This window comes from Chromobacterium haemolyticum DSM 19808 (assembly GCF_000711885.1).
Lineage (GTDB): Bacteria > Pseudomonadota > Gammaproteobacteria > Burkholderiales > Chromobacteriaceae > Chromobacterium > Chromobacterium haemolyticum.
On the sequence record NZ_JONK01000029.1, the window covers coordinates 1 to 56,125 of the forward strand.

A 56,125-nucleotide genomic window follows, 5' to 3' on the forward strand; every position below is an offset into this window, starting at 1 on the left:
TTGGTGGGCGTTGACGGAGTCGAACCGCCGACATTCTGCTTGTAAGGCAGACGCTCTACCAACTGAGCTAAACGCCCTGAATCTTTTTCGCTGCTGCGTTTGCGTTTCAGCGAGGAGGCGAATTAAAACACAGGGTTTAAGCTTGCGCAAGTGGTCTGTCAGCAAATTTTTGCAAGTCACGGCAATTTCGAATAAAAGCTCCAAAATTTAATGTTTTTGTCAGACAGAAAGGTGACGCCGACTTTGCCGCTAAGGTATCATGCCGCCATTAGCTATTTATCGGATGATGTTAAGAATGAAGCCGACCTTTCTCGATTTTGAGCAGCCTATTGCCGAGCTCGAGAACAAAATAGAAGAACTTCGCTATGTCCAGGACGATTCGGTGCTGGATATCTCCGAGGAGATCGCGCGCTTGCAGAAGAAGAGCCAGGACTTGACCAAGACGCTCTACGCCAAGCTGACGCCGTCTCAAATCGCCATGGTGGCGCGCCATCCGCAGCGCCCTTACGCGCTCGACTATATAGAGAGTATTTTCACCGACTTCGAAGAGCTGCACGGCGACCGCGCGTTTGCCGACGATGCCGCCATCGTGGGCGGTCTGGCGCGTTTCAACGGCCAGTCGGTGATGGTGATCGGCCAGCAGAAGGGCCGGGACACCAAGGAAAAGATCCGCCGCAATTTCGGCATGCCTCACCCGGAGGGCTATCGAAAGGCCCTGCGTCTGATGAAGCTGGCCGAGAAGTTCGGCATCCCGGTAATCACCTTGGTGGACACTACCGGCGCGTGGCCCGGCATTGGCGCGGAAGAGCGCGGCCAATCCGAAGCCATTGGCCGCAACCTCTATGAAATGACCCGCTTGCGCGTGCCCGTCATCGTCACGGTGATAGGCGAGGGCGGTTCGGGCGGCGCTTTGGCCATCGCGGTGGGCGATTGCGTCAATATGCTGCAATACGCTACTTATTCGGTGATTTCGCCTGAAGGCTGCGCTTCCATCTTGTGGAAGACCGCCGAACGCGCGTCCGACGCCGCGGAGGCTCTGGGCATTACCGCGCCGCGCTTGAAGACCTTGGGTCTGATCGACCGCGTGGTCAACGAGCCCGTGGGCGGCGCGCATCGCGATCACGCTCAAATGATGGCGACGCTGAAGCGAGTGCTGCAGGAAGAGTTGAAAGACTTGACCAGCAAGCCGATCGACGAGTTGCTGAAAACCCGTTTCGACAGATTGATGAGTTATGGCCGCTTCAAGGAAGCCGCAGCCTGACCCGCTCGAATCACTGTTAAGCCATTGGCCGGACGAATTGTCCGGCCAATGTGCTTTTGAGGTGGGCTTGAGCGGAGGCCTGGATTCGGTGGCGCTGCTGGCCTTGCTCTGCCGCGCGCGCGCGCGCCGTCCCGAGTTGGAGATCCGCGCGGTGCACGTGCACCATGGTTTGAGTCCAAACGCCGACGCCTGGGCCGAACATTGCCGCGTCTTGTGCGCGACATTGGACGCGCCTTTGCGGGTGGAGCGGGTGAGCGTGGTCTTGAGCGGCGGCGATAGCCTGGAGGCGGTGGCCCGCGAAGCGCGCTATCAAGCGTACCGGCGCTCCGCCGCCAGCGTGGTGGTCTTGGCGCATCATCTGGACGACCAGACGGAAACCGTGCTGCTGCAATTGCTGCGCGGCGGCGGCGCGCGCGCCTTGGCGGCGATGCCGGCCTTGCGCAAGCTGGAAGCGGAGGGCCCCTGGTTGTGGCGGCCCTTGCTGGGCTTGCGCAGGCGGCAGCTGGAGGACTTTGTCCGGGCTCAGGGCTTGAGCTGGGTTGAGGACGAAAGCAATCTGGACGAGCGCTGGCGGCGTAATTTTCTACGCCAGCGTTTGCTGCCGCAACTGGAGGCGGCGGTTCCGGATTATCGTCGTCATCTGACGCGCTCGGCCGGCTTGCTGTCGGACGCCGCCGCTGTGTTGGACGAGGTGGCGGCGCAGGATCTGGCCGTTTGTCGCAATGACGGTGGTCTGGATTTGATCCGCTGGCGCGCTTTGTCCGCGGCCAGGCAGCGCCAGACGCTGCTGGCCTGGTTGCGCGGTTTGGGTTGGCCGGCCCCGGAGCCGGATGCGCTGGCGGAGTTTCAGCGTCAGGCGCTGGAGGCCGGCGCCGGCAGTTGTCCGCGGCTGAGTCTGGCGCGGGGCTTGCTGTACCGTTACCGCGATGGACTGTTCGCCTTGTCGGCGCTGCCGGCTCCGGGAGCCGTGGCGCTTGGACCGGTGGACCCGACGACGGAGCGCGTGTCGGCGGAGTGGGGCGGGGCGCTGAGTTGGGATTGGCGGTCGCGCGGCCTGTCGGCGGACACATTGGCGCGAGGCTTGATTCTGCGGCCGCGCGAGGGCGGAGAGCGCTTGATGTCGGGGGTTGGGCGCAAGCCTGTGAAGAGCTTTCTGCAGGAGGCCGGCATTGCGCCGCCCTTGCGCGAGCGCTGGCCGCTGCTGTGCGACGCCGCCGGGCATCTGCTGGCGCTGCCCGGCGTGGCGGTGGATTCTGACTTGGCCACCGAGCCGGGCTGGTGGCCGCAGTGGCGGCCGCTGCCCACGGCGCCGCGCTGATGCGAAAAACGCCCGTCGATTCGGCGGGCGTTTTTCATTTGCAATGTCTTGTCCCGCGACGCGGGCCAGACTTTGAACAGGCTTTTAGGCGGCGCTCAGCGGCAGGCTGACGATGCCCTCATCGTCCAGCCGCAGATAGCCGCCCTGACCGCCATGCCAATCCTGGATCACCCAGCGCTCGGACTCTCCATGCCGGTGGATTGCAGGGCGGTGGGTGTGGCCGTGGATCAGCGTTGGCCAGTCGTGCTCGGCCAGCAGCGCTTCGACGGCGTCGGCGGCGACGTCCGAAATCTCTGTCAGCCCGTTTTGCCGTTTGGCCATTTCGCTTTGCTGGCGCGCTTGGCGTGCGATCGCGTGGCGCTCGGCCAGCGGCCGAGCCAGCATCGCCTGCTGCCACTGAGGGTTGCGGCTGACGGCCCGAAATTGCTGGTAGGCAGTGTCGCCGGTGCACAGCGCGTCGCCGTGGCTGAGCAGGCAGCGACGGCCATGGGCTTCAATCAAGGTGGGGTCGTTCAGCAGCCGCGCGCCGCTGCGTTGACAGAAGCCCTCGCCCAGCAGGAAGTCGCGGTTGCCATGCATCACATACAGCGGCGTGATGGCGGCGAAGGCGCGCATCGCGGCCAGCGGCGTTTCCAGAAACGGCGAATCGTCGTCGTCGCCCACCCAGTATTCGAACAGATCGCCCAGGATGTAGAGCGCGTCGATCCGGCCTTGCCAGGCTTGCAGCGTGTCCAAAAACAAGCGGTTCAGCGCCGGTGTGTCGTCCGCCAGGTGCAGGTCGGAAATGAAGTGAATGGCCATGTCGCGTGCGGATGAGTTGAAGCCCGGCCGGGCGGCCGGGCTGGGAGCGCCGCGCGTTGCGCGGCGTCTGCGAATCAAATGATTTCGGCTTTCTCGATCACCACGGCTTCGGCCGGCACGTCCTGATGCGGGCCGCTGCGACCGGTGCGCACAGCCTTGATGCTGTCCACCACGTCCTGGCCTTCCACAACCTGGCCAAACACGGCGTAGCCCCAGCCTTGGGCGCTTTCCGATTTGAAATCCAGGAAGTCGTTGTCGGACACGTTAATGAAGAACTGGGCGGATGCCGAGTGCGGGTCCATGGTGCGGGCCATGGCCACGGTGTAGGTCTTGTTGGACAGGCCGTTGTTGGCCTCGTTCTCGATCGGCGCGTTGGTCGGCTTTTGCGACATGTCGGCGGTGAAGCCGCCGCCCTGGATCATGAAGCCGTTGATCACGCGGTGGAAGATGGTGCCGTCGTAATGGCCGCTCTTTACGTACTCTTCAAAGTTGGCGGCGGTTTTCGGGGCTTTGTCGGCGAACAGTTCCAGTACGATGGCGCCGAAGTTGGTGGTCAGTTTGATCATGGTGTTTCCTTGATGACGGGCAGGCCGGTTAGCGGCCTGCCGGTATGAAAGAGGTTGCGGAAAAGCTTAAGGCTTGATGGTGACTTTCTGAATCACAATAGGCTCGAACGGCACGTCGCTCATGCCGTTCATGCTGCCGGTGCGGGTCTTGGCGATGCGGTTGACCACGTCCATGCCGCGGGTCACCTTGCCGAACACGGCATAGCCGGCGCCTTGGGGCGTCGGGGATTTGTAGTCGAGAAAGTCGTTGTTGGCCACGTTGATGAAGAACTGGGCGGTGGCGGAATTCGGGTCCGCGGTGCGGGCCATGGCGATGGTGCCAATGCCGTTCTTCAGGCCGTTGTTGGCCTCGTTGGCGATGGCGGCGCGGGTGGGTTTTTGATTCAGCTTAGTGTCGAAGCCGCCGCCCTGGATCATGAAGCCGTCAATCACGCGGTGGAACACGGTGCCGTTGTAGTGGCCGGCCTTGGCGTAGGCGACGAAGTTTTCCACGGTCTTGGGCGCTTTGGCCGAGTCCAGCGCAATCTCGATATTGCCCTTGTTCGTGATCATTTCCACTGTCGGCGAGGCCAGGGCCACGGCGGGCAGCGCGCTCAACGCCAGCATGCTCAGCATTCGTTTCATGGTTGCTTTATTCAACAGGGTTATGAGGAGCCGCCAATATTAGCACAGCCTTTTGATTCAGCGCATGGCGCGGTCTGCTTATGCTTTTTGCGTGTTGTGGTCTTCTTGTTTTTTTAAAAAATAGTATTTAGACTCCACTCCCTAAAAATTGTGTGATCGCTATCTATTTAAATAGCATAACTTCCGCGCGCAAGCGCGGTTTCCATAACAAAGGCGGCAGCCGCCGCCGGGGTAGATATAAAAAAATGAAAGCATTCGCACCTTCCTCCGTTCGCATTATTCCCGCGCTGGTGGCCGGCCTTCTGGCGGCCGCGCCGCTGGCTCACGCAGCCGGCTTCCAATTGTCCGAGCAGAGCGTGACAGGCTTGGGCCGCGCCCACGCCGGCGCCGGCATGGTGGGCGACGACTTGTCCGCCGTATTCTACAACCCGGCCGGCATGACCCTGCTTGAAGGCACACAGGTGCAAGGCGGTTTCACTTACGCTGAAATCGACGCGCCGTTTGAAGGCAAGGGCGGCTTCCCGGCCGCGCGCCAAGGCAGCGACAACGGCCGCGCCAAGGCCGAGGTGATCCCCAACGCTTATCTGGTGCATCAGTTGAACGACCGCGTCCGCCTGGGCCTGGGCATCACCGTGCCCTTCGGTCTTGGCGCCAGCTATGGCGATAACTGGGTGGGCCGCAACCACGGCATTTCCAGTTCCATCATGACCGTGGACTTCAACCCGTCCTTTGCTTACAAACTGGACGACAAGTGGAGCTTCGGCGCCGGCGTGTCGGCTCAATACGCCAAGGCCGATCTGAAGCAGGGCGCGTTTTTCCAGGGCGCCACCGGCGAGATCGACGCCGACAGCTGGGCCTACGGTTACAACCTCGGCTTGATGTACGCGTTCAATCAGGACAACCGCGTTGGTCTGTCCTATCGCTCCAAGCTGAACCACAAGGCGCGCGGCGATTACAAAGCCAGTGGCTTCAACCAAGCCTCGCTGCCGGGTACTTCGATCCCGTTGCCGCAAAAGTTCCACATTGACGGCACCTACGCAGGCGGCGCCGACGTCACCACGCCGGAATCGCTGCTGCTGTCCGGCTTTAGCCGTCTGAACAGCAAATGGGCCTTGAGCGCCACCGCGCGCTGGACCAACTGGAGCCGCTTCGACCAACTGGTTATCAAGGGCAACCCGATAGCTGAGACCGTTATCGACAACCACTGGAAAGCCAGCTGGCTGTTCTCGGTGGGCGCCGACTACACCTTCAACGAGCAACTGACGCTGCGCAGCGGCGTGGGTTATGAAACCAGCCCGGTGCGCGACGCCAGCTATCGCAACCCGCTGATTCCGGACACCGACCGCGTCTGGCTGAGCCTGGGCGCCAGCTATAAGGCCAGCAAGCAGCTGACCGTAGACGCCGGCTACACCTATCTGATGGGCGTGGGCGACCGCGACATCAACCATACCGCCGCGAGCCCGTTGGGCAACGGCGACACGCTGCAAGGCTCTTACAGCTCCATCCGCGGCCACCTGCTGGGCGTGCAGATGCAGTACAAGTTCTAATCCAAGAAAGCATGACTTTCCCGCCGCCGCCGGCTTCGCCCGCGGCGGTTTTTTCATGCACGGGGGTGCGGTTTGCCCAACGGCAGGCTAGAGTAGGGCGCTGTGCTTCATGGAGCGTCTCTCCTCATGTCCGTTGCATCTTCCCCATGGCTGCGGCTGAGCCCGCTGGCCGGCTTGCTGCCCTATCTGCGTCCGTACCGGCTGCGCGCCTGGTTGGCCCTGCTGGCCCTGATCGTGGCCGCCGCCGCCACCTTGCTGCTGCCGGTGGCTTTTCGCTTCCTGATCGACCACGGCTTCAGCCAGCGCGCGGCGGCGGATATCAACCGCTATTTCCTCGGCCTGTTTGGCGTGGCGACGGTGTTGGCGCTGGCCACCGCGCTGCGCTTTTATTGCGTGTCCTGGCTGGGCGAGCGCGTCACCGCCGACATCCGTCGAGCGGTGTACCAACATGTGATCCGGGTTAGCCCGGAATACTTTGAAGTCACCCAGACAGGCGAAGTGCTGTCCCGGCTGACCACCGACACCACTCTGGTGCAGACGGTGATCGGCACCAGCCTGTCCATGGGCCTGCGCAACGCCTTGCTGATGTTGGGCGGCCTGGCCATGTTGATGGCCACCAGCCCCAGCCTGACCGCTTACATCCTGGTGACGCTCTTGCTGGTGGTCTTGCCCATCGTGGTCTTCGGGCGCAGGGTGCGGACCTTGTCCCGCTCCAGTCAGGACCGCATCGCGGATTCCAGCGCCATCGCCGGCGAAACCCTGAATGCGATTCCGACGGTGCAGGCTTTCAATCAGCAGGCGCGGGAAAGCCGCCGCTTCGGGGAATCGGTGGAAACCAGTTTCGACGCCGCGCTGGCGCGGATCCGCGCCCGCTCCTGGCTGACCGTGGCGGTGATTCTCCTGATCTTCGGCGCCATTGTTTTCGTTCTATGGCTGGGCGCGCACGCGGTGCTGGAGGGCACGATGAGCGCCGGCCAGCTGGGGCAATTCATCTTGTACGCGGTGGTCACCGCCGGCGCCATCGGCGCGCTGGCGGAAGTGTGGGGGGATGTGCAGCGGGCGGCTGGCGCCACCGAGCGGCTGATGGAATTGTTGTCCCTGCGTTCGCCGGTGACGGAGCCGGCCGCGCCGCGGGCTCTGCCGCCCGGGCCCGCCGGCCTGGAGCTGCGCGATGTCGATTTCGCCTACCCGTCCCGCCCTGGTCAGCCTTCGCTCAGCGGCGTCCGGCTTAGCGTGCGCCCCGGCGAGCATGTGGCGCTGGTGGGCCCGTCCGGCGCGGGCAAGTCCACCTTGTTTCAGCTCTTGCTGCGGTTTTACGATCCTCAGCAGGGACAGGTATTGCTGGGTGGCGTGGATGTGCGCGAACTGTCGTTTGCCGATTTGCGCGGTCATGTGGGCGTGGTGTTGCAGGATTCGGTGATTTTCGGCGCCAGCGCCTTGGAGAACATCCGCTACGGCAAACCGGAGGCCAGCGATGAGGAAGTGCGGGCCGCGGCCCGCGCCGCCGCCGCGGACGGCTTCATCGAAAAGCTGCCGCAGGGCTACGACACCTATCTGGGCGAACGCGGCGTGCGTTTGTCCGGCGGCCAGCGCCAGCGCATCGCCATCGCCCGCGCCATTCTGAAGAATCCGCCTTTGTTGCTGCTGGACGAAGCCACCAGCGCCTTGGACGCTGAATCGGAACAATTGGTGCAACAGGCGCTGGAACGGGCCGCGCAAAATCGCACCACCCTGGTGATCGCTCACCGGCTGGCTACGGTCAAGCAGGCGGACCGCATCGTGGTGCTGGACCAGGGCCGCATCGTGGCGGAGGGCAACCATCAGAGCCTGTTGGCCGGCTCGCCCTTGTACGCGCGGCTGGCGGCTTTGCAGTTCGCCGACGGCTGCGACGCTTGAGAATCTGTTTGATGCCTGCCGCGCTTGATGGAAGGCCGCACGGCGAGTACGGAGAACCTATTCAAAGCCTGCTGCGCTTCGTGGAGCGTTGCACGGTGAGTACAAGCTCACAATGCTCATTCACCCCTCGACCATTCCGCTTTCTCAACGGTTTTCGCCTTGTCTCGCTCTTGCTCTCTGGAGCGTAAACACGTTCTAAAACCGCTGATGCGCCCAGATGGCGGAACGTGGCCGAGTTTGCGCTAGCGGGCATCGAGGCGGGCGGTGGTACACTGCCGGCCTCGCAACTGAATCAAAAGGATGGCTATTGTGTCTGCCCACACTCCGGAAGCCCAAACCGCCCTGAACCCTACGCCGCTGCTGGCGCAAATATTGGCTGCTCACGGCTTGCCTTGTCAGGAAGCTAAGGGCTGGTTGTTGCCGCACGGCCAGTTGCCGGCTATCGGCGCTCATTGGACGCCGGGGGAGAACAATGGCCGGTTGGATGTCCACGTGCTGTTGGACAACGATATCCGCATGATGGAAAGCTTCGCGGGTCTGGGCGCTGGACAGGAAGGGCTGAACGACGCCCTGGAAAACTTCAGCGCCAACGTGCTGCATGTGCTGTTGGCCGGCCTATGGGGCATCGCCGACGAGGCCCAGGTCACTGAACGACGCTGGGAAATCGCCGGCCGAGAATATATGGCCTACATTGGCAACTTCGGTTTGCGCGGCGCCGCCGAGCGGCTGGAGCAGTCTTTGTTCGAGGCGCTGTTCCGCCAGGCAGCCACCGCGCTGCGAGCGGAAACGCTGGGGGGCGACGCGCATTGGTCCCGGCTGTTCTTCTGCAATCTGAACGGCGAGTTCGTCTCCGAGGCGCTGTTGGACAATCAGCGCTGGGAAGCGGGCCTGAGTCTACTGGACGCGCTGCCGTGGCCGACGGCCCAGGGCTATTACAGTTTGCGCCACTTTATGCTGCTGCGCGCGGTGTGAGGCGGTTGTGGAGTGCAGATCGTGAACACGTTCTCAGGCGCGGTAGCCATCCGGGTCTATGCCGTGCTTGGCGAACTTGTTGTACAGCGTCTTGCGCGGAATGCCCAGCAGTTCGGCCGCCTGCATCACTTGGCCCTGGGTGCGCAGCAGCGCCTGTTCGATCAATTGTTTCTCGTAGGCGTCCACCCTCGCGTCCAGCGCGCTGGGCGCGTAGGCCGCCGGTTCGCCGCCGTCCGGCGCCACGCCCAGCACATAGCGTTCCGCCGCGTTGCGCAGCTCGCGCACATTGCCCGGCCACGTCTGCGCCTGCAGGCGTCCCAATAAGGCTGGCGGCGTGTCCGGCGCCGGCCGGTTGAAGCGCGCCGCCGCTTGTTCCACAAACCACTGGAACAGGTCCGGAATGTCCTCGCGCCGCTCACGCAGCGGCGGCAGCCGCAGCGACACCACGTTGAGCCGGTAGTAAAGGTCTTCGCGGAAGCGCCGTTCCCGGCTGGCCAGGGCCAGATCGTCCTTGGTGGCGGCCACCACCCGGCAGTCCACCGGGATCAGGCTGTTGGAGCCCAGCCTTTCCACCACACGCTGTTGCAGCACCCGCAAGAGTTTCGCTTGCAGGGCCAGCGGCATGCCTTCGATTTCGTCGAGGAAGAGGGTGCCGCCGCTGGCGTACTCTATCTTGCCGATGCGGCGCTTGAGCGCGCCGGTGAAGGCCCCGGCCTCGTGGCCGAAAATCTCGCTCTCGAAAATGGATTCCGGCAGGCCGGCGCAGTTCAGCGGCACGAAATGACGCTCGCGGCGACGGCTCCAGGCGTGCAGCGCCTGCGCCACCATTTCTTTGCCGGTGCCGGTTTCGCCGTGAATCAGCACATCGGCGTCGGTGTCGGCGATATTGGCCAGCGTTTCGCGCAGCGCCTGCATTGCCGGGCTGCGGCCTATCAACACCGGGCCGTTGCTGCGCGCCAGGCTGGCGCGCAGTTCTCGGTTTTCCAGCGTTAGCCGGCGTTTGTCCAGCGCGCGCTGCACTGTCTCGGTCAAGCGGCCCGGCGCATAGGGCTTCTCGATGAAGTCGTAGGCGCCGGCGCGGGTGGCCGACACCGCCATTGCGATGTCGCCGTGGCCGGTGACCAGGATGACCGGCAGTTCCCGGTCCAGGCTCAGCGCCTGCTCCATCAGTTCCAGGCCGCTGAGTCCCGGCAGGCGGACATCGCTGAGCAGCACCGCGCGCTCGTCCCGCCTTAGCGCGGCCAGCGCGCTTTCGGCATCGGTGAAGGATTGCACCGGCAGGCCGGCCAGCTCCAGCGATTGCAGCGTGGCCATGCGCACGGCCGGGTCGTCTTCAACATAAATTACGCCCACGGGGGCGCTGAGGGTGGGCGTCATGGCGTGGACTCGCAAGGCCAGTTGATGATGAAGCAGGCGCCGCCTTCCGGATGGTTGCCGGCTTCGATGCGTCCGCCGGACTGCTCGACGATCTCCTGCACGATGGCCAGCCCCAGTCCCAGGCCCTGGCCGCGCGGCTTGGTGCTGTAGAAAGGCTCGAACAGGTGAGGCAAATCGGCGTCGGCGATGCCGGGGCCGTGGTCGCGCAGACGGAATTCCAGCATGCCCGCTTTATGCAGCAGGCTGATCTCCAGCCGGCCTTGCGGTTGCGGCCGCATCGCGTCTATGGCGTTGCCCAGCAGATTGGTGAACACCTGTTCCAGGCCGATGGCGTCGCAGGCGATGTCCGGGCAGCGTGGAGGCAGGTCCAGCTCCAGCGCGACCCGGGCTTCGCGCAGCGCCGGCTGCAGCAGCGTCAGCGTGTCTTGCAGCGCGGAGAGCGGATTGGTCTGGCCCAGCGGGCCGCGGTGGCGGCGGGCAAAGGTTTTCAGATCCCGGGTGATGTGGGCGATGCGCTCCACGAGTTGGGAAATCTGACCCAGATTGTCGCTGGCGGCGTCAGGGCGGCCGCGTTGCAGCAGGGTCACCGCGTTGTCGGCGAAGGCGCGCAGCGCCGCCAGAGGCTGGTTGATCTCATGCGCCACCCCTGCCGCCATCTGGCCCAGCGCGGCCAGCTTGCTGGCTTCGGCCAGCTGGCCGCGGGTAATGCGCAGGCTGTTTTCGGTCTGGATGCGCTCGCGGATCTCCGCCGACAACTGAGTGTTGCTCAGCGCCAGGTCGCGGGTTCGCTCCGCCACCTTGCGCTCCAACTGGTCGTGCGCTTGTTGCAGGGCCTGTTGCGCCGCCAGTTGCTCGCGCAGCCGGCGCAGCCTCAGCCGCCAGTAGTGCCACAGCGTCAGCAGGCCCAGTCCGCTGGCCAGCAGCGTGCTCATGATGGCCAGCAGGGTGAGGTTGCGGCCGTGCATGTCCACCAGCAGGGTCAGTGTCCAGCCGGTTTGCGGCAAGGTCTGGCGGATTTGAAGGTAGCGGCCCGCCAGCAGTTTGCGTTCGCTGTCCGGCGCCAGCCAGGCCTGCTGACGCCAGCCTGTGTGGGGCTGCAGCAGCGCGAAGGGGTGCAGTTTGGCGCCCAGGTATTGGCGGGTGGCGTCAATCTGGCGACGGACTGTCGGCGGCAGCGGTTGCAAGGTGGCGAATTTCCAGTCCGGATTGGCGCTGAGAAAGGCCACGCCGTGCCGGTCGCTGACCAGCACCGGCTCGGCGCCCTTGCGCCAGGCTTCTTCCAGCGGCGCCAAGCTGACTTTGACCACCGCCACGCCCACGACGCGGCGGCCGGACAACACCGGCCAGGACAGGAAATAACCTGGCTCGCGGCTGGTGCTGCCTATGCCGTAAAAGCTGCCGGACTGGCCGGCCAGCGCTTGTTGGAAATAGGGGCGGAAGGCGTAGCTGTTGCCGACGAAGCTGTACGGCGACATCCAGTTGCTGGACGCCAGCGCGATGCCGTCCACGTTGACGATGAACAGCGCCGAGGTGCGCGACTGCCGGTTCACTTGCTCCAGATAGCGGTTCAGCGCCTCCACCCGCCGCGGGTTGCGCGGGTCCGCCAGCAGGTTGAGGATGTCCTGGTTCAGCGCCAGCACATAGGGCAGGTAGCGGTACTGCTCCAGCGTGGCGCCTAGATTGGCTGCGTGCATCTCCGCCCGATGCCGGCCCTCGCGCTCCGCTTCGGTCAACAGCATGCGGCTGGCCAAGACCCAACCGCCGCCCAGCGCCAAGGCCAGCAAGACGAGGGAAGGCAGGCTTTTCAGCAGGAAACGCAACGCGCGTGCGAGCATGGCGGCGGATCGGGAATCGGCGATGCCTCAGTCTACCGCAGCTTGCAGTTCCGCGGCTTCATGGCGTGAATGTTCCTCCATCACCAGCCGGGTCAGCTCCCGCTTCAGGTCGTTGAAACCCGGCGCGCTGGGGTCGCGCGGGCGCGGCAGCTCCACCCGCACGTCGCGCTTGATGGTGCCGGGGCGGTAGGTCATCACCACCACCCGGTCCGCCAGATAGATGGATTCCTCGATGCTGTGGGTGACGAAGATGATGGTCTTGCCGCTCTCCTGCCAGATGCGCAGCAACTCGTCCTGCAAGGAGCGCCGTGTCAGCGCGTCCAGCGCGCCGAAGGGTTCGTCCATCAGCATCACCGGCGAATCCAGCGCCAACACCCGCGCGATGGCCACCCGCTGGCGCATGCCGCCGGACAGGTCCTTGGGGAAACGGTGACGGAAATCGCGCAGGTGCAGCTTGTCCAGCAGCGGCTCCACGGCGGCGCGAATCTCGGCCGGACCGCGCTTCTGGATTTCCAGGCCAAAGCCGATGTTCTGTTCCACCGTCATCCACGGGAACAGCGCGTATTCCTGGAATACCATGCCGCGGTCCGGTCCCGGCGCGGCGACGCGTTGGCCGGCCACCAGGATCTCGCCGCCGCTGGGCGGCGCGAAGCCGGCGATGGCATTGAGCAAGGTGGATTTGCCGCAGCCGGAGGGGCCCAGCAGGCAGACGAACTCGCCGGGCTGGATGTCCAGCTGGATGTCCCGCAGGGCGATCACGTCGCCGCCCGGCGTCTTGAATACTTTTTGCACCTGTTGCACTTCGATCTGGGCGCTCATGCCTTCATCCTTCCATGCCGCGCAGCGCGGCGGTGTGTTTAGCGCCGCTAACAAAACCGAGCAGCGTACCTGGGCCAAGGCGCGCCGACGCAGGTCGTACCAGTGGTACGACAAGGAGGCGCAACGCAGGGTCAGGGGTGTTGTTAGCGGTTCTTATTGGTCTATGCCGCGATGCCACTTGAGCAAGCGGTTGTTCAAGCCCTGCATCAGCATGTCGATCAACAGCCCGAGAATGCCAATCGTGACCATGCCGGCGATGACCTTGTCGGTCCAGAAATACTCGCGCGCTTCCATGATGCGGTAGCCGACGCCGCTGTTCACGGCGATCATCTCCGCCACGATCACCACGATGAAGGCGGTGCCCATGCCCACGCGCGCGCCGGTGAAGATGAAGGGCGTGGCCGCAGGCAGGATCACCCGGCGGAACAGGGTTGCGCGGCTGGCGCCCAGGTTGCGCGCGGCGCGGATATAGATGCCGTCCACATTGCGCACGCCGGAGATGGTGTTCATCAGGATGGGGAAGAAAGCCCCGATAGTGATGAGGAACACCGCCGGCGGGTTGCCCAGGCCAAACCACAGGATGGAGAGCGGGGTCCAGGCGATGGGCGGAATCGGCCGCAGGAACTGGATCAAGGGATTGAACGCCCGGTACACCGGGTCGCTGACGCCCATGAACAGCCCCAGCAGCAAGCCCAGGCCGCCACCCAGCGCGAAACCGAGCACCACACGCCACAGGCTGGCCGCCACGTCGTGGATCAGTTCGCCGGACAGCAGCCAGGACAAGTAGGCGCCGGACGAGGGGTCGTAGGCTTCCAGCGGCTGCCAGTAAGCCAGCCACTTCTGCAACACCGCCAGCGGCGAAGGCAGGATTTGCGGGTTGATCCAACCCAGGCTGGAACTGGCCTGCCAGATCAATACGATGGCGATGGGCACCGCCAGGCTGGACCAGGCTTGGCCCAGCCGGGAAAACACAGTCTGCTGCATGATTGCTCCCGCCGCCGTCAATTAACCTTGAGATCCTGCTTGGCCTTGCTCAGCAAGTCCAGCTTCACCCAGTCCGCCGCTTTGGGCGGCTTGGACATCTTGCCGATGCCGTACTGCTGCATCATGTCGGTGGTGGTCTGGATGTGGGCCACGCTCAGATCGTAGCTGTACGGGGAGTTGGAAATGGCGTCCTGGAAGTCGTCGGCGCTGATCTGGTTCTTGAACATGTTCTCACGCACGTATTTTTCCGCCAGCTTGGGATTTTTGATGAAGGTGTTGGTGGCCTCCACGAAACATTTGATCAGGCGCTCCGCCACGCCGCGGCGTTCCTTGTACATCTTCTCCGTCATCACCAGGGTGCGAATGGGTTCGCCCAGCGGGGTGTCATAGGGCTTCAGCACTTCCACGCCGAAGCCCTTGTTGATGGCTTGGGACGATTGCGGTTCGGATTGGCTCATCGCGTCGATCTGCTTGCCCATCAAAGCCTGGTTCAGGTCGGCGAAAGGCATGTAAATCACCTGCACATCCTTGCCCGGCTTGTCGGACCAGCTGAGCTTGTACTTGGCCAGCTCCGCCGCCAGCAGCAACTCCTGCGCGCCGCCGCGCGCCACGCCCACCTTCTTGCCCTTCAGGTCCTTGACGCTCTTGATGCCGCTGTCTTTGGCCGCCACGATGCGCGCGCCGCCCTTGGCGAAGCCGGCCACCGCGAAGATAGGCGCGCCGCCGGCGCGGCCGGCCACCGCCGCGTCCGCCGCGCTGGCGGCGACGTCCACCTCGCCGGCCACGATGGCGGGCATGATGTCGATGCCTTTGGCGAACATGCGTTCTTCAATCTTCAGGTCGTATTTGGGCGCGATTTCCTTCATGTAGCTGATGGCGCCGTAATGGGCGAACTTGAGGTTGCCCAATCTCACCACGTCGGCGGCGAGGGCGGGCAGCGAGAGGCCGCCGCCCAGAGCGGCGAGACAGAGCCAGGTTCGGATGCGTTGCATGGTGTTTCTCCTTTGTGGATAGGGGCCGGGCGGAGCGCGGCGACCTTTTATTTATACGACGTTTGCATTTTTTGGCGCGGCGATGCGGTTCGCTGCTTTGTAGTGGTTCTTATTAGGCAAAGCGCGTGCCAGGATGTTTTTTGCTCAAGTTGTTGATTTTTATGGAGTGGGTTGGCGGGGCGTGGCCGGATTCGGCCTGTGCCGGCCTTGCTTGTGCCAAAACCGGCTCAGGGCTTGCCGGAGAAAACAATGCAGTTATTCAATATCTGTCGGCTGTTTTCTCATCGGCCGGCGCAATGTTTCCTCCCTAAGCTGGATGCGGTCGATGTAGCCGAAGATATCGATAGGGAAGATCAGCACCTGTTCGATCAGGGCGAAGAAACCGGCCCAGTAGCCCTGCTCAGGGCCTTCCGCGGAGAAGTCGACATCGCCGGCGATGCGCGCCAGCAGCGTGTGTTTCGGGACATCGGGATTGTCCTGCACGTATTGGATGAAGTGGCCGGCGTATTCGCGCCCCAGCAGATAGGCCTGGCGATAGTCGTCGGCTGGCGGCACTTGCCAGCAGTGCACGCGCGGACTGCCTGGCATGCGCGCGGCGAACGGCAGCTCCTGATAGGGAACCGGCTGGAGGTTGGGACGGTAATGGCGACGGCTTGGGTATTTGACGGACATGCGTGCGCTCCTGTTGATTCAAGGCTGCCGGCGAGGCGGCAGGCTTATGGCAGGCGCATGGCAGGATTGGAGTTCCGGCGCCACGGACCGGCGGGTGCGAACACCCTCCCACCATGGCCTGCCCGTAGTTGGCATGACGGATGGTGCAAGGGCACGGACCGGGCGTTTGCGGCGCGGGGTCCGAGGCGGCGGGGCCAGACTCCAATCTGGGCGCAGCCGGTTGGGGCTGCGCGTTTGCGATTGTGCCTAGCGGGGATGAGGGGGTCAAGGCGACATCGGCCGCCAACGGCGCAAGGTCGCATCCCCCGGTCAGGTCCGGGCGGTGATCCGGCGCTCTAGGCGTAAAACCTCGATTGTCCTTGCCAGGCGCTGGCGACGAAGTCTTGCACATGGTCCAGGAACTTGTCGTGGCGGCCCAGGCGGCTGTCGTCGGCCTGGCGGTTTGCCGGCAGCAGGTAAAGCTGGCCGACGTGACGCACGGGCAGCAGGCCGTCCAACGCCGGCACTGGATCGCCCTGAACGCAGTAATGACGGATATGGGCAGAGGCCGCGCGCGCTTGCTCCAGATCGTTGCCGTGGCGCGTCAGCAGTTCGTTTTGCAGGCCGCGGCCGAACTGGGCGCTGCTGAAGCATTCCGCGTGGACCGGGCGCTGCGGAGTGGACAATTTCATCGCCGCATAGGCGGCCATGCCGCCGCCCAGCGAATGACCGCCGGTGCTGACGATATAGCCGGGTTCGCCGCTGCGCATCAGCGGCAGCCCGGCGGCCAGCGTTTGCAACTTGGCGGTGAGTTGGGCGGCTTGGGCGTAGCAAGCGGGGCGGCCGCCGAAAGCGGCGTTGTCGATATTGGCGCGCCATTGCCGCGCTACGCTGGCCAGGTTTTTCAGGTTGCGTTGAGCCAAGCCGCCCACATCGCGGCCGCTGGTGGTGCCGCCGAACACCAGGCGGATTTCCCCCGCCGCCTTGTTGCGGAACACATAGGCCACCAAGCCGCTTTCCGGGTCCATCAAGCGCGCCTGCTGCGGTTGAAACTCCAGCTTGCCGCCCTTGGCCAGCAGGCGCGCCAGTTCTGCGTCCGGGCTCCACTGGGTGGCGCGCAGGCTGTCCAGGTCCCGGCTGTAGGGGAAGTTGGCGAGCAGCGCGCTGTCCTTGAGCCTTTGACGGGCCGCTTCGGGGTTGAGGTTTTCCAGCGGCTGCTGCACGCAGAGGCCGTCCAGAGGATTGGCGCGCGGCGCGGCGCGCGAGGAGGCCGGGGCGTCCGCGCGGTTTTCTGTTTGTTTGAGCCGTGTCGACATCGCGTTTGGCGCGACACTGGAGCGGACGGGCTCGTCTATCGCGATCGCTTGAGGCGCGGCGGCGCGGGAAGCTTGAATGAGCATGGTGGGCGGACGCGGGTGAAGGTTGATCGCCGGATGCTAATGGGAGGCGGACGGCTTGCCTTGCAGATTTTACTCAGCCGGCGGTTACGATTCCGTGATAATGGCGGGTTCGGGACGAGTCCGCGGTGAGTGGGAAGGGGAAACGATGGATATGGAGACGGAGCGTTTATTGCTGCGCCAATGGAGGGACGAGGATCTGGCGCCCTTCGCCGCCATGGGGAGGGATCCGGAAGTGATGCGTTATTTCCCGGCGTTGTTGAGCGAGGAAGAGAGCGCGGACAGCATGGAGCGCCAACGCGGGTTGATAGCGGAGCGGGGCTGGGGGCTATGGGCGCTGGAGGAGAAAGCGTCCGGCGACTTCGTCGGTTTCGTAGGGTTGGCGGTGCCGCGAGCGGAGTTGCCGTGCATGCCCTGCGTGGAGACGGGCTGGCGCCTGCGGCGAGCATCCTGGGGCCGGGGCTACGCCACCGAGGCTGCGCGCCGGGCGCTGGCTTTTGGTTTCGAGATCTTGGGGCTGGACGAAATCGTGTCCTTCACCGCCTTGCCCAATCTGCCGTCGCAAGGCGTGATGCGGAGGCTGGGCATGCGCGATAGCGGCCGGGACTTCGATCATCCCGCCTTGGAGGCCGGGCATCCGCTGCGGCGACACTGTCTGTATCTGTTGTCGGAAGCGGAGTGGCGCGCCGCGGCGACCGAGGTTTGAGGTTGAGGGAGAAGCGATAGCCGCCGCGAGGCGGCTTTTTTATTGCCTTCGGCATGAGGTGAGGGCTGGCTTTATGCTTAATGAGCGATTTTTGCAATTCAATGGGGAACCTTGAGCTTAGGCTCTAATCTATTAGAATTTCATTGTTCTCTTATTTTTTGCGGACGGGTGGCAGCCCGGCCCGCGCCTGATGTTTCCGCCCCTGCAACAGCGTGGCTCGGATACGCGACACGCGTATTTTCGATGCGGTTTTCACGGCCGTATCGCCGAGGCGCGGCAGCGCGTAAACCGGCTCTGAAAGAACGACATGTATCCCTCCTGTTTCTAACCCTCATTGGAGTCCGTGATGACCCAAACCTCAGTTCGGCGTTCGCGCTGGCTATGCGGCCTGGCAGCCGCCGGCTTGCTGCTGACGCCGCCGGCGATGGCCGAAACCTTCGTGCCCGACACCCTGTTGAAGTCGGTGCTGTACCACAAGACCAAGAACCATGGCCAAGCCGATCTCAGCGGCGACAAGATTGCCGGGGCGTTTCTGAAAACGCCGGGCTCGGTTTATTCCGAACTCAACCCCCAGCCGCCCATCATCAATTCCATAGAGTGGAATAACGCGCTCAGCGATTTCAATCGCTACCACCGCGTCAATCTGACGCTGGACGATTCGGTGAAACTGTTCGCCAGCGAGATGGGCCTGAACAAAGCCTTGCCGGGCACGGACGTGGACCTCAATCGTCGTCGCGCCGGCTACCGCCAGGACGAGGACAGGCTGGTGCTGGCCAATGCCTTCAAGGCCGGGGTGGACGGAGACATCTTCTACAAGAGCCTGGATGTGTTCGGCTACGCTTACAGCACCATCGCCGCCAAGTTCGCGGTGGCGGCGCAGTTGCTGCGCGACGCGACGCAGAAAGTGCCGGCTGCCAAACAATTGCAGAACGGCATTCGCAAGGAGGTGCTGGACCGCTACCTGAGCAGCGCCACCACCGGCGTGAACAGCCTGTCCGAATACGACAAGCATTACTTGATGAACTTGCTGCACAACGAGGTGCGGCGCACCCGCTTCAACTCCGCCGGTTTCAAAAGCGGTCAGTTTCAGCCAGCCGCCCAGTTCCGCGTGGCGCGGCTGGCGGCGGCCTACCAGGACCGCAAGGGCTATCTGTTCGACTTCCCCTGCGCCAAGGACGGCAAGAATCTCTACCCGGAGAGCAGCGGCAAGCTGTGCTACGCCAATATGACCGACCAGAAGCTGAGCGGCTGGTATCGCCAGCTTTATCAGCAGCAAATGAAGCCGCATCCGCCGTCCGAGCAGGAGAGCAGCGGCTTCCAACGCCTGGCCAAACTGCTGTTGCCGATTGCCCTGCTGATGGAAGGCATGGCGGCGGCGGAGTTTTTCTCCACCTTGGAAGCGTCCGAGCTGGGGGCCGAGGCCGCCTTGACCGAAGAAGAAGTGGCGGCGACCGAGTCCGGTTACCTCAGCCGCTTCTGCCGGATTTGAGCATGATGTTCGAACAATGCGAACAGGAATGAAGACATGACTATGCGTATATTCAAGCAAGCGCGCGCGGCGGCCTGGACGGTTCTGGCGTTGGCGCTGTCCCAGGCGGCGCTGGCCGGCGCGACGGTGGACATCAGCAAGGTGACTGACAAGAACAGCCTGGTGCCGGGCGAACTGGTCAACGCGATGGAGTACCACGTCAACGGCGTCAGCGGCGCGGCCAAGGCCAACCCGCCGTCCTCGTCCAAGTTGAAGAACCTGGCGGCCAAATGGCGCGGGGCCACGGTAGCCCGTTTCGAGTACAGCTACAACGGCGGCACTCGCGTCTATAACGCGATGTCCGGCCAGGACACGGCGGATTTGCTTTACGAGGCCAATTCTGCCGGCCATCGGGCCTATCCCGGCTTCCTGCGGCAGAGCAGCGTGGAGAAAGCGGCCACCAATGTGAACGTGCCCAATGGCAAGCTGTCCGCCACCATAGGCCAGCAGGCGACGGATGCGGAGCTCAAGGCGCTGAAAACCTTTGAGAAGGACATTCTGGATGGCGCGGTGCCGCGCGGCGGGCGCATGGTGGGTTATATCTCGCAGGCGCCGTGCGCGTCTTGCGACAATGTGATCCGCCAGCAGCTGGCCAATCAGACCGATTACGTGTCCGACATCAAGATATCCTATCTGCCCAAGGCGGCGGAGGAGGCGGAGGGCAGCGCGGCGCGCGAGCTGGCGCACGAGTTCAACGGCCGCCGCTTGCAGTCCTTGAAGGACAATGTGATGTCCTTGCGCGGCAATGTGGCGGCCAGGCTGAACGTGGGCGGCGGCACCGCCGGCTGCTTGTAGACAAGATCAGGGCCCAGGCCCGGCTCGTTTCCCGCGGGAGACGGCCGGGCTTTTTCGCGTCCGCCGCCGCTCATTGCGGCCAGTGGTTGTAAATCGTTTGCAGTTTTCCGTTTTGCTGCAGCCGGGCCAGCGCGGCGTTGAATTGAGCGGCGCGGCTGTCGCCCTTGGCGAAGGCGACGAAGCGCGGCATTTCCACCAGCGGTTTGGACAGGACGCGCACATGCGGCAGCGCGCGCAGCTGGCGGGCGTAGTAGAGCAGTTGACCGCGATCGCCGACGATCAGGTCGATGCGGCCGGCCAGCAGCATCAGCAGCAGTTGTTCGGGGTTGCTGGCGCTGGTGTCGCGCTTGAGCGGCGCTTTATCAAAGGTGGATTCGTAGGCATAGCCGTGAACCTGTCCTATGGTCAGCGGCGCCAGGTCTGCCAGGGTGCTCCAGCTTTGCAGGCTGTTTTGTTTCAATACCATGAAGATGGTGCGGCCAGTGCGTATCGGACCGGCAAGTTCGTACTGGGCGCGCCGCTCGGCGGTGCCTGCGAACTGGAAAGCCATGTCCACATCCCCGTTGCCCAGCATTTGCTTGACGCGCTCCCAGGGGTAGAGGTGCAGTTGGTAGGGAATTCTGGCCTCGGCCATGACCGCCTGGACAATCTCCACGTCCAGCCCCTGAGGTTTGGCGCTGGCTTCGTTCTGGTAGCTGTAGGGCGCGAATTGAATGTCGCCGACAATGCGCCAAGCCTCTGGCTGGGCCGCCCAGGCCGTCCCGCAAAACAGCAGCATGCTCAACACACGCCTCATGGTTTCCCCCGCGTAGCGCCTTTCGTCGGTATAGCCAGAGCGGGGCGGGGCGGCAAGCCGGGCGGTTTTGGCAAGCGTCCCGTCGCGGCCATGCCGATGGCGGAGCCGGGGGACGAACTACGCATTGATCAGGCGTTCGAGCGCGCCTCGGCCTCGGTGTAGAGGGCTTTGGCCGGGTTGGCGCGTCCGCAGTCGGGGGCGTCTCTGTGCTGGTTCGTGATTCGCGTTGCATTGGCGCAACGCCATTGAAACCCGAATTGCAAAGCCCCTCCCGGCGATGACCGGGAGGGGCTCTTGTTTGCTAGATAGCGGGAGAGGCTCAGGCCGCGGCGGCCTGGGCGGGTTTCTTCAAGGCGCGCAGCGCAACCGCGGTGACGGCGGTGCCGGCCAGCAGCGCCAGCAGGTAGAGGCCCAGATGGCTGACGGCGTTGGGAATGGGCAGCACGAAGACGCCGCCGTGCGGCACTTTCAGCTCAACTCCGGCCAGCATGGAGATGGCGCCGGCCACGGCGGAGCCCAGCATCAGCGCCGGGATGACTCGCAGCGGATCGCGCGCGGCGAAGGGAATGGCGCCTTCGCTGATGAAGGCCAGGCCCAGCACGCCGGCGGCCTTGCCGGCCTCGCGTTCGTCTGCGCTGAAGCGGTCGGCGAACAGCTTGGTGGCCAGCGCGATGCCCAGCGGCGGCGTCATGCCGGCGGCCATGGCCGCGGCCATCGGCGTATACACCTGGCTGGCGATCAAGCCGGTGGAAAAGGCGTAGGCGGCTTTGTTGACCGGGCCGCCCATGTCGAAGGCCATCATCGAACCGATGATGGCGCCCAGCAGCAGCGCGCTGCTGCCTTGCAGGCTTTTCAGCGCCTCGGTCAGCATGCCCAACAAGGCGGCCACCGGGCCGCCGATCACGTAGATCATCAGCAGGCCCACCAGCAGCGAACCCAATACCGGCAGGATCAGCACTGGTTTAAGACCGTCCAGATTGCGGCCCAGCCGGATTTTTCGGTTCAGCCAGTCTGTGGCGTAGCCGGCGATGAAGCCGGCGATGATGCCGCCGAGGAAGCCCGAGCCCAGGCTGGCGGCCAGCATGCCGCCCACCATGCCGGGCGCGATGCCGGGACGGTTGGCGATGGAGTAAGCGATGTAGCCGGCGAGGATGGGCACCATCAGCGCGAAGGCGGATTTGGCGCCGATCTGGAACAGCGCCCAGGCCAGCGTGCCCTTGTGGGCGTCGTCGAAGGCGTAGATGCCGCCCAGAGCGAAGGCCAGCGCGATCATGATGCCGCCGGCGGTGACGAAGGGCAGCATGAAGGAGACGCCGGTCATCAGGTGCTTGTACGGACCGTTGCGCTCGCTGGCCGGTTTTTCCGGCGCGGCGTCGGCGGTGCCCGGCTGGTGGGGGGCGGCTTCGGCGATGGCGCGGCGCAGCAGCGCCTGGCCGTCGTTGATGGCGGCCTTGGTTCCGCTTTGGAACAGGCGTTTGCCCTTGAAGCGGCTGAGCTCCACCTGGGTGTCGGCAGCGATCAGCACCAGGTCGGCCTCGGCGATCTCGCCGGCGCTGAGCGCGCTTTGCGCGCCCACCGAACCCTGGGTTTCCACGCGGATGACGTGGCCCAGCGCCTGAGCCGCCTGGCTCAGGCCTTCCGCCGCCATGAAGGTGTGGGCGATGCCGGTGGGGCAGGAGGTGACGGCGACGATGCGCAAGGCGTCGGTTTGGGGCGCGTTCAGCGCCGCGGCTCGGCGGACGGCCTCGGCCGGATCGGCCAAGGCCTGGTCCAGGCTCAGGCGGAGCGCGGGCAGGCTGTCCAGGCGCGGATCGGCGGCGGCGCCGATCAAGAGCGCGGCCTGGGCCGCGGCGAGTTCGATTGAGGTCAGCGGCGGCGCGCCGTCCAGTTCCAGCTTAAGGGCATGTCCGTGCCGCTGGGCGGCCTGGCGCAGCGCTTCCGCGGCCAGCCGGCCCTGGGTGCTGCGCTCGCCGGCGTCGATGATGGCAATTAGGTTCATGGCGTTGTTTCCCTTGTGTTATTGGTTTGGAGCCGCGAGCAAGCCTGTGATGCCGCGTCGCCTCGGCTCATCCGCCGATGCGCGGCGGATCGTAAGCGGCCTCTTAATCCAGGCTTTGCAGCCGGACTTGAGCCGCCAATGCGCGCACCTGTTCCGGTGGCGGCAGGTGGGGGCCGACGCGCGCCAGTTTGGCGGCGGCGAAGGCAACCGCCAGCCGGGCTTCCGCCTCAAGCTCCAGCCCATCCAGCCGCGCCGCGGCCAGGCCGGCCACCAAGGCGTCGCCGGCTCCCACGGTGCTCAGCGGCTGTTGCGCCGGCAAGGAGGCCAGCAGCGAGCGGTCGCGGCTGGCGAACAGCGCGCCGTCCGCGCCCAGCGATACCACCACTTGTTCCACGCCGCGTTGCAGTAGCCCGCGCGCGCAGGCCAGCACCGCGGCGGTGTCGGGCAGGGCGCGGCCGGCCCAGAGCTCCAGTTCGTGACGATTGGGTTTGACGCAGTGAGGCGGAGCGTCCCCATCCAGAGCCTGGCTCAGCGCTTCTCCGCTGCTGTCCAGCAGCAGCCGCGCGCCCAGAGGCCGCAGCAACCGGCACAGCCGCAGATAGCTGTTGGCGGGCAGGCCGGGCGGCAAGCTGCCGCACAGCGCCACGATGTCGCCGGGGTTCAGCCGGGCGGCCAGCTCGGCGCCCACTTGCTCCAGCTGCGCTTCGCCGGCGGCGATGCCGGGCAGGTTGATGTCGGTGGTGTCGCCGCTGGAGAGGTCGGCCAGCTTGATGTTGACCCGGGTGTCGCCGGGCAGGCGCAGCATGTGGTCGGCGATGCGCTTGTCCAGGAACAATTGTTCGAAGGCTTCGCTGTTGTTGCGGCCCAGCAGGCCGAAAACGCTAACCGGCGCTCCCCAGTCAGCCAGGCAACTGGCCACGTTGACGCCCTTGCCGCCGGCGTTGCCGCTGGCGCTTTGCGCCAGGTTGACCGCGCCGGGGGTCAGCCGGGCCAGGGCGATGGTTTGGTCCAGCGCCGGATTAAGGGTGACGGTGTGGACGCGGGCGCTCATGTCAGCTCCCGCGCCAGCATGCGCACTTCATCGGCGCTGTCGCAGGCCAGCGCCTGCTGAGCCAGGTCGCGCAGCCGATCGTGGCCGTTGGCGCACAGCTTGGCTTTGACCGCGGCCACGTCGCGGGGGCTCATCGACAGCTCGGCCACGCCCAGGCCGGTCAGCAGCGCGGCGCCGAAGGGATCTCCGGCGATGCCGCCGCACACGCCCACCCAGCGTTGATGGCGGCCGGCGCCGGCCACGGTGTGCTGGATCAGGCGCAGCACGGCGGGATGCAGGCTGTCGGCCTCGGCGGCCAGTTCCGGGTGCTGGCGGTCCATCGCCAGCGTGTACTGGGTGAGGTCGTTGGTGCCGATGGAGAAGAAATCCACGTATTCGGCCAGTTGATCGGCCAGCAGGGCCGCGGCGGGCACTTCCACCATGATGCCGAGAGGCACCGCCGGGGCGTCCAGCTCGCGGCGTATGCCTTCGCACCAGCCCTTGAGCCGGGTGATTTCCTTCAGCGAGGTGATCATCGGGAACATGATGGACAGCGGCTGGCCGCCGCGGGCGGCGCGGTAGAGCGCGCGCAGCTGAGGTTCCAGCAGATCGCGGCGGCGCAGCAGCAGGCGTGAGCCGCGCATGCCGAGGAAGGGGTTTTCTTCGGCCGGCAGCTTCAGGTAATCCACCTGTTTGTCGCCGCCGATGTCCAGTGCGCGCACGATCAGCGGCCGTCCGTCCAGCGCGTCCAGCATGGCGCTGTAGGTGTGAAACTGCTCGTCTTCGCTTGGAGACTGTTCTCGTTCCAGAAACAGGAATTCGGTGCGCATCAGGCCCACGCCCTCGGCGCCGGCGTCCAGCGCGGCGGCCACCTGGTCAGGGCGGTTGATGTTGGCGGCGATTTCCACGCGGTGGCCGTCCGGGGTGATGGCCGGGCGCTGCCGCTGTTCCGCCTGTTGCTGCTGGGTGCGCTGCTGGGCCTGCAGCCAATCGCGGGCCGAGGCCAGGTCCTGCTCGCCGGGGTTCAGGTAGAGCCGGCCGCCTACGCCGTCCAGGATGGCCGGCGTGCCGTCGGCGATGTCCAGCAAGGCCGGGCCGCCGGCCACCAGCGCCGGCAGCCCCAGGGTGCGGGCCAGGATGGCGGTGTGCGAAGTGGGGCCGCCTTGGGCGGTGGCCAGCGCGCGGATGCGGCCGGTGTCCAGGGTGGCGGTGTCGGAGGGGGTGAGGTCGGCGGCCAGCAGAATGCAGTCGTCGCCGTCGATGTCGGCCAGGGTGGCGCTGTTCAGCGCCGGGTCCAGCTGGCGCAGCACGCGGCGGCCCACGTCGCGGAGGTCGGCTGCGCGCGCCGCCAGCAGCGGGTTGCCCAGCGCGGCCAGCCGTTCCGCCATGCGTTCCACCGCTTGGTGCCAGGCCCATTCCACGCCGTGGCCGCCCACCATCAGCTGGCAGGTCAGGGTGATCAGATCGGTGTCGGACAACAGTTCGGCCTGGGCGTGGAAAATGCCGGCTTCGGCCTTGCCCAGCCTGCTGGCGGTGGCCGCGGCCAGCTCGGATAGTTCGGCGCGGGTGGCGCTTAGCGCCTCGTGCAGACGGTCGCCGCCTTCTCCCAGCGCCACTGGGCGGTCCGGCACTTTGAGCTGGCCGGCGTGCAGCACGCGCACCACGCCGATGGCGAGGCCGGGGCTGGCGGCGACGCCGGCGATGGACAAGGGATGGCCGGGCGGGATCCAGCCCTGTTGCGCCGCCAGCAGTTGCGCTTTTTGCGCGGCGAGCGCGGCGTCGGTCTGTTCCTGGGCCGAGGCGTCGCGCATCGCGGACAACAGGGCGGCCAGGGCGGCGGCGGCGTCGGGGCCTTGGGCGGATACGGTGATGGTGTCGCCGTGGCGCAGGCCCAGTTGCAACAGGCTGATCAGGTTCTTGGCGTCGGCGGTGTCCTGGCCGTGGCGCACTTGCAGCTGGGCGGCGTGGCGGCGCGCGGCCTCCACCCATTGCGCGGCAGGGCGCGCGTGCAGGCCGTTGGGGTAGTCGACTATCCATTGCGCGCGCTCGGCCAGATCAGCCGCGGCGGCTTCGCCGGCAGCGGCCGGCGGCGTCTCTTCCAGCAAGGCCTGCACCTGGGCGGCGTCCCTTGCGTTGAATAGTTGTTCGAGCCGGACTTCGTCTTGCAGCAGCCGGGTCAAACGGCGCAGCAGGGTGATGTGTTCGTCGGATTGGGCGGCGATGGCGAACAGCAGCCGGGTGCGCTGGCCGGGGTTCCATTCCAGACCGTCCGGAATCTGCACGATGGCGATGCCGGTGCGGCGGATCAACTGGCGGTCTTCCACCATGCCGTGAGGGATGGCCAGGCCGTTGCCCAGAAAGGTGTTGGCCACCGCTTCGCGTCGCAGCAGGCTGTCGATGTAGGCAGGGTCTATGCAGCCGGCGTCGGCCAGCAACTGCCCGGCCAGGCGGATGGCCGCCTCTTTGTCGGCGGGCTGACAGCCCAGCCGGATCAGTTCTGGCTGGATCAGGGAGGAGGGCGATCCGGTATCGTGCATGTCGGTCTCTTCTGTCGGTTCAGGTGGCTGCGGGGTGTTTGTAACCTCTTCAAGTTCCGCCGCGCGGCCGGGGGCCGGCGCGGAGTCGAACAGGCTCTGTATAGCGGATCGGCTCGCGCCCGCCAGCTGTCTTTGCGGAGGGGGTGGCCGTTCGTGTGTTGAGTGAATTGAAAACGATTACATTTTTACTGTCAACATGCTCGTAGCACTGGCGCTACATCTTTGTGCTGTCTCAAGCGACAGTGTTGTAAAATTACGCTTTGGGGGTATGCTTGCGTAAACGTAATTCCGATTATGGCGAGAGAAAACGATTTCATATGACGGTCAGCATCAAAGATGTGGCGCAGGCGGCCGGCGTGTCGGTGGCCACCGTGTCGCGGGCTCTGGCCAAGGGCCCGGTCAGCGCGGCGTTGAAGGCCAAGGTGGAGGCGGCTATCGCCGCCACCGGTTATCGCCCCAATCTGTCGGCGCGGCGCTTGCGCTCGCGGCACAGCGACACCATCGGCCTGATCGTGTCCGATATCCGCAATCCCTTCTTCACCGCGGTCAGCCGCGCGGTGGAGGATGTGGCCTACCAGGCCGGCATGCGGGTGATTCTGTGCAACACCGACGAAAACCCGGACAAGGAGGCGATGTACCTCAGGTTGATGCAGGAGGAGCGCGTCACCGGAGTGATCTTCGCGGCCACCCGCGCCACGGCTGAGACGCTGGACGCCGAGGCGCTGGGTTTTCCCGTGGTGTTGATCGACCGGGCCGCGCCCGGCGGCGCGGCCGATGCGGTGGTGCTGGATAACGCCGCCGCCGCCGGCCTGTTGGTCAGCCATTTGCGCGAGCAGGGCCATAGCCGCATCGGCGGGTTGTTCGGCAATACCAGCAGTACCGGAGCGGAACGACACGCGGGCTTCGCCGCCGCGTTGGCGGAGGCCGGGCTGGCCGCGCCGGCGCGTTTCGTCGCGCCCACGGCCGAGGCGGCGCAGCAGGCGGTGTCTGCCTGGCTGGCCGAGGCCGAGGCGCCACGGGCGCTGGTGATCAGCAACGGCCTGCTGCTGCTGGGCGCGATGCGCGCGGTGCGCGCGCTGGGCCTGGAACTGCCGCGGCAGCTGGCGCTGGCCGGTTTCGACAACGACAGTTGGACGGAGCTGGCCGGACCGGGGCTGACGGTGATAGAGCAGCCGGTGGACGAGATCGGCCGCGCGGCGATGGCGATGTTGCTGGAGCGCCTGGAGCAGCCGCAGCGCTCAACGCGCAAAGTGGTGCTGACCGGCCGGCTAGTGGTCCGGGGCTCCAGCTTGGCCTAGCGCTGGCTTCAGCCGCTGTGGCGGAGGCGAGACAGGGGCGCGCCCGGCCCGGCCGGGGTCCGCGGGTTTGATTTTTAATGTATTAAATGTTGTGCCATGATTTGCCGATGCCGTTTCAGCCATCGCCGCCCAGCCGGGCGGCCGCTAGGAGGAGGCCTGTCATGGATACGCGTTTCACCGGCGACATTCACCTTTCCACCCGCCAGGCGGCGGACGGCGACAAGCTGGATTTTTGGCTGAGCGAGGTGGACCGCTTACTGGTCCGGGTGGAGTGCGACCGCCGCCCGGAAGAGCGGCTGGAGGCTTCGCTGGACTGGCAGGACTTCGGCTTGCTGCGCATGGCCACGATACGCGCCAACCAGCACGCGGTGACGCGCAGCGGGCATAGCCTGAGCCGGGACGGCCGGGACTCCATCTTTGCCTGCCTGATGCTGCAGGGCGAGGGCTTCAGCCATCAGGGCGTGGAGTGCGCCCGCCACGGCCCGGGCGACGTGGTGTTGTACGATACCGCGCGCCCTTACGGCCACGGCTTTCCGGCCGATATGGCGATGGCGGTGCTGGACATTCCGCGGCCCTTGTTCCAGGAGCAGGTGGGCGTGTGGAACGAGCGCGGTCTGGTGCGCATTGAACGCGCCGCAGGCATGGACGCCTTGGCGGCCCACCGCTTGCTGAGCGGCGGCGCGGCCGCGCGGCGGCATTTGGCCAGCCAGTTGCTGGAGTGGCTGCACTCCTTGTGGAGCGCGCGTCAGGGTTTGCCTGCTTCCCGATCCACCTTGTGCAGTCTGTGGCGGGCAAAGGCCTATATCGAACGGCATCTGGCCGAGGACGATCTGGACTGCGAACGCATCAGCCGCGCGGTGGGGGTGTCCGCGCGCCAATTGGCCCGCATCTTCGAACAGGAAGGCGAATCGGTGACGCGCCATCTGTGGGGCCGTCGGCTGGAACGTTGCCGGGTCGACCTGGCCGATCCGGCCTTGCGCCACCTATCGGTCAGCGAACTGGCTTTCCGTTGGGGCTTCAACCACATTGCCCATTTCTGTCGAAGCTATAAACGCCGCTACGGTGAAACGCCGAGCCAGACCCGGGCCGAAGCCTTGGCCGCGCGCGTCCTTTCCAGACAACAAGACTGTCCTCATTAGGCAAATTTCACGCTCTCCCCATCGTTAGAGTGGACGGGTCCGCCGCGCTTCCGGGCATGGCTGACGCCCACCTAATAAAGAGGAGACATCATCATGCACACACGAATGGGCGGTTCGCCGCCGGGCGGCCGCACGCGCGCCGCTGGCGAAAGAGAGGCCCGCCATGCGCCTCTCCTATGAAAACAAATTGCTGGCCATCCTGGCGCTAAGCTTCGGTTTCGTGTTTTTCGATCGGCTGGCGCTGTCCTTTCTCTTTCCCTTCATGGCGGCCGAACTGCGCTTGACTCCCGCGCATCTGGGCATGCTGGCGTCGGCCTTGGCGCTGACCTGGTCCTTGTCCGGCCTGGGTCTGGGGGCATGGTCGGACCGGCGCGGCGTGAAAAAGCCGATGCTGGTGGCGGCGGTGCTGGCGTTCTCGTTGTTTTCCGCCGCTTCCGGCCTGGTGGCCGGTTTCCTGTCCTTGCTGCTGTTCCGCGCGTTGATGGGGGTGGCGGAAGGGCCGGTGCTACCCATTTCCCAATCGCTGCTGGCGGCGGCGTCCACGCCGGCGAGGCGCGGTTTCAATATGGGCATCGTCAACGGCTCGGCGCCGGGCCTGCTGGGCGCTGTGCTGGGCCCGCCGCTGCTGGTGGCGCTGGCCGAGACCCACGGCTGGCGCGCCGCCTTCTACCTGTCGTGTCTGCCCGGGCTGCTGATCGCCTGGCTGGTTTGGCGGCATGTGCGCGAGCCGGCGCCCGCGCCGATGCCGGCAGGCCGGGGCGGCGGCTTCGTCTCGTTGCTGGGCGAGCGCAACATTCTGCTGTGCGTGCTGATCGCCTGCAGCTACATCACCTGGTTCATCATCCTGATCTCCTTCACGCCCACCTTTCTGATTCAGGTCAAGGGCATGAGCCCGCAGGCGATGGGAGCGGTGATGAGCAGCCTGGGCTTCGCCTGGGTGGCGTGGGGCGCGCTGGTGCCGGCGATTTCCGACCGCATCGGCCGCAAGCCGGCGATGGTGGGGTTTTCCTTGATCGCCGCCTGCTGCCCCTTGGTGTTGCTCAACGTGGACCGCATGGCCTGGCTGCTGCCGCTGGTGTTTCTCAGCTACACCGGCTTGGGCTGCTTCACCCTGTTCATGGCCACGATTCCGGCGGAAACGGTGTCGCCGCGGCGCATCGCCACCGCGCTGGGCATGATCATGGGAGTGGGCGAACTGGCCGGAGGCTTTGTCGCGCCCACGGTGGCCGGCTTCGCCGCGGACCGCTACGGCCTGTCCATCGTGATGTGGATCGCCATGGCGGGCGCCCTGTTGCCGGCGTTGCTGTCCTTGGGCCTGCGCGAAACCGCGCCGCTGCGGCTGAAGCCGAGCGGAGCCGTGCCGGAAGCCGACCGGGCGCCGACCTGAGCGCCATTCTCATTGCGCGTCCCGCTGCGCCGGGACGCCGCACTCCCTGACGGAGAACATCATGCACAAGACTTTGATCAATACGCTGGCCGGGCTGTCGGCGGCGTTGGCCTGTGTAACGGCTCAGGCCACCCAGTCCGGCGCGGACACCATCGGCGCCGGCGCCGAGGGCTTTCTTGCCGGCGCGCTGCCGCCGGCCGGTTGGTACGGCGTGTTCTATTACACCCATTATCAGGCTAAGCGTTTCAACGACGATGCCGGCAACGCTTCCGTGCCGGGCTTCAAACTGCAGGCCGACGTGTTGGTGCCGCGGCTGCTGTATATGTCCGACCGGACCTTGTGGGGCGGGCGGTTGGGCGGTTTCGCGCTGGCGCCGCTGCCCAGCTTGAGCCTGGACGCGGGCGGTGGGCATGAGCGCCGCAGCGGTCTGGGCGACGCGGTGCTGGGGCCGGTGCTGGCCTGGGGCGATGCCGGGCCGCTGCATACGGTCTTGGCGGCCGACATCGTGCTGCCCACCGGCAGTTATGATCGCGATCGGATGTTGAACCTGGGGGCCAATCATTACTCGCTGCGGCCGGTGTTCGCCTTTTCCTATCTGCCGGCGTCCGGCTGGGAGCTCTCGTCCAAGATCAGCTACACCTTCAACGGCAAGAACCGGGACATCGATTACCAGTCCGGCCAGCAGTTCCATTTCGACTACTCGCTGAGCTACGCGGCCGGCCCGGCCTGGCGGCTGGGGCTGAACGGCTATTTCATCAAGCAGACCACGGATGATACCCAGCATGGTCAGGCGGTGGCGGGCAACGGCTTTCGCGGCCAGGCTTTCGCCATCGGTCCGGCGCTGCGCTATCAGTTCGACAAGGCCGGCTTGGAGCTGAGGTGGCTGAAGGAGTTCGAAGTGCGAAACCGGCCGGAGGGCGATGCCTTGTGGCTCAAGCTGGTGTTGCCTTTGTAGCGGAAGGGATTGATGCGGGAGGAAGTGCCGGGCGCGTGCGCCCGGCACTTTTTATTTGGAGACGCGCAGTGGCCCGATTAGCCGGGTCAGAGTGTTGTCCTTGACGATGAAGTGGTGCCATAACGCCGCGGCCGCATGCAGGATGGCCAGCCACATGAGAGCGTTGCCCAGCCATTCGTGAGCTTCCTTGAGATCGTGCGAGATATCCGGCATGGGGGGGAGCAGCAAGGGCAGAGGAAAACCAAAGAAGTCTATATTTTTGCCGGCGGCTTGGATAAAGGCGATGCCCAGCAGCGGCAATGCCAGCATCAGCGCGTAGAGCGACCAGTGGCCTGCCTTGGCGGCCAAAGCCGCCAGCCGGCCCGGCTGGGGGGTGATGGCGGGCGACGGATTGCCCGCACGCCAGATCAGGCGAGGAAACAGCAATAACAAGACGAGTAGTCCGGCCTGAACATGGGCGTATTTGACGCTGTCGCGCAGCGGCGTGCCCTTGGGGAAAATCCCTTTGGCTTCAATGAAAATCAGCGCGGCAATGACGCCTAAAGCGCCTAGCCAGTGCAGCGCGCGGGAAACCGCGCCATAGCGTTGAGAAGTATTGCGCAGCATGAGGAATGTCCTTGCATGGGGTAATGCGTGCAGCATGGAATGCAAAGCTTATGCGAAGCTTAAGAACCTGTTTACGCTCTCTCGAGCCAAGGCGAAAACAGGTTCTGAGAAATCAGAATAGATCATGAACAAGTTCTAATGATTTTTTGGCAAGGTCTGGGAGGCGAAGCCACGGCTCAATCTAGCCGGCGCAGCACGGTTTGTGTCGGAGGCGGCTTTGCTGCCGGCCGCCCCCGTCGGAACAGGGGCTTACGGTGGCGGCTTACTGGCCGGAGAGCATGAATTCCGCGCAGCGCTCGGCGATCATCACCACCGGCGCATTGGTGTTGCCGGAGACGATGGAGGGCATCACCGAGGCGTCGCAAACCCGCAGACCGGTCACGCCCTTGACGCGCAGCCGCGGGTCCACCACCGCGTCGTCGTCGCCGCCCATGCGGCAGGTGCCGACCGGGTGATAGACGGTTTTGGCGAATTGGCGGATGTGCTGCTCCAGCCTCGCGTCGTCGGCGTGCTCCGCCGGCGAGGGCAGCAGTTCTTCGGAGATCAGCCGGCGCATCGACGGCGTCCGCAGAATGCGACGCGCCAGTTTGACGCCGCGAAGCAGGCAGGTGATATCCTCCGCCTCGCGCAGCGCGCCGCTGTCGAAGCGCAGCGGCGCGGCCGGGTCGGCGCCGGCCAGCGCGACGCTGCCGCGCGACTTGGGGCGCAGCAGGCAGGGGTTGATGGAAATGCCGTGGCCGGGCAGCGGCTCGCGATCCACGTCGCCCACCAAGGTGGGCAGCACATGAAACTGAATGTCCGGCCGGCCGCCGCCGCCGGTGTCGACGAAACCGCCGGATTCCACCACGTTGGAGCTCAGCAAACCGGTGCGGAACAACTGCCATTGCAGGCCGTGGCGCAGCGCGGTCAGGCCGCGGTCCTGGCCCAACAGGCTGATGGGCGCTCGGGCGCGGCCGTAGACCGACACTTCCAGATGGTCCTGGTAGTTGGCGCCCACTTCCGGCGCGTCGCGCAGCACGGCGACGCCGTGTTCGCGCAACTGCGCGGCGGGGCCGATGCCGGACAGCATCAGCAGTTTGGGGCTGGACAGCGCGCCGGCGCACAGCACGATCTCCGCCGTGGCGCGCGCGCGCTGGAGGCCGCCGGCGTCGCGCCATTCCACCTGACAGGCTCGGCGGCCGTCGAACCCGATTTTTTGCACATAGCAACCGGTGCGCAGGTCCAGTTCGGACCGTTGCCGGACCGCTGCCAGATAGGTGGCGGCGGTGCTGCCGCGCTGTCCGTCGAAAGTGGTGGTGTGGTAGAAGCCGACGCCGGCCTGTTCGCGGCCGTTGAAGTCGTCGTTGTAGGCCAGGCCGATTTCCTGAGCGCCCTGGACGAAGGCCAGGCTCAGCGGATGACGGTAGCGGGTGTCGCTGACTTTCAGCGGCCCGTCCACGCCGTGGTAGGGCTCGGACAAGCGCATATGGCTTTCCGCCTTCTTGAAGGCGGGCAGCACCCGCGCCCAGTCCCAACCCTCGCAGCCCTGAGCGGCCCAGTCGTCGTAGTCGGCGGCCTGGCCGCGGATGTAGACCATGGCGTTGACCGAACTGCCGCCGCCCAGAGTGCGTCCCTGAGGCACGAAGATGCGCCTGCCGGCGGCTTCCGGCTGTGGCTCGCTGCGGTAGGTGACGGTGCGTTCGCTGCCCAGCACCTTGATGAAGGCCGCCGGCATGTGGATGTAGGGACTGTTGTCCGGCGGGCCGTCTTCCAGCAGCAGCACGCGTTTGCCGGCTTCGATCAGCCTATGGGTCAGCACGCAGCCGGCGGAGCCGGCTCCGATGAGGATGTAGTCGTAGTCGCGCATGAAGTCTCCCTTGTTGTGGCGCCGGCCTTCTTCTTTTGAGGATGGGCGGCTGCTCCAGCATAGGGCGGCCGCGCGCGGCGGCCTTGACCGGGCGCGCCCGCGGTCTTGACCGCCGCGGACGCGCCGGCCGGGAGATTCAGCCTTGGCGGATCAGCGCGCGCAGCACGCGCTTGCAGGCGGCCAGATCCTGTTCGCCCAGCCCAGCCAGGATCTCCCGCTGTTGCTGCCCGGCGATGCGCCACAGCGTGGCGGCTTGTTCGCGGCCGGCCTCGCTGAGGCGATAGCCGGCGGCGTCGCGGGTCAGCAATCCCTTGCGGCGCAACTCGGCCTCGGCCAGTTCTATCGCCTCCGGCGGCATTGCCGCCTCGCGCTGCAGCGCGCAGCCATCCAGCCCCGCTTGCTGTTCCAGCACCAGCAGCAGCCGCGCTTCGCCGCCGCTCAGGCCGGTGGCGAGTTGGCGCGGCCGGTAACTGGCCTGGTAGGCTTGCAGCGCCTGGGTCAGCAGATAGAGCAGGTTGTCGCCCAGCCAGCCGGGCTGGGGTTCCGCGGCCGCGGCCGGCCGAGCGCGCGGGAGCGCGGCGGCGTACATGCCCTGGTGGTAGAGCAGCGGCGCGGCGCCGCAGTCGTCGAAGGCCTCGACCAAACCCAGCAGAATCCAGTGGTCGCCGCCGTCCAGCCGCTGATGCAGCCGGCAATGGAAGCGGGCGGCGCAGCCGTCCAGCAGCGGTGCGCCGCCTAGGCCGGTTTCCGGTTCCAGGCCGGCGAATTTGTCCGAGGCGGCGCGGGCGAAGCGGTTGGACAGCTCAATCTGGTCGGCGGCCAGCACGTGAACGGCGAAGTGGCCTGCCTGGTTGAACACCGCGTTGCTGGCGGAGCGCTTGTCCAGGCTCCACAGCACCAGCGGCGGGTCCAGCGAGACGGAGTTGAAGCTGTTGGCGGTGACGCCGGCGCGTTCGCCGTCCGGCGTGGAGGCGGTGACGACGGTGACGCCGGTGGCGAAGTTGCCGAGCGCGCGGCGCAGCGCGCGCGCGTCGTGGGCAGGGGCAGGTGCGTTCATGGCGTATCCTCAAGGCCGCCCGGTGCGGGGCCGGAACGGCGCGGGTGGGAGAGGCTAGAGGGACGGTAGAACCTGTTCAAGGTCTTGCGAGCTAGAGCGAGACAAGACGAAAGCGGTTGAGAAAGCGGAATGCACAAGTGGTACATGAGCCTTTCGAAGCCGTTTTTAACGCCGTATCGCGCGAAGCGCAGCAGACTTTAAACAAGCTCTTAGACCATGGAGGGGTCCGGCTCCAGCCCCAGCAGCGAACGTCCCAGGATCTGGGCGCAGACGTCGTAGTCGGTATAGGCGTGGGCGCCAGTCATATGGGCGTCGCGGAACAGCCGCTGCGCTTCGTTTTCCAGCCGCCAACAGTTGCCGCCCATGGATTCGAACAAACGGTCCACCGCCTGGATGCACATCTTCACCGCATAGGCTTGGTTGGTGCGCCAGAAGGCCAGCGTTTCCGCCGTGGGGTAGCGCTGGGCCGCGCCGTGCTCGGCGTGATCGCGCCAGCTGGCTTCCAGCAAGGCGCGCGCGGCCAGCACTTGGTGAGTGGATTCGGCCAGCCTCATATAGGCTGGCAGCGCGGCGCCCACTTGGGCGCCGGTGTAGGCGCGGATGCGGTTGTGGCTGCGTTCCTTGAAGACTTGCAGCATGCGCTCGGCCACGCCCAGGCTGATGGCGGCGAAGCCGCTGGCGAAGTAGGGCCGGTAGGGCGCGTAGAAAATCTTGCTGTCCGGGTACAGGCCGAAGCCGGCGGAGCGGCCTTCCATCATGTCCTTGGCGGCTTCTATCCGGTGTTCCGGCACGAAGACCTTGTCCACCAGCAGCGTCTTGGTGCCGCTGCCTTGCATGCCGGCGGCGTGCCAGTCGTCGCGTATCTGGTAATCGGCGCGCGGCACCACGCCAAAGCAGTATTGCGGTTCGCCGTCCGGGCCGGGGCGGCGAAAGCCCAGTATCGCCCACTCAGCGTGGTCGCAGCCGCTGCTCCAGCCCATTTCACCGCTGAGCAGCACGCCGCCGTCCACGGCTTCGGCCCGGCCCAGCGGCGCGATGCTGCTACTGGCGGTGGCGTCGCGGTCCTTGCCCCAGACCTCCTCTTGCAGCCGGGCGGAGAACAGCGCGATCTGGTGACTGTGGGTGGCCAGCAGGCTGGCCGCCCAAGCGGTGCTGGCGCAGGCGCCGGCCAGCGCCGCCACGCAGTCCGCGAATTCCGGCAGGCTGATTTCCTTGCCGCCGTAAGGCTTGGGCTGGAAGGCGCGGTGAAAGCCTATGCTTTTCAACAGCGCGATGTTTTCCGCCGGCACGGTGCGTTCGCGTTCCGCCTGCTCCGCATTGGCGGCGATGGCGGGCAGAATGGGGAGCAGGGTTTCCAGCAAGGGATTGGGGTGGCGCATGGCGGTCTCCTGGGTGCGTGGTGGCGCTGGACAATAATGAATACCTTCATCGAATTTGCATTATGGATAGCGATACCACGCACTGGAATGCACCTTCCAAGCTGTCTTAGGTACTTTTCATAGAATTTGCGCGCATGGCTGAGGGGGCGGATCCACGCCAGCATATCGGGGAGGCGGCCTGTTCGGCTTCGTGCTCCGGTCCCAGCGGGATGTCGCGACGGTCGCGCAGCAGCAGCGTGGCGGCGAGGCCGATCAGCGTCATGCCGCTCAGATAGGCGGTCACCGCGGCGGTGGAGCCGGTCTGGGCTATCAGAGCCTTGGCTATCATCGGCGCGAAGGCGCCGCCGAGAATGGCGCCCAGCGCGTAGGAGATGGATACGCCGGAAAAGCGCACCGAGGCGGGGAACAGCTCCGCGTAGAAGGCCGATTGCGCGCCGTAGGTCAGGCCGGTGCCCACGGACAACAGGCACAGCGCCAGCAGCACCGCCGGCAAGCCGGCGCTGTTGACCAGCGGGAACAGCATCAGCACGCCGGCCAGCTGCACGCCGAAGCCTATGATGTAGATGCGGCGGCGGCCGATGCGGTCCGACCAGACGCCGGCCAGCCAGGTGAAGGCCATCCAGCAGGCGGAAGCGAAGGCGACGGCCAGCAGCACCGGGGTGCGCTCCATGCGCAGCGCGCCGGCGGGGTCAGTGGTGTAGTTTTGGATGAAGCCGCCTGTGGTCATGTAACCGACGGCGCTGTTGCCGGCGAACACCAGCGCGGCCAGCAGCACCAGCGACGCGTGGCGGCGGAACAGGTCCAGCACCGGAGTGCGCGAACCGGCTTTGCGCGCCTTGATCTCTTCGAAGACAGGGCTTTCCTCCACCGAGCGGCGCACCCATTGGCCGATGAACAGCAACACGACGCTGAACAGGAAGGGCATGCGCCAGCCCCATTCCAGGAAGGCGTCGCCGGGGGAGATCACCCCGCTCATCAGGGCGAACACGCCGGAAGCCAGCAGCAAGCCCAGCGGCACGCCAATCTGCGGGAAGGCGCCGTAGCGACCGCGCTGACCGCGCGGCGCGTGTTCCACCGCCATCAACACCGCGCCGCCCCATTCGCCGCCGGCGGAGATGCCTTGCAGGATGCGCAGCAGGATCAGCGCGAGCGGCGCCAGCAGGCCGGCGGATTCATAGGTGGGCAGCAGGCCGATCAGCGCGGTGGAGGCGCCCATCAGCACCAGGGTCAGCACCAGCATCGCGCGCCGGCCAAGCCGGTCGCCGTAGTGACCGGCGAGAAAGGCGCCCAGCGGCCGGAACAGGAAGCTGACGCCGACCGAGGCGAAGGCGATCAGCGTGGCGGAGCGTTCGCCGGCCGGAGCGAAGAACAGCTTATTGAACACCAGGCCGGCGGCGCTGGCGTAGATGAAGAAGTCGTACCATTCGATGGCGGTGCCGATCACGGTGGCGTAGGCGACTTTGCGCGCGGTCGCGCTTGAGCGAGCGGGGGTGTGACTCATCTTTGTTCTCCTCGGGGGCGGAGCCGGAGCCGACTCCGGGCGGCGCTTTGTTCTTGTGTGGTCGCCGCTTTGGGTGTGGCGGGCCGTGCGGCCCGCCGTGGGTCAGTAGGCGGATGGGGATGCCGGCAGGTCGGGCGTTTGGCTGCGGAAGGCCGCGGCCAGCGCTTCGGCGCGGCGCGCCAGCAAGGTGGTGTCGACGCCGACGGCGACGAAACGGGCTCCCAGTTCCAGCAGACGGCGCGCTTCGGCTTCGTCGGCCATCAGGATGCCGGCGGCCTTGCCTTGGGCGCGGATGCGGCGGATGGCGTCGTCCATCGCCGCGCGCACGTCCGGGTGGTCCGGCCGGCCCGGATGCCCCATGTCGGCGGCCAGGTCGGCGGGGCCGATGAAGACACCGTCCACGCCGTCGGTGGCGGCAATGCCTTCCAGCGCGGCCAGAGCCTGCCGGGTTTCCACCTGAACCAGCACGCAGATTTCGCTGTCGGCCCGCGTCAGGTAATCCGGAACGCGGTTCCAGCGCGAGGCGCGCGCCAGCGCGCTGCCCACGCCGCGAATGCCGCGCGGCGGGTAGCGGGTGGCCGCCACCGCCCGCGCCGCTTCGTCGGCGTTTTGCACCATGGGCAGCATCAGCGTTTGCGCGCCGATGTCCAGCAAGCGCTTGATGCGCACCGGGTCGTTGCTGGCGGCGCGCACAATGGGGTGGCAGGGGTAGGGGGCGATGGCCTGCAGTTGCAGCAGCACGTCGTTCAGTTCATTGGGCGCGTGTTCGCCGTCTATCAACAACCAGTCGAAACCGGCGCCGGCCAGCAGTTCGGCGCTATAGGGGCTGGCCAGGCCCAGCCACAGGCCGATCTGGCTGCGGCCGTCCCGCAGCGCGGCTTTGAATGGGTTGGCGGGGAGTTGCATGGCGGTTCCTCTTGAGGGGGTCAGACGAAGCGGCAGCTGATCGCGCCCAGCGGGCCGTAGTCGACATGGAAGGTGTCGCCGGCGCGCGCCGGCACAGGCCGGGTGAAGGAGCCTGCCAGAATCACCTGGCCGGCCTTGAGCTCGACGTCGAACGGCGCCAGTTTGTTGGCCAGCCAGGCCACGCCGTTGGCCGGGTGATTGAGCACCGCGGCGGCGACGCCGGATTCCTCGATCACGCCGTTGCGGTACATCAGCGCCGCCACCCAGCGCAGGTCCAGCTCGCGCGGGCGGATGGGCCGGCCGCCCAGCACCACGCCGGCGTTGGCGGCGTTGTCGGCGATGGTGTCGAACACCTTGCGCGGGCGCTGGCTGTCCGGGTCTATGGACTGGCTGCGCGCGTCGATGATTTCCAGCGCCGGAATCACGTACTCGGCCGCGTCGTAGACGTCGAACAGCGTGGCGCCGGGGCCGGACAGCGGCCGGCCCAGGATGAAGGCCAGCTCCACTTCCACCCGCGGCACGATGAAGCGGGTCACCGGAATATCGGCGCCGTCATTGAAGAACATATCGTCCAGCAGCGCGCCGTAGTCGGGCTCGTCTATCTGAGAGGACATCTGCATGGCGCGGGAAGTCAGGCCTATCTTGTGGCCCTTGAGCTTGCGGCCTTCCGCCAGCTTCATTTCCACCCAGCAGCGTTGTATGGCGTAGGCGTCCTCTATGGTGATCTCGGGGTGTTCCAGCGAGAGCTGGCGGATCTGCCTGCGTTCGCGCTCGGCGTCGTGCAAGCGGCGCGCGGCGGCGCGGATCTGGTCTTGGCTCAGCATGCGGGCTCCTCAGGAGGGCTGGCGGAAACGTTGGTGCACATTGTTGTGCTTGAAGTTGAGCGTGGCGGACAGTTCGGTCAGCTCGAAGCTGAGCGCCAGGTAGCGCTGGTCGAACAGCGGTTCGAAGTGGCGTTGGATCAGCGCGAATACCTGCTCGGCGGTGGCGCTGCGCTGCGCCTCGGTGCGCCCGCTGCCTATCTGCAAGGTGCAGTGGACGAAGGCGTAGTCGGCTTCCCCGTCGGCCATGCGCCAGGTGTCCAGCCAATGGGCGCGGCTGCGGATGCCAGCGAGGGGAAACAGGCCGCTGGCGGCCAGGCAGTCGTGCACCTGGCGGAAGAGCTCCGGCAGGTTGGCCTGCTCGCGAATATTGTCGGTGCATTCAGCGATGAAGTGCGGCATGGCGCTCTCCCTGAGGTTCCACCGGCAGCACCGCGTTGATCTGGCCGGTGCCGGAGCTGCCGAAGTAGGGGGTGATGATTTCCGCGCGGCCTCGGTAGTTGTCCCAGCCCAGCGCGCCCAGCAGCATGGCGGTGTCGTGCATGAAGCCCTCGCCGTGGCACTTTTCGGCGTACTCCGGCAGCATGTCGCAGAAGGTTTTCCAATCGCCGTCCAGCCACATGGAGATGACTTCTTGGTCCATGCTTTCCAGGAAGGGGCTCCAGGCTTTGTGCAGGTATTGCTCCGCGGTGCCGTTCTGGGCGAAGCGGTGCGACAGCGAGCCGCTGGCGAAGAAGGCCACGCGGCCGTCGTAATCGCGCTCCACCGCCTCGCGCATCGCCGCGCCCAGTCGCGCGCTGTCGGCCAGATCGTGCACCGTACACAGCGCGGCCACGGATACCACCTTGAAGTGCTGGTCGGCGTTCATATAGCGCATCGGCACCAGGGTGCCGTACTCCAGCGGCAGCGTGGTGGCGTCGTGGGCGCGGGTATGTACCCCGGCGGCGGTGGCGGCTTCGGCCAGCAGCTTGCCCAGAACGGGATTGCCCGGGTAGGCGTAGGGCATGTTCTTGATGAAGTGCGGCAGCTCATTGCTGGTGTACACGCCTTCGAAGGCCGGCGCGCAGTTGACGTGGTAGCCGGAGTTGACCAGCCAGTGGGTGTCGAACACCACTATGGTGTCCACGCCCAGTTCGCGGCAGCGGCGGCTGATCTCCTTGTGGCCGTCTATGGCCGCCTGGCGGCAACCTTGATGCGGGCCGGGCAGTTCCGACAGATACATGGACGGCACGTGCGTGATCTTGGCCGCCAGGGCTAGGGTTCCCATTGCGTTCTCCTTTGTGCTGCGCGGGCGCTGCGCCCGCGCGTCGTTCCGTTTGCGGAAGCGGCCGTCTGGGCGGCCTTGGCTTGCGTGTCAGCGGGTTTCCACGCCCCAGCGCGGGATGAAGTGGCTGCCCATGGAGACGCAGACGTTTTTCACCTCGGCGAAGGCTTCGAAGCTGTATTCGCCGCCCTCGCGCCCAACGCCGGACGCCTTGACGCCGCCGAAGGGCTGGCGCAGGTCTCGCACGTTCTGGCTATTGACGAAGACCATGCCGGCCTCGATGCCGCGCGCCAGACGGTGAGCCTTGCCGATGTCCTGCGTCCAGATGTAGGAAGCCAGGCCGTAGTCGACGTCGTTGGCCAGCCGCAGCGCCTCGGCTTCGTCGCTAAAGCGCAGCAGGCAAGCCACCGGGCCGAAGATTTCCTCCTGGGCGATGCGCATGCGGTTATCGACATCGGCGAATACGGTGGGGCGGATGAAGTGACCGGCGGCCAGCGCTTCGGGCAAGCCGGCCGGACGCTCCAGGCCGCCGGCCGTCAGCCGAGCGCCTTCCTCCAGGCCGATGCGGATATAGCCGGTGACTTTGTCGTAATGCTGGCGGGTGATCATCGAACCCACCTGGGTGTTGGGGTCCTGCGGGTCGCCGACGATCAAGCGTTGAGCGCGGGCGGAGAATTCGGCGACGAAGCGATCGTAGATGCCGTTCTGGACGAAGATGCGGCTGCCGGCGGTGCAGCGTTCGCCGTTGAGAGAGAAGATGGTGAACAGCGCGGCGTCCAGCGCGCGATCGAAGTCGGCGTCGTCGAAGACCAGCACCGGCGATTTGCCGCCCAGCTCCATCGAGTACTTCTTCAGCCCGGCGTTTTGCATGATGCGGCGTCCGGTGGCGGTGCCGCCGGTGAAGGACACCGCGCGCACGTCCGGATGGCTGACCAGGGCTTCGCCGGCGCTGGCGCCGTAGCCCTGCACCACATTGAACACGCCGGGCGGGATGCCGGCCTCCAGCGCCAGCCGGCCCAGCTCGTTGGCGGTCAGCGGCGACAGTTCGGACATCTTCAGCACCGCGGTGTTGCCCAGCGCCAGGCAGGGCGCGGTCTTCCAGGTGGCGGTCATGAAGGGCACGTTCCACGGCGATACCAGCGCGCACACGCCCACCGGCTGGTACAGCGTGTAGTTGAGCATCTGCTCGTCCACGGGATAGCTGTGGCCGTTCATGCGGGTGCAGACTTCAGCGAAAAAGTCGAAGTTGTGCGAGGCGCGGGGGATCAGCACATTGCGGGTCTGGTGGATGGGCAGGCCGGTGTCCAGGGTTTCCAATTCCGCCAGCCGCGGGACTTCGCGCTGAATCAGCTCGCCCAGCTTGCGCATCAGCCGCGCGCGCTCCTTGGCCGGCGTGGCCGCCCACTTGGGAAAGGCCGCCTTGGCGGCGGCCACCGCCAGGTTGATTTCCTCGGCGCCGCCCGCAGCCACTTCGCCCAGCGCTTCGCCGGTGGCCGGGTTGTAGTTGACGAAGCTGTCTTGGCTGGCCACTTCGCGGCCGTTTATCCAGTGTTTGATCATGGGGTTTCCTTTTCCGCGTTCCGGCGCGCAAGCCAGTCCGTTTCGCTGATGATGTGATTGAGCAGCCGGCCGACGCCCGCGATTTCCACGACGACTTCGTCGCCGGGGCGCACGTCGGACAGGCCTTGAGGCGTGCCGGTGGCGATCATGTCGCCCGGCTGCAGCGTCATGAAGGCGGACAGGTATTCGATCAGGAAGGGGATGTCGAACACCATGTCGCGGGTATTGCCGCTTTGGACGCGGAGGCCGTTGACATAGGTGGCCAGCTCCAGGCAATGCGGGTCGGGCACGTCGTCGCGGTCCGCCATCCATGGGCCGATGGGGGTGAGGCCGTCGCGGTTTTTCACCCGCAGATTAGGCCGGTAGTAGTTTTCCAGATAGTCGCGCACCGCGTAGTCGTTGCATACGGTGTAGCCGGCGACATAGTCCATCGCCCGCGCGCGCTTCACCTTGCGCGCGGTCTTGCCTATCACCGCCACCAGTTCGCACTCGTAGTGCATATATTCAACATTGTCCGGCCGCATTGATTGTTGGCGGTGGCCGGTCAGAGTGGCGGGCGTCTTGAGGAACACCAGCGGTTCGCTGGGCGGTTTGAAGTCCAGTTCGGCGGCGTGGTCGGCGTAGTTGAGGCCCAGCGCGAACAGCGTGCCTTGGCACGGCGGCAGCCATTCCACCTCGGTTTCGCCCAGGCGGCGGCCGTCCGGCAGCACGATGGCGCCGTCGGCGTCGGCCTGCGCGCGCCAGGTTTGGCCCTGGTAACGGATGCGGGCGTGTCTCATTGGATATCCTCCTCGGCCGCGACGATGTTTTCCAGGCGGCCGATGCCGTCTATTTCCACCGCCACGGTGTCGCCCGGACGCAGCCGGGCGCTGCGCGGCGGGGTGGCCACGATCAGCAGGTCGCCGGCGTACAAGGTGAGGAACTGGCTGACGTCGGCGATCAACTGGGCGACGCCGCGCAGCCAGTCGGCGCTGTCGTTGGTTTCGGCCAGCGCGCCGTTGACGTAGGTGCGCACCTGCACCCGTTGCGGATTGATGGCGTCAGGGCCGGCCTCGGGGCCGATGGGGCAGAATCCGTCGCGGCATTTGGCCTGGATCGCCGGCCGGTAGAAACTGGTTTCGGCCAGGCTGACCTCGTTGACCACCGCGTAACCGCCGACGTGGGACAGGGCGTCGGCCGCGCTCACGCGGCAGGCGTCGCGGGCGATGCGCACGCCCAGCGCGCCGCCGGCGTAGACGGCGTCGGCATCGGCGGGAAAGGGAATGGGCGCGCCGGAGGCGCTGACGGTGTTGCGCGGCTTGACGAACAGCACCGGCGCTTGCGGCGGACGCTGGTAGGGGGCCTGTTCGAACTCCGCCGCCAGCGCCGCCTGCAGACGGCGGTGGTTGAGCGCCGCGCCGTAGATGGCCGCCGGCCGCTCTGTTGCGGCGTCTAGGACAAGGCTCATGCTTAACTCCTTGTTATTGAATGGGTTGCCGTTGTTCGAATATTCATTAACATGTTAAAGTTTATAACGATAACGGCGGGCTGCTGTCAATGTTTATCCATGTTGCATTGCGGGGAAAGCCGCGGAAAACCGCGCTTGGGCGGCGGCGGCCTTGTTTGCCGATTTGGCGCTGAGGCCAGAGCGGCGGTCTTTTGCAGAGAACATGCGGCAAGTGCGGCCGACTATGGCGAAAATGTCACAAGAGAGGGATGGCGATGAGCAGAAACCCGCGCGGCCTGGGCGCGCGCATACCGAATATCGACATCGGCAAGGCTTACGACAGCCCTTACGAGTCCGTCGACATCCATTGCGAATCCTTCGGACGGCTGGCGGCCTTTTTCGGCCGCAATATGCCGGTGCACAGGCACGACCGTTTTTTGCAATTGCACTACCTAGCCAGCGGCGATATCCGACTGCAGCTGGAGGAGGATCACTACCAAGCGCGCGCGCCGCTTTTGTTTCTGACCCCGCCCACGGTGCCGCATGCCTTCATCACCGGGCCGGAGGCCGACGGCCATGTGCTGACCTTGCGTCAGGAGCTGGCGCGCGGCTGGCTGGAGGAAGCGGGGCCGGATGCCTTGAGCGCGCCGTTCTGCGTGGAGCTGGGCGAGGTGCCGGCGGAATGGGCCGATATGGCGCGGTGGCTGCCCGAGAGGCTGGCGCAGCTGCAGCGGGAGAGCGAGGCCCCGGAGCCGGGCGCGGATCTGGCGCGGCAAGCCTTGGCCCAACTGGTATTGGTGGACGTGTTGCGGCTATCCGGCCTGCCGGGGCCGCGGCGGGGGCCACGTCGCGACGAGTGGCGGCTCTACCATCGCTTCAACGGCTTGATCGAGGCGCATTACCGTGAACACTGGAGCCTGGACCGCTACGCGGCCGAACTGGGCGTCAGCGAGGCGCGGCTCAACGACGTGTGCCGCCGGTTGGCGGACTTGCCGTCCAAGCGGCTGGCGCACGACAGGCTGTTGCAGGAGGCGAAGCGTCTGTTGATCTATTCCCCCGCCTCGGTGCATGCCATCGCCTATGAATTGGGCTTCAAGGACCCCGCTTACTTTTCCCGCTTCTTTCAGCGCCTGGCGGGCTGCCCGCCCAGCGACTACCGCGCGCGCCGCCAGGCCTGAATCCGCGCGGCCTAGTGCGTCGCGTCGTGGACCGATTCCAGACCGCGCGCGCTGGGAGGCGCGCCCAGGTGGGCCAGGGCGCGGGCACGGGTGTGGGACGGGGCTTCGCCGAACAGCTTGCGGTAATCGCCGGCGAAATGCCCCAAGTGGTAAAAGCCCCAGGCCCCGGCGGCGTCTCGCACGCCGTGGCCGGCTTGCGTGGGGTTCAGCAGCATGCGGCGCACCGCGTTCAGGCGGATGGAGCGCAGATAATCAACCGGGGTGGTATCCGCCACCAGCTGAAAGCTGTTTTGCAGCGTGCGGCGGCTGACGCGCAGACGGCTGCACAGCTCCAGCACGGTCACCGGCTCGTCCGGCTTGGCCAGCGCCAGCGCCTGGCTGCGCCTGACGATGTCGCAATGAGTGGCGAAGGTCAGGTTGCCGAGGCGCTCGCCCAGCGCGAGGTCCGCCAGCGCGTCTTGCAGCAGGTCCAGCAACTGGTGCTGAATCACTTTCTGGTTGCCGGCGTAGGACAGCAGGGCCGGGTCCAGCAAGGCCTGTTCGAACACGCCGTTCAGCAGCGCGCGCAGCGCCGCCAGCGCGGCCGGGCGGGCGGGGAACACCGGGGTCTTGCCTCGCGCCTCGCGCAGCGGGCGGCACAGCGCCGGCGTCAATTCGGCCAAATCCTCGTAGGGCACCGACACCTGAACCGAATCCGCGCCCGGCGGCAAGTGAAACACGAAGTCCTCGCCGCCGCGCAGCGCCATCAGGGCGTTGTCGGGCACGGCGACGCCTTGCAGGCTCAGCGGCGACGGCGCGCGGATGGGCAGCGCGAAATGGATCATGCCGCCGGGCGCGCGCCCTTGCTGCACCACGCGCTGGTTGAAGCTCTCGCGGAAGATGTCCAGGCGCGAGGTGCGCACTCGGCTCAGGGTGCTGCGGAAACGCCCGCCGCTGATCTGGCTGTATAGCTGCTCCCAGCCGGGCAGGGCCTCGGCGTGCAGGTGGGCGTCGTCAAAACAACGGGCTGCGGCAATCATCTGCTTTCTCCGGTGGGTGGGGGTGGAGTCCGCCTGTTTTCGGTCCCATGTTCTGGGCCGCAAAATGATTAATATGTTATTCAAATCGAAATGTCCAGCCTTCCGTGGGATGGTTAGCCGTTGTTTTTACTGAATGTTTCCATCTGGCGACATGCTGCGCCGCAACGCGAAGGGCCGGTCCGCGCTTTGCCGATTTGGGATAAGCCGCGGCGGCGACGCTGGGTATATTGAGCCATCGCCGGCCGCGCTCACGCGGCGGCAAGCTTGATTGAAAAGGAGACGCGGATGGATCAAAACCTGGTGCCGGTGCTGGAGTCGGTGCGGGCCTTTCTAGAGCGGGAACATGGGCTGTGGATAGACGGCAAGCCGCGGGCGGCGCTGTCCGGGCGGCGCAATGAGGTGCGCAATCCGGCCAGCGGCGGGGTGATCGCCAGCGTGGCGGACGGCGAGGCCGCCGATGTGGACGCGGCGGTGGCCAGTGCGCGGCGCGCCTTTGAGTCGGGCGTCTGGTCCGGCTTGCGGCCGGCCGAGCGCGAGCGCGTGTTGCTGAGGCTGGCGGATTTGCTGGAGGCGCATGCCGAGGAGCTGGCGCAGCTGGAAACGCTGAACCAAGGCAAATCCATCCACCTGGCCCGAGCCATCGAGGTGGGCGGCTCCATCGAATACGTGCGCTATATGGCGGGCTGGGCCACCAAGATCACCGGCGAAACCCTGGACGTGTCGATTCCGGCGCCACCGGGCGCGCGCTTCACCGCCTTCACCCGGCGCGAGCCGGTGGGTGTGGCCGCCGGCATCGCGCCGTGGAATTTCCCATTGATGATTGCCTTGTGGAAAACGGTGCCGGCCTTGGCGGCCGGTTGCACCGCGGTGTTGAAACCGGCCAGCGAGACGCCGCTGAGCGCGCTGCGTCTGGCGGAGCTGGCGCTGGAGGCCGGCGTGCCGCCGGGCGTGTTCAACGTGGTGACCGGGCGCGGCGAAGTGGCGGGCCGCGCGCTGGCCGGGCACCCGCTGATCGGCAAGGTCAGCTTTACCGGCTCCACCGAGGTGGGCAAGGCCGTCGGCCACGCCGCGCTGGACAATATGACCCGGTTGGCTTTGGAGCTGGGCGGCAAGAATCCGATGCTGGTGCTGGGCGACGCCGACATCGACCAGGCGGTGAAGGGCGCTTTGCTGGGCGGTTTTCTCAATCAGGGCCAGGTCTGCGCCGCCGCCTCGCGGCTGTACGTGCATCGTAGCAAATTCAATATGTTCGCGGAGGCGCTGTCCGCCGCCGTGGCCGGCATGCGCTTGGGGCCAGGCATGGATCTGGATGCTCAGGTCAACCCGCTGGTGTCGCATCGGCGACAGCAGGCGGTGTGCCGGCTGATAGAGCGCGGCCGCGCCGCCGGCGCCCGAGTGTTGACGGGCGGCGCCGCCGCCGATCTGCCAGGCTATTTTGTGCAGCCGACGGTGATGACGGACCTGGCGCCGGACAACCCGGTGGCGCGGGAGGAGGTTTTCGGTCCGGTGCTGGCGCTGATCCCTTTCGACGAGGTGGACGAAGCGGTGACGCTGGCCAACGACACGCGCTACGGTCTGGCCGCCAGCGTGTGGACCAATGATTTGTCGGCGGCGCTGGACATTGTGCCGCGGCTGCAGGCCGGCACGGTCTGGGTCAATAGCCATATTCCGCTGGACCCGGGTATGCCCTTCGGCGGTTACAAGGAATCCGGCCTTGGCCGCGAATTCGGCAAAGGCGCGGTGGAGAGTTTCACCGAGATCAAATCGGTCTGCATCGCCCATTGAGCGCGGACGCGTTTCCACTTTAGAGATTCAGGAGAAAAACATGTCTTACGACACTGCCCGTTTCTGGCACCCGATGCTGCATCCCAACGCAATGAAAGAGCGGACGCCCATCCGCATCGTGCGCGGCGACGGCTGCCACGTGTTCGACGACCAAGGCCGCAAGCTGGTGGACGGCGTAGCCGGCTTGTGGAACGTCAACGTCGGCCACAACCGCGCCGAGATCAAGCAGGCGATCGCCCGGCAATTGGACGAACTGGAGTATTTCCAACTGTTCGACGGCATCTCCCATCCGCGGGCGGAGGAACTGTCCGCGTTGCTGATCGACATGTTGCGGCAGGAGGACATGGCGCGGGTGGTGTTCAGCTCCGGCGGTTCGGACGCGGTGGAAACCGCGCTCAAGCTGGCGCGCCAGTATTGGCGGCTCAAGGGCCAGCCGGACCGCGTCAAGTTCATTTCGTTGAAGCAGGGTTACCACGGTACTCACTTCGGCGGCGGTTCGGTCAACGGCAACACGGTGTTCCGCCGCAATTACGAGCCGCTGCTGCCCGGCTGCTTCCATGTGGAGACCCCGTGGCCTTACCGCAACCCGTTCACCGAGGACCCGGAGGAACTGGCCGAGATTTGCGCGCGGATGCTGGAGCGCGAAATCCTGTTCCAGAGCCCGGACACGGTGGCGGCCTTTATCGCCGAGCCCATCCAGGGCGCCGGCGGCGTCATCGTGCCGCCGGCCAGCTATTGGCCAAGGGTACGCGAGGTGTGCGACCGCCACGGCGTGTTGTTGATCGCCGACGAGGTGGTCACCGGCTTCGGCCGCTCCGGCTCCATGTTCGGCAGCCGGCTGTGGGGAGTGAAGCCGGACATGATGTGCCTGGCCAAGGGCATCTCCTCCGGTTATCTGCCGCTGGGGGCCACCGTGGTCAATCAGCGCGTGGCGGACGCCTTCGCCGCCAACGGCGATTTCGGCGGCGTCATCATGCACGGCTACACCTACGCCGGCCACCCGGTGGCCTGCGCCGCCGCTCTTGCCAATCTGCGCATCGTGCAAGAGGAAGACCTCCCGGCCAAGGCGGCGGAAACCGGCGCCTACCTGCTGGAGCGGCTGCGGCCGCTGGCCGAGCGTTATCCGGCGGTGGGCGAGGTGCGCGGCAAGGGACTGATGCTGGCTCTGGACCTGGTCAAGGACAAGTCCAGCCGGGAACCCATCGATCCGCAAAGCGGTTACGCCGACAAGGTGGCGGAAATCGCCCGCCGGGCCGGCGCGCTGGTGCGGCCGGTGGGCAGCAAGATCATTCTGTCGCCGCCGCTGGTGTTGCAGCGCGAGCACGCAGACGTGATTGCGACGGCCTTGGAGGCCGGACTGGCCGAGGCCTGAGGAACGTGTTCATGATCTCGCGTGCAAGGGCGAGACAAGGCGAAAACGGCTGAAAAAGCGCAGTGAGCACATGATACAGGAGCGCTTTGAAGACGTTTGCAAGGCTGTATCGCAGCCGCATAGCAGATCGTGAACAGGTTCTGAGGCGTTTCATTGGCTGCCTATATGCGTCGGCCTGCCTGCGGCTGGGCTGACGCCAAATTCATAAGGAGGCGCTATGTCATCCTGTTTTTCATCACGCCCCGCGAGTGTGAGCGGGCGCTTGCTCCAACTGATGGCCTGCATGGCATTCGTCGGCGCGTCTGGTTTCGCCGGCGCGGAGGCCGCTCCGTATCTGGCCGCGGGCGAATTGCGGCTCACCGACTATCTGGCATCGCCGCCGGCCGACGCCGCGACGCAAGCCGAGGATAGACGCGCGGTTCTGGACGCCCAGCGCCGGCGCACACCGGAGCAGGAGGCCAGAGCGCGTCGCGACGATGTCTGGCGGGATGCGGTATTTTCATTCGGCCAAGGCATCTTGCCCGATGGTTTCGAGGCCGGGCGGCTGCCGCTGACACAGCGCTTTTTCAGCCGGGCGCAGGATGATCTGGTCCAGACGCTGTTGCCGGCCAAGAAGCAATACGGCCGCCCCAGACCTTACGAGCAGGACACCTCGCTCCGGCCGCTGCTGCCGCCGCCGGTAGGGGATGCTTATCCCAGCGGCCATGCGATGTTCGGCTATCTGGCCGCCACCTTGCTGGGCATGGCCGTGCCGGAGAGACGCGACGCGCTGTTTGCCCGAGCGCGGGAACATGCGGCCAGCCGGGTGATTGCCGGCGTGCATTACCCCAGCGACCTGGCCGCCGGACAAGTGGCCGCGGCCGCGCTGGCGGCCCGGTTGATGGCGACTCCCGCCGCCGTGGCCGGATTCGCCGCGATGAAGGCCGAACTGCGCGTCAACGGCTTGGCCGGCGCAAATAACGAAGAGGAGCAGCCATGACGCTAAACGAACGGCTGGCCCGCAGCCTGAACCGCGGCGTGGTGGGCTTTCCGGTGGCGTTGGCCAGTTCGGTGGGCGTAGTGATGGCCAGCCCGGTGATACTGACCGCCACCAGTGGCTTTGGCATGGCCGGCGGCACTTTCGCCTTGGCGATGCTGATCGCCTATCTGATGATGCAGGCGCAGGCCACCACTTTCGCCGAAGCGGCGGCGATGCTGCCGACCTCCGGCGCGGTTTACGATTACATCAGCGCCGGCCTGGGCCGGGGGCTGGCCATCGCCGGCACCCTGTCGGCCTATCTCTTGGTGCACGTGTTCGCCGGCACCGCCGAGACCATTCTGTCCGGCATCATGGCGCTGGTGAATTTTGATCATCTCAACACCATGCTGGAGAAAAGCGGCAGCGCCTGGATGGTGGGCGTGGGCCTGGTCATTGTTTTCGGCGCGCTCAACGCGCTGGGAGTGACGCTGTTCGGTAAGGCCGAGGTGGCGCTGACCTTCGGCATGTGGGCGACGCTGACGGTGTTTGGCGTGGCCGGCCTGCTGCGCGCGCCGGCGGTGGATTTGGGCGGCTGGTTCGGCGCGCCGCTGCGCTTGGACGATCCAGGCTTGCTGCTTAGCCTGGTGGGCATGGCGATGTTCATGTTCGTCGGCGCGGAGCTGGTGACGCCGCTGGCGCCGGAGCTGCGCGACTCCGGGCGCGCCATTCCGCGGGCCTTGAAGATAGGGCTTAGTGGCGTGGCCGTCACCATGCTGTTGTACGGCGCTGCCATGGTGCGGCAGGTGGCCAATACGCCGCTGGATCCGGCCCATCCGGACGGACCGAGGCTGCTGGACACGCCGATGGCGCTGCCGGCCTTCGCCGAGCGGGTGATGGGGCCGTTCGGCAAAATCTGGCTGGGCGTCGGCCTGCTGCTGGCCGGCGCGGCGACGATCAACACCCTGATGGCGGCGTTGCCGCGCATTCTGTACGGCATGGCTCAGGACGGCGCTTTGCCGCGCTGTTTCGCCTATCTGCATCCGCGTTTCAATACCCCGTGGTGCGGCATCGCGGCCGCGGTGCTGATTCCCTGTATCCATGCCTGGCTGATTCAGGGCGATCTGGACCGCATCATGCCCTTGGTGCTGGCCGCGGTCTGTTCCTGGGGCGTGGCCTATCTGCTGGTGACGCTGTCCGTGGTGCGGCTGAGACTGACGCGGCCGGATTTTCCGCGCGCTTACCGCTCGCCGTGGTTTCCGCTGCCGCAGATCGGTTCCGCGCTGGGCATCGTGCTGGCGATCTGTTTCATCACCCCGCCGGGCATGCAGGCCCGCGACATCTACGTGCCCTTTGGCTGGATGCTGGGGTTGACCCTGGTGTACGCGCTGCTGTGGACCTTGCTGGTGCAGAAGGTCAACCCTTTCCGGCCGGTGCCGCTGGAGCAGATTTTGAACGCGCAGCCTTTGGACGAGGACGACGCTTTGCGGCGGGAGCTGGAACGTGTGGCCGCGGCTGGCTGAGGCTTGGCGCAGGCCGGGCGGCTATTGTCCGGGCGCGATGCTGACGCGGCTTAGCCTGGACTGGCCGGAGCTGGACAGTCAGGCCGCGGAGGAGGAAGGGGAGCGGTGTTTTCGGTTTCCGCATGGAGACTGGAGTTTTTCCGCGCGTGAGCGGGTGGAGGCGGGCTGGCTGGCGCATTTGGTGGCCTGCGAGTTCCGGTTGACGGTGCCCGGCGCGCCGGGCCGCGCGCGCATTCGCCTGCGCCACGGCGGCTTCTGGCGCCGCAGCGGCATTGTCGTTGATTTGCTGGACGGCGACGCCGCGGCGCTGGCACCCCTGCTGGAGCGCTTGCGCGCGGACGCGGATTTGCGCGTTGCCCTGTCGCCGCTGGACTTCAAGCGTTGCGAGCTGCATGGCGGTCAGGACGGCTGGCAGGTGCGTCTGGAGCCTTATGGCGCCAGCGAGGTGGCCTGCCGCCTGCCGCCGTTGCGGCGATACATCGGCCTGCGCGGGGTGCAGGGCCTGGCGTTGTTGGCCAGCCTGGCCGCTTGCCGCCGCGCCCTGCTGGCCGAGGAGGCGGGGCGGAGCTAGACATCAGCGAGCGTCGCTGCGTTTCATCCTCTCTATCCATGGTGACTCGCGGAGGGGCGGACCCTCGTCCGTCGCGGAAACAGGATCGTGAACAGCTTCTCATTACGGCGCGGGCAGGTTTTCCAACTCGTCCAGCAATACCAGCAAGGTCTGCAGCTTGGCAGGGGAGAAATGCGTCTCGATCCGTCGGTAGCAGTCATTGGAGAGTGGGATGACGCGTTGGGTCAGCGTCTTGGCGTGCGGTGTGGGCGTGACGATCAAGCGGCGGTTGTCGCTTCGGGCGCGGTGGCGGTACACCAGATCATCCCGTTCCATGCGCGTCAGGATGCCGCTGAGGCTGGGCGGGTGGATGCCGGCGCGCTGGGCGATCTCGCCGGCTTCCATTTCACCGCGCTCCGCCAGCAGGCGCAATACGCGCCATTGTTGTTCTGACAGCCCGTGCCGGCTCAACACCGGTCGAAAGTAGGACATCACCGCTTCGCGGGCGCGCAGCAAGCGTTGCGGCAGTTGATATTGATAGGGGCGTTGCGTGGGATCCATGGCGGCTCCTTCGATTCAAGTCTCGTGAAAAGGGCGGGGATGGCCGGACGATTAAATGAATATATTAACATAATGCCGGCGAGCCCCTCCGACGAGCTTGACGGCAAACTAGGCCAAAGGAGGCTGCGATGTCCTTGCGAGATAAAACCATTGTGATCACCGGCGCGGGTTCCGGCATCGGCGCGGCCTGCGCGCGGCGTTTCGCCGCCGAAGGCGCGTGCGTGGCCCTTGTGGGGCGGCGGGCGGGGCCTCTGTTGGCGCTGGCGGAGGAAACCGGGGGCCTGGCCTTGGCGGGCGACGCCGCCGACTCCGCGCTTTGGGAGGATTTTCTCTCGCGCATCCACGCGCGGTGGGGGCGGGTGGACGGTCTGGCGGCTTGCGCCGGCGGTCTGGGCATGGGCGCGGCGCTGGAGACCGACGACGAGGCCTGGCGCGCCGCCATGCGCGCTAATCTGGACACCGCCTTCGTCAGCGCTCGTGCCTGCCTGCCGGACCTGATGCGACAGGGCGGCGGGATGGTGCTGATGTCCTCCATCGCCGGCCTGGCGGCCGGACCGCAAGCATGCGGCTATGTCGTGGCCAAGCACGCCTTGCTGGGGCTGGCCCGGTCGCTGGCGCGCGACTACGGACCGGCGGTGCGGGTGAACGCGCTGTGTCCGGGTTGGGTGCGCACGCCGATGGCGGACGAGGAAATGCGGCCGCTGATGGCGGCCCATGGCGAAGATCTGGAGGCCGCCTACCGGCGGGTGACCGCCGACGTGCCTTTGCGGCGGCCGGCTACGCCGGAGGAGATCGCCGCGATCTGCCGCTTTCTATTGTCCGACGAGGCCGCGATGGTCAGCGGCGCTTGCCTGACGGCCGACGGGGGCGCGACGCCGGTGGATGTGCCGACGCTGGCGTATGCGCGGCTAGAAAGGGAATGAAGACCGGCGCGGGCCTTTAACCGCGAGTGTGGTTGACGACGCTGGCCCGCGCGCCCACCCGGAAGTTGCGGGTGGCGCCGAAATCCCCGTCCTGATAGCCGAAGATCTTGCCGTCGGTGCGCATTTGCTCCAGGTCGATCAAGATCACGCCCAGAGTGGGAATGATTTTTTCGCGCCAGACGAATAAATACAGCCGCTCCGCCACCTGATAGTAGTGGCAGCGGTCGACGTCGGCCAGGCCGCGCTCCACGCCCTCCAGACAGTGCCAGGCGTAGAGGCCGTCATTCAGGTAAATGTGCTCGTAGCACTCGGTGGGGCTGTAGCGGTAGCGGTTGCGCATGCCGATCAGTTCGCGGCTGGGCGCGTGCGGCGGGACCGCGGTGGCGGGCTGGTTAACGGCGCCGTGGAGGAATTCGACTTCCACCCCGGTCAGTTCCAGCTGGCGCTCCACTCGGTCGAATGCGCAAATCCGCGTCGCGGCGGCGTCGGGCAGCCGGCCCCGGACCAAGGTGAAGCGGCCGCGCGCCAAGTCCAGGATCAGGCTAAGCGACTGCGCGGCCGGGCCTTGGTGGAGGAAGTCGACGAAATAGACGCCTGGCCGCAAGGAACTGGCGTGGAAGCCGTTCATGTCCGTCAGCGACGAGGCCAGCCCCGGCTGGACAATGGCGACGCTAGCGTCGCCGTCGGACTCAAGCCGACAATCCGCTACGCTGTCGTCGTCGAAGCACAGCCGCAGGCTTTGGCCGTCGAGTTCGGCGCAGCGGGGCAGGGCCAGGCTGTCGGGCGCGAAGCCGTCGGCCAATGCGCCGACCTGGATGAATTCGGGGGTGACGTTGGACATATCGCTTCTCCTTGATGATTGAGCGCGTTCAAAACCCGCGTTGCTCGGCTTGCGCCTCCAGCAGGCGAGCCTGCAGTTCGCGCATCGGCGCGCCCGGCTGTTGAGCGACGATCAGTTCCAGCAGCGGATCTTCCACCTCGGTGCGGACGCCGGACAGCGCTTCCAGCGCGGCCAGGCCGCAAAAGGGCACATAGGCTTCGGAATAACCGCCTTCGTGCAGCAGGACCAACCGTCCGTTCGCCTCGGCGTCGGCGTAGTCGGCCAGCTGCCGCGTCATGGAGCGGAAGGTATCGCTGTGCGCTTGCATCCTGGCCAGCGGGTCGACGGCGTTGGCGTCGTAGCCGCAGGCCACGATGATCAGCTCGGGCCGGAAACGCCGCAGCGCCGGCAGGACCAGCAAGCGCATCGCGTCCAGATAGGCCTGGTGGCCGCCGCCGGGCAGCAGCGGAATATTCAGATTGGCGTCCAGGCCGTCACCCTCGCCGCGATCCTCGGCTCCGCCGGAACCGGGCGGATAGCAGCCATCCTGATGCAGGGAGAGGGTCAACACGTCGCCGCGTTGGTAAAAAATCGACTGAGTGCCGTTGCCGTGGTGCACGTCCCAGTCGACGATGGCGACGCGGCTCAGGCCGTGGCGGGCGATGGCCAGCTCCGCGGCTAGAGCGGCGTTGGCCAGAAAGCAGAAGCCCATCGCGCCGTCAGCCGAACAATGGTGGCCGGGCGGACGCGACAAGGCATAGGCCTTGTCCGCCTCTCCGGCAAGCACGGCGTTCACAGCGGCCCAGGCCAGGCCGGCGGACAACTTGGCGATTTCATAGCTGCCGGGGCCGATTGGCGCTTGCGGTCCCAACTCGCCGCCGCCGGCGTCGCTGAGCGCCTTGAAGCGTTGCAGATAGGCGGCCGAGTGCACGCGCAGCAGGTCGTCTTCGCCCAGCGGCGGCGCGCTGCGCACTTGCAGCCGGGCGCTGAGGCCGGACACGTCCATCAGGTTTTTCAGGCGGCGTTTGCTGTCCGGGGATTCCGCGTGGCCGCTGCCGGATGGCGGTTGCACCCAGCCGCCCACCGGCAGAATCTGCGCGTGAGGGCCGACGCTGTGCCACAGACAGAGCTCGTCGAAGAAAAACGCGGTGCGGGAGGTCATTGCGGGCTCCTTGCCGTTGCGGGCCGCAGCGTCAGCAACAGGGCCAGCGACAAGGCGGCGAGCCCAATGGAGACGAGCAGCAGGGTTTGCGGGTTTTGGCCGTGGGCGGCCATTAATTCGCCGGCCAGCGACGGCCCCAGCGCCAGGCCGCCGCCGATGGCCAGGTTGACGGTGTTCATCAGCCGGCCGCTGTGATCCAGTGCGGCCAGCGTGGCCAGAATAAAGGGCAAGATGAAGGTCCACGCGTATTTGAAGACGAGCGCCGCCGCCGCGAAGCGCCCGACGCGAGGCGCGCCCAGTAGCAGCGCCAGCGCCAGCAGCATCAGCCCGTAACCGGCGATCAGCAGACGGCGGCGTTGACCGCGCCCGCCAATCGCCGCGGCGCAGACGGAACCGGCGATGCCCATCAAGGTGGCGAGGGCCAGCCAGTCGCCGCTTTGTTCGGGCGTCAGCCCCGCTTGGCCGGCGATGCTGCCGATGAAGGTCCAGGTACCGCTCAGGCTGATGTAAAAGCATAAGGTGGCGGCCGCGCCGATCACCACCGGGCGCCAGGGCGGCGCTTTCGCGCCGGCTGGCCCGCCTGGCTTGGCCGCAGAGGGCGGAAACCAGCGGGCCAGGGGCAGGCACAAAGCCATCAGCGCCGCCAGGCTCAGATAACAGGCGGCGATGCCGTAGCGGGCGAACCAAGCCGGAAACAGAAC

The 56,125-nt window shown here is 66.1% G+C and carries 50 protein-coding genes and 1 tRNA gene (1 of these 51 cut by a window edge); 19 read left to right on the forward strand and 32 right to left on the reverse strand.

The features are described from left to right. Position 1 precedes the first annotated feature (1 nt). A tRNA-Val gene (locus BR71_RS15610) sits at positions 2-77 on the reverse strand. 218 nt (positions 78-295) lie between these two features. Between BR71_RS15610 and BR71_RS15615 the strand changes: the two genes are divergently transcribed. Together BR71_RS15615 and tilS are read left to right on the forward strand one after the other, a co-directional pair. Then, the gene (locus BR71_RS15615) at positions 296-1,261 is read left to right on the forward strand and encodes an acetyl-CoA carboxylase carboxyltransferase subunit alpha (RefSeq protein ID WP_019101652.1); all 966 of its coding nucleotides are present in this window, start codon (positions 296-298) and stop codon (positions 1,259-1,261) included. Positions 1,262-1,322: 61 nt separating this feature from the next. Continuing rightward, complete coding sequence (gene tilS / locus BR71_RS15620) at positions 1,323-2,579, forward strand: tRNA lysidine(34) synthetase TilS (RefSeq protein WP_244269651.1); 1,257 nt, start codon at positions 1,323-1,325, stop codon at positions 2,577-2,579. A gap of 84 nt (positions 2,580-2,663) precedes the next feature. Here the strand turns inward: tilS and BR71_RS15625 are convergent, their stop codons facing one another. From BR71_RS15625 to BR71_RS15635, 3 genes are all read right to left on the reverse strand, one after another. Further along, positions 2,664-3,380, reverse strand: coding sequence for a UDP-2,3-diacylglucosamine diphosphatase (locus BR71_RS15625; protein ID WP_043639527.1), 717 nt, complete (start codon positions 3,378-3,380; stop codon positions 2,664-2,666). Between the two features lie 74 nt (positions 3,381-3,454). Further along, positions 3,455-3,946, reverse strand: a complete 492-nt coding sequence (locus tag BR71_RS15630) for a peptidylprolyl isomerase (protein WP_019101655.1) — start codon at positions 3,944-3,946, stop codon at positions 3,455-3,457. Positions 3,947-4,012: 66 nt separating this feature from the next. Next, positions 4,013-4,570 carry a peptidylprolyl isomerase gene (locus BR71_RS15635; protein WP_043639530.1) on the reverse strand — a complete coding sequence of 186 codons (558 nt, stop codon included), beginning with the start codon at positions 4,568-4,570 and terminating at the stop codon, positions 4,013-4,015. A gap of 245 nt (positions 4,571-4,815) precedes the next feature. Between BR71_RS15635 and BR71_RS15640 the strand changes: the two genes are divergently transcribed. The 3 genes from BR71_RS15640 (at position 4,816) to BR71_RS15650 (ending at position 8,985) form a co-directional block, all read left to right on the forward strand. Next, positions 4,816-6,117 (forward strand): OmpP1/FadL family transporter, encoded by a 1,302-nt coding sequence (locus BR71_RS15640; protein WP_043639534.1) that lies wholly within the window; start codon positions 4,816-4,818, stop codon positions 6,115-6,117. A gap of 126 nt (positions 6,118-6,243) precedes the next feature. Continuing rightward, positions 6,244-8,013 carry an ABC transporter transmembrane domain-containing protein gene (locus BR71_RS15645; RefSeq protein ID WP_043639537.1) on the forward strand — a complete coding sequence of 590 codons (1,770 nt, stop codon included), beginning with the start codon at positions 6,244-6,246 and terminating at the stop codon, positions 8,011-8,013. Between the two features lie 309 nt (positions 8,014-8,322). Next, positions 8,323-8,985, forward strand: coding sequence for a DUF6348 family protein (locus BR71_RS15650; protein ID WP_141111092.1), 663 nt, complete (start codon positions 8,323-8,325; stop codon positions 8,983-8,985). A 33-nt stretch (positions 8,986-9,018) separates the two neighbouring features. Here the strand turns inward: BR71_RS15650 and BR71_RS15655 are convergent, their stop codons facing one another. The 7 genes from BR71_RS15655 to BR71_RS15685 form a co-directional block, all read right to left on the reverse strand. Then, positions 9,019-10,362, reverse strand: a complete 1,344-nt coding sequence (locus BR71_RS15655; protein WP_043639541.1) for a sigma-54-dependent transcriptional regulator — start codon at positions 10,360-10,362, stop codon at positions 9,019-9,021. Further along, positions 10,359-12,197 carry an ATP-binding protein gene (locus BR71_RS15660; protein WP_052370676.1) on the reverse strand — a complete coding sequence of 613 codons (1,839 nt, stop codon included), beginning with the start codon at positions 12,195-12,197 and terminating at the stop codon, positions 10,359-10,361. The genes BR71_RS15655 and BR71_RS15660 overlap by 4 nt, the downstream gene beginning before the upstream one ends. Positions 12,198-12,224: 27 nt before the next feature. After that, entirely contained in the window at positions 12,225-13,016 is a 792-nt protein-coding gene (locus tag BR71_RS15665) for an ABC transporter ATP-binding protein (protein WP_043590041.1), read from the reverse strand. 153 nt (positions 13,017-13,169) lie between these two features. After that, positions 13,170-14,000, reverse strand: a complete 831-nt coding sequence (locus BR71_RS15670) for an ABC transporter permease (protein ID WP_019101663.1) — start codon at positions 13,998-14,000, stop codon at positions 13,170-13,172. Positions 14,001-14,017: 17 nt separating this feature from the next. Next, on the reverse strand, positions 14,018-14,992 hold the full coding sequence (locus BR71_RS15675; RefSeq protein ID WP_043639545.1) for an ABC transporter substrate-binding protein: 975 nt from the start codon (positions 14,990-14,992) through the stop codon (positions 14,018-14,020). A gap of 255 nt (positions 14,993-15,247) precedes the next feature. After that, positions 15,248-15,664, reverse strand: coding sequence for a hypothetical protein (locus BR71_RS15680; RefSeq protein WP_043639550.1), 417 nt, complete (start codon positions 15,662-15,664; stop codon positions 15,248-15,250). Positions 15,665-15,999: 335 nt separating this feature from the next. Beyond that, on the reverse strand, positions 16,000-17,043 hold the full coding sequence (locus BR71_RS15685; protein ID WP_043639553.1) for a Tle-like phospholipase domain-containing protein: 1,044 nt from the start codon (positions 17,041-17,043) through the stop codon (positions 16,000-16,002). 145 nt (positions 17,044-17,188) lie between these two features. Between BR71_RS15685 and BR71_RS15690 the strand changes: the two genes are divergently transcribed. The 3 genes from BR71_RS15690 to BR71_RS15700 all read left to right on the forward strand — a co-directional run bounded on the left by BR71_RS15690 (position 17,189) and on the right by BR71_RS15700 (position 20,069). Then, positions 17,189-17,746 (forward strand): GNAT family N-acetyltransferase, encoded by a 558-nt coding sequence (locus BR71_RS15690; RefSeq protein ID WP_043639558.1) that lies wholly within the window; start codon positions 17,189-17,191, stop codon positions 17,744-17,746. 346 nt (positions 17,747-18,092) lie between these two features. After that, entirely contained in the window at positions 18,093-19,235 is a 1,143-nt protein-coding gene (locus tag BR71_RS15695; RefSeq protein WP_043639562.1) for a hypothetical protein, read from the forward strand. 36 nt (positions 19,236-19,271) lie between these two features. Continuing rightward, the gene (locus BR71_RS15700; RefSeq protein WP_052370678.1) at positions 19,272-20,069 is read left to right on the forward strand and encodes a hypothetical protein; all 798 of its coding nucleotides are present in this window, start codon (positions 19,272-19,274) and stop codon (positions 20,067-20,069) included. A gap of 70 nt (positions 20,070-20,139) precedes the next feature. Here the strand turns inward: BR71_RS15700 and BR71_RS15705 are convergent, their stop codons facing one another. The 4 genes from BR71_RS15705 to ptsP all read right to left on the reverse strand — a co-directional run bounded on the left by BR71_RS15705 (position 20,140) and on the right by ptsP (position 26,431). Continuing rightward, a complete protein-coding gene (locus tag BR71_RS15705; protein WP_043639566.1) occupies positions 20,140-20,865 on the reverse strand; it encodes a substrate-binding periplasmic protein in 726 nt (241 codons plus the stop codon). Positions 20,866-21,184: 319 nt separating this feature from the next. Next, entirely contained in the window at positions 21,185-22,864 is a 1,680-nt protein-coding gene (locus BR71_RS15710) for a PTS fructose transporter subunit IIC (protein ID WP_043639570.1), read from the reverse strand. A 103-nt stretch (positions 22,865-22,967) separates the two neighbouring features. Beyond that, positions 22,968-23,915: a 1-phosphofructokinase gene (gene pfkB, locus BR71_RS15715; protein ID WP_043639576.1), complete on the reverse strand. Its 948-nt coding sequence runs from the start codon at positions 23,913-23,915 to the stop codon at positions 22,968-22,970. Then, positions 23,912-26,431 (reverse strand): phosphoenolpyruvate--protein phosphotransferase, encoded by a 2,520-nt coding sequence (gene ptsP / locus BR71_RS15720; protein ID WP_043639579.1) that lies wholly within the window; start codon positions 26,429-26,431, stop codon positions 23,912-23,914. Before ptsP ends, pfkB begins: the two co-directional genes overlap by 4 nt. Before the next feature lie 317 nt (positions 26,432-26,748). Between ptsP and BR71_RS15725 the strand changes: the two genes are divergently transcribed. The 4 genes from BR71_RS15725 (at position 26,749) to BR71_RS15740 (ending at position 31,210) form a co-directional block, all read left to right on the forward strand. Then, on the forward strand, positions 26,749-27,729 hold the full coding sequence (locus BR71_RS15725; protein WP_043590036.1) for a LacI family DNA-binding transcriptional regulator: 981 nt from the start codon (positions 26,749-26,751) through the stop codon (positions 27,727-27,729). A 161-nt stretch (positions 27,730-27,890) separates the two neighbouring features. Beyond that, positions 27,891-28,868 carry a helix-turn-helix domain-containing protein gene (locus BR71_RS15730; protein WP_043639582.1) on the forward strand — a complete coding sequence of 326 codons (978 nt, stop codon included), beginning with the start codon at positions 27,891-27,893 and terminating at the stop codon, positions 28,866-28,868. Positions 28,869-29,031: 163 nt separating this feature from the next. Continuing rightward, complete coding sequence (locus BR71_RS15735; RefSeq protein ID WP_043639585.1) at positions 29,032-30,255, forward strand: MFS transporter; 1,224 nt, start codon at positions 29,032-29,034, stop codon at positions 30,253-30,255. Positions 30,256-30,316: 61 nt separating this feature from the next. Further along, a complete protein-coding gene (locus tag BR71_RS15740; protein ID WP_043639589.1) occupies positions 30,317-31,210 on the forward strand; it encodes a SphA family protein in 894 nt (297 codons plus the stop codon). A gap of 51 nt (positions 31,211-31,261) precedes the next feature. On the opposite strand, the gene BR71_RS15745 is transcribed toward BR71_RS15740, so the two are convergent. From BR71_RS15745 to BR71_RS15800, 12 genes are all read right to left on the reverse strand, one after another. Beyond that, positions 31,262-31,852, reverse strand: a complete 591-nt coding sequence (locus BR71_RS15745; protein WP_244269652.1) for a cytochrome b — start codon at positions 31,850-31,852, stop codon at positions 31,262-31,264. A 226-nt stretch (positions 31,853-32,078) separates the two neighbouring features. Next, positions 32,079-33,662, reverse strand: a complete 1,584-nt coding sequence (locus tag BR71_RS15750; RefSeq protein WP_043639594.1) for a GMC family oxidoreductase — start codon at positions 33,660-33,662, stop codon at positions 32,079-32,081. 136 nt (positions 33,663-33,798) lie between these two features. Then, complete coding sequence (locus tag BR71_RS15755; RefSeq protein WP_043639597.1) at positions 33,799-34,719, reverse strand: p-hydroxyphenylacetate 3-hydroxylase reductase component; 921 nt, start codon at positions 34,717-34,719, stop codon at positions 33,799-33,801. A gap of 209 nt (positions 34,720-34,928) precedes the next feature. Continuing rightward, entirely contained in the window at positions 34,929-36,098 is a 1,170-nt protein-coding gene (locus BR71_RS15760; RefSeq protein WP_043639601.1) for a p-hydroxyphenylacetate 3-hydroxylase oxygenase component, read from the reverse strand. A 106-nt stretch (positions 36,099-36,204) separates the two neighbouring features. Beyond that, positions 36,205-37,599, reverse strand: coding sequence for an MFS transporter (locus tag BR71_RS15765; RefSeq protein ID WP_052370679.1), 1,395 nt, complete (start codon positions 37,597-37,599; stop codon positions 36,205-36,207). Between the two features lie 102 nt (positions 37,600-37,701). Continuing rightward, positions 37,702-38,505: a 4-hydroxy-2-oxoheptanedioate aldolase gene (gene hpaI / locus BR71_RS15770; RefSeq protein WP_043639605.1), complete on the reverse strand. Its 804-nt coding sequence runs from the start codon at positions 38,503-38,505 to the stop codon at positions 37,702-37,704. A gap of 20 nt (positions 38,506-38,525) precedes the next feature. Beyond that, positions 38,526-39,329 carry a 2-oxo-hept-4-ene-1,7-dioate hydratase gene (hpaH, locus tag BR71_RS15775; RefSeq protein WP_043639608.1) on the reverse strand — a complete coding sequence of 268 codons (804 nt, stop codon included), beginning with the start codon at positions 39,327-39,329 and terminating at the stop codon, positions 38,526-38,528. 9 nt (positions 39,330-39,338) lie between these two features. Continuing rightward, positions 39,339-39,728: a 5-carboxymethyl-2-hydroxymuconate Delta-isomerase gene (locus BR71_RS15780; RefSeq protein WP_043639611.1), complete on the reverse strand. Its 390-nt coding sequence runs from the start codon at positions 39,726-39,728 to the stop codon at positions 39,339-39,341. Then, entirely contained in the window at positions 39,709-40,593 is an 885-nt protein-coding gene (hpaD, locus tag BR71_RS15785; protein ID WP_043590029.1) for a 3,4-dihydroxyphenylacetate 2,3-dioxygenase, read from the reverse strand. Before hpaD ends, BR71_RS15780 begins: the two co-directional genes overlap by 20 nt. Before the next feature lie 87 nt (positions 40,594-40,680). Next, positions 40,681-42,150 carry a 5-carboxymethyl-2-hydroxymuconate semialdehyde dehydrogenase gene (gene hpaE / locus BR71_RS15790; protein WP_019101019.1) on the reverse strand — a complete coding sequence of 490 codons (1,470 nt, stop codon included), beginning with the start codon at positions 42,148-42,150 and terminating at the stop codon, positions 40,681-40,683. Then, positions 42,147-42,929, reverse strand: a complete 783-nt coding sequence (locus BR71_RS15795) for a fumarylacetoacetate hydrolase family protein (RefSeq protein WP_043639615.1) — start codon at positions 42,927-42,929, stop codon at positions 42,147-42,149. Before BR71_RS15795 ends, hpaE begins: the two co-directional genes overlap by 4 nt. Then, positions 42,926-43,597, reverse strand: coding sequence for a fumarylacetoacetate hydrolase family protein (locus tag BR71_RS15800; RefSeq protein WP_043639618.1), 672 nt, complete (start codon positions 43,595-43,597; stop codon positions 42,926-42,928). The genes BR71_RS15795 and BR71_RS15800 overlap by 4 nt, the downstream gene beginning before the upstream one ends. A gap of 254 nt (positions 43,598-43,851) precedes the next feature. Here BR71_RS15800 and hpaA point away from each other — a divergent pair, with 254 nt between their 5' ends. Further along, complete coding sequence (gene hpaA / locus BR71_RS15805) at positions 43,852-44,754, forward strand: 4-hydroxyphenylacetate catabolism regulatory protein HpaA (RefSeq protein WP_043639684.1); 903 nt, start codon at positions 43,852-43,854, stop codon at positions 44,752-44,754. Positions 44,755-44,765: 11 nt separating this feature from the next. Here the strand turns inward: hpaA and BR71_RS15810 are convergent, their stop codons facing one another. Then, complete coding sequence (locus BR71_RS15810; RefSeq protein WP_052370681.1) at positions 44,766-45,773, reverse strand: helix-turn-helix domain-containing protein; 1,008 nt, start codon at positions 45,771-45,773, stop codon at positions 44,766-44,768. A 285-nt stretch (positions 45,774-46,058) separates the two neighbouring features. Here BR71_RS15810 and BR71_RS15815 point away from each other — a divergent pair, with 285 nt between their 5' ends. The 5 genes from BR71_RS15815 (at position 46,059) to BR71_RS15835 (ending at position 51,979) form a co-directional block, all read left to right on the forward strand. Then, on the forward strand, positions 46,059-47,558 hold the full coding sequence (locus tag BR71_RS15815) for an aldehyde dehydrogenase family protein (RefSeq protein WP_043639621.1): 1,500 nt from the start codon (positions 46,059-46,061) through the stop codon (positions 47,556-47,558). Positions 47,559-47,598: 40 nt separating this feature from the next. Then, entirely contained in the window at positions 47,599-48,930 is a 1,332-nt protein-coding gene (locus tag BR71_RS15820) for an aspartate aminotransferase family protein (RefSeq protein ID WP_043639625.1), read from the forward strand. Between the two features lie 262 nt (positions 48,931-49,192). Then, positions 49,193-49,909: a phosphatase PAP2 family protein gene (locus tag BR71_RS15825; protein ID WP_162179226.1), complete on the forward strand. Its 717-nt coding sequence runs from the start codon at positions 49,193-49,195 to the stop codon at positions 49,907-49,909. After that, positions 49,906-51,408 carry an APC family permease gene (locus BR71_RS15830; protein WP_043639629.1) on the forward strand — a complete coding sequence of 501 codons (1,503 nt, stop codon included), beginning with the start codon at positions 49,906-49,908 and terminating at the stop codon, positions 51,406-51,408. The genes BR71_RS15825 and BR71_RS15830 overlap by 4 nt, the downstream gene beginning before the upstream one ends. Next, positions 51,389-51,979, forward strand: coding sequence for a DUF3156 family protein (locus BR71_RS15835; RefSeq protein ID WP_043639632.1), 591 nt, complete (start codon positions 51,389-51,391; stop codon positions 51,977-51,979). The genes BR71_RS15830 and BR71_RS15835 overlap by 20 nt, the downstream gene beginning before the upstream one ends. 102 nt (positions 51,980-52,081) lie before the next feature. Here the strand turns inward: BR71_RS15835 and hpaR are convergent, their stop codons facing one another. Further along, positions 52,082-52,519, reverse strand: coding sequence for a homoprotocatechuate degradation operon regulator HpaR (hpaR, locus tag BR71_RS15840; protein WP_052370685.1), 438 nt, complete (start codon positions 52,517-52,519; stop codon positions 52,082-52,084). A 128-nt stretch (positions 52,520-52,647) separates the two neighbouring features. Between hpaR and BR71_RS15845 the strand changes: the two genes are divergently transcribed. Beyond that, entirely contained in the window at positions 52,648-53,442 is a 795-nt protein-coding gene (locus tag BR71_RS15845) for an SDR family NAD(P)-dependent oxidoreductase (protein ID WP_043639634.1), read from the forward strand. A gap of 16 nt (positions 53,443-53,458) precedes the next feature. Here BR71_RS15845 and BR71_RS15850 read toward each other — a convergent pair whose 3' ends face one another. The 3 genes in view from BR71_RS15850 to BR71_RS15860 are tightly spaced (at most 28 nt apart) and all read right to left on the reverse strand, a layout consistent with a single transcriptional unit that may run on beyond the window. Beyond that, the gene (locus tag BR71_RS15850; RefSeq protein WP_043639636.1) at positions 53,459-54,283 is read right to left on the reverse strand and encodes a MoaF C-terminal domain-containing protein; all 825 of its coding nucleotides are present in this window, start codon (positions 54,281-54,283) and stop codon (positions 53,459-53,461) included. A gap of 28 nt (positions 54,284-54,311) precedes the next feature. Further along, entirely contained in the window at positions 54,312-55,424 is a 1,113-nt protein-coding gene (locus BR71_RS15855; RefSeq protein WP_043639639.1) for a class II histone deacetylase, read from the reverse strand. Further along, positions 55,421-56,125: the 3' portion of an MFS transporter gene (locus BR71_RS15860; RefSeq protein WP_043639642.1), read on the reverse strand. The gene runs 459 nt beyond the window's last position; 705 of the gene's 1,164 nt are visible here — the last part of the coding sequence; its start codon lies beyond the right edge, outside the window — the gene reads right to left on this strand; it ends in the stop codon at positions 55,421-55,423. The genes BR71_RS15855 and BR71_RS15860 overlap by 4 nt, the downstream gene beginning before the upstream one ends.

Excerpts from the sequence above, each read along its gene's own strand:
- BR71_RS15615 (WP_019101652.1), top strand. The coding sequence starts at position 296 with ATGAAGCCGACCTTTCTCGATTTTGAGCAGCCTATTGCCGAGCTCGAG.
- BR71_RS15625 (WP_043639527.1), bottom strand. The coding sequence starts at position 3,380 with ATGGCCATTCACTTCATTTCCGACCTGCACCTGGCGGACGACACACCG.
- BR71_RS15630 (WP_019101655.1), bottom strand. The coding sequence starts at position 3,946 with ATGATCAAACTGACCACCAACTTCGGCGCCATCGTACTGGAACTGTTC.
- BR71_RS15635 (WP_043639530.1), bottom strand. The coding sequence starts at position 4,570 with ATGAAACGAATGCTGAGCATGCTGGCGTTGAGCGCGCTGCCCGCCGTG.
- BR71_RS15640 (WP_043639534.1), top strand. The coding sequence starts at position 4,816 with ATGAAAGCATTCGCACCTTCCTCCGTTCGCATTATTCCCGCGCTGGTG.
- BR71_RS15645 (WP_043639537.1), top strand. The coding sequence starts at position 6,244 with ATGTCCGTTGCATCTTCCCCATGGCTGCGGCTGAGCCCGCTGGCCGGC.
- BR71_RS15655 (WP_043639541.1), bottom strand. The coding sequence starts at position 10,362 with ATGACGCCCACCCTCAGCGCCCCCGTGGGCGTAATTTATGTTGAAGAC.
- BR71_RS15660 (WP_052370676.1), bottom strand. The coding sequence starts at position 12,197 with ATGCTCGCACGCGCGTTGCGTTTCCTGCTGAAAAGCCTGCCTTCCCTC.
- BR71_RS15665 (WP_043590041.1), bottom strand. The coding sequence starts at position 13,016 with ATGAGCGCCCAGATCGAAGTGCAACAGGTGCAAAAAGTATTCAAGACG.
- BR71_RS15670 (WP_019101663.1), bottom strand. The coding sequence starts at position 14,000 with ATGCAGCAGACTGTGTTTTCCCGGCTGGGCCAAGCCTGGTCCAGCCTG.
- BR71_RS15675 (WP_043639545.1), bottom strand. The coding sequence starts at position 14,992 with ATGCAACGCATCCGAACCTGGCTCTGTCTCGCCGCTCTGGGCGGCGGC.
- BR71_RS15680 (WP_043639550.1), bottom strand. The coding sequence starts at position 15,664 with ATGTCCGTCAAATACCCAAGCCGTCGCCATTACCGTCCCAACCTCCAG.
- BR71_RS15685 (WP_043639553.1), bottom strand. The coding sequence starts at position 17,043 with ATGCTCATTCAAGCTTCCCGCGCCGCCGCGCCTCAAGCGATCGCGATA.
- BR71_RS15690 (WP_043639558.1), top strand. The coding sequence starts at position 17,189 with ATGGATATGGAGACGGAGCGTTTATTGCTGCGCCAATGGAGGGACGAG.
- BR71_RS15695 (WP_043639562.1), top strand. The coding sequence starts at position 18,093 with ATGACCCAAACCTCAGTTCGGCGTTCGCGCTGGCTATGCGGCCTGGCA.
- BR71_RS15700 (WP_052370678.1), top strand. The coding sequence starts at position 19,272 with ATGACTATGCGTATATTCAAGCAAGCGCGCGCGGCGGCCTGGACGGTT.
- BR71_RS15705 (WP_043639566.1), bottom strand. The coding sequence starts at position 20,865 with ATGAGGCGTGTGTTGAGCATGCTGCTGTTTTGCGGGACGGCCTGGGCG.
- BR71_RS15710 (WP_043639570.1), bottom strand. The coding sequence starts at position 22,864 with ATGAACCTAATTGCCATCATCGACGCCGGCGAGCGCAGCACCCAGGGC.
- pfkB (WP_043639576.1), bottom strand. The coding sequence starts at position 23,915 with ATGAGCGCCCGCGTCCACACCGTCACCCTTAATCCGGCGCTGGACCAA.
- ptsP (WP_043639579.1), bottom strand. The coding sequence starts at position 26,431 with ATGCACGATACCGGATCGCCCTCCTCCCTGATCCAGCCAGAACTGATC.
- BR71_RS15725 (WP_043590036.1), top strand. The coding sequence starts at position 26,749 with ATGACGGTCAGCATCAAAGATGTGGCGCAGGCGGCCGGCGTGTCGGTG.
- BR71_RS15730 (WP_043639582.1), top strand. The coding sequence starts at position 27,891 with ATGGATACGCGTTTCACCGGCGACATTCACCTTTCCACCCGCCAGGCG.
- BR71_RS15735 (WP_043639585.1), top strand. The coding sequence starts at position 29,032 with ATGCGCCTCTCCTATGAAAACAAATTGCTGGCCATCCTGGCGCTAAGC.
- BR71_RS15740 (WP_043639589.1), top strand. The coding sequence starts at position 30,317 with ATGCACAAGACTTTGATCAATACGCTGGCCGGGCTGTCGGCGGCGTTG.
- BR71_RS15745 (WP_244269652.1), bottom strand. The coding sequence starts at position 31,852 with ATGCTGCACGCATTACCCCATGCAAGGACATTCCTCATGCTGCGCAAT.
- BR71_RS15750 (WP_043639594.1), bottom strand. The coding sequence starts at position 33,662 with ATGCGCGACTACGACTACATCCTCATCGGAGCCGGCTCCGCCGGCTGC.
- BR71_RS15755 (WP_043639597.1), bottom strand. The coding sequence starts at position 34,719 with ATGAACGCACCTGCCCCTGCCCACGACGCGCGCGCGCTGCGCCGCGCG.
- BR71_RS15760 (WP_043639601.1), bottom strand. The coding sequence starts at position 36,098 with ATGCGCCACCCCAATCCCTTGCTGGAAACCCTGCTCCCCATTCTGCCC.
- BR71_RS15765 (WP_052370679.1), bottom strand. The coding sequence starts at position 37,599 with ATGAGTCACACCCCCGCTCGCTCAAGCGCGACCGCGCGCAAAGTCGCC.
- hpaI (WP_043639605.1), bottom strand. The coding sequence starts at position 38,505 with ATGCAACTCCCCGCCAACCCATTCAAAGCCGCGCTGCGGGACGGCCGC.
- hpaH (WP_043639608.1), bottom strand. The coding sequence starts at position 39,329 with ATGCTGAGCCAAGACCAGATCCGCGCCGCCGCGCGCCGCTTGCACGAC.
- BR71_RS15780 (WP_043639611.1), bottom strand. The coding sequence starts at position 39,728 with ATGCCGCACTTCATCGCTGAATGCACCGACAATATTCGCGAGCAGGCC.
- hpaD (WP_043590029.1), bottom strand. The coding sequence starts at position 40,593 with ATGGGAACCCTAGCCCTGGCGGCCAAGATCACGCACGTGCCGTCCATG.
- hpaE (WP_019101019.1), bottom strand. The coding sequence starts at position 42,150 with ATGATCAAACACTGGATAAACGGCCGCGAAGTGGCCAGCCAAGACAGC.
- BR71_RS15795 (WP_043639615.1), bottom strand. The coding sequence starts at position 42,929 with ATGAGACACGCCCGCATCCGTTACCAGGGCCAAACCTGGCGCGCGCAG.
- BR71_RS15800 (WP_043639618.1), bottom strand. The coding sequence starts at position 43,597 with ATGAGCCTTGTCCTAGACGCCGCAACAGAGCGGCCGGCGGCCATCTAC.
- hpaA (WP_043639684.1), top strand. The coding sequence starts at position 43,852 with ATGAGCAGAAACCCGCGCGGCCTGGGCGCGCGCATACCGAATATCGAC.
- BR71_RS15810 (WP_052370681.1), bottom strand. The coding sequence starts at position 45,773 with ATGATTGCCGCAGCCCGTTGTTTTGACGACGCCCACCTGCACGCCGAG.
- BR71_RS15815 (WP_043639621.1), top strand. The coding sequence starts at position 46,059 with ATGGATCAAAACCTGGTGCCGGTGCTGGAGTCGGTGCGGGCCTTTCTA.
- BR71_RS15820 (WP_043639625.1), top strand. The coding sequence starts at position 47,599 with ATGTCTTACGACACTGCCCGTTTCTGGCACCCGATGCTGCATCCCAAC.
- BR71_RS15830 (WP_043639629.1), top strand. The coding sequence starts at position 49,906 with ATGACGCTAAACGAACGGCTGGCCCGCAGCCTGAACCGCGGCGTGGTG.
- hpaR (WP_052370685.1), bottom strand. The coding sequence starts at position 52,519 with ATGGATCCCACGCAACGCCCCTATCAATATCAACTGCCGCAACGCTTG.
- BR71_RS15845 (WP_043639634.1), top strand. The coding sequence starts at position 52,648 with ATGTCCTTGCGAGATAAAACCATTGTGATCACCGGCGCGGGTTCCGGC.
- BR71_RS15850 (WP_043639636.1), bottom strand. The coding sequence starts at position 54,283 with ATGTCCAACGTCACCCCCGAATTCATCCAGGTCGGCGCATTGGCCGAC.
- BR71_RS15855 (WP_043639639.1), bottom strand. The coding sequence starts at position 55,424 with ATGACCTCCCGCACCGCGTTTTTCTTCGACGAGCTCTGTCTGTGGCAC.